The sequence below is a fragment of the Methylomonas rosea genome, from assembly GCF_024505055.1.
GTDB lineage: Bacteria > Pseudomonadota > Gammaproteobacteria > Methylococcales > Methylomonadaceae > Methylomonas > Methylomonas rosea.
This window is the reverse complement of the sequence record NZ_JANIBL010000004.1, coordinates 57672-111489: the sequence shown is the minus strand read 5'-3', so window position 1 is coordinate 111489 and position 53818 is coordinate 57672. Positions and strand designations below refer to the sequence as shown.

Genomic DNA, 53818 nt, shown 5'->3' with positions numbered 1-53818 from the left:
GGTCAAGAAGACGTTTATATCCTAATTTCGATTTACGCCTCAGTGCGTTCCTCGTCGATTTCCTGCATCGCTTTATTGATCCATGCTTCGGCTTCTGCATTAATATCCTTCGATTTTTTATCGACACTGCTAATAGCCGGCCCAATCTTTACCTTAATGACGCCCGGATATTTCAAAAAGCTGTTACGTGGCCAATATTCGCCGGCATTGTGCGCTAAGGGGATCACCGGAAAACCCGATTTTTGCGCCAGCATAGAGCCACCGGCATTAAATTTTTTATGCGCTCCCGGCGCCACTCTGGTTCCTTCAGGAAACACCACTACAAACAAGCCTTCCTGCAAACGCTCGATACCCTGATCGATCAGCATTTTTAACGCTTCTTTTTGATTCTGCCGATCAATCGCAATCGGCTTTAACGTCGCCAAGGCCCAGCCGCCGAATGGAATTTGCAGTAACGATTTTTTCAGAACCGCGGTTTGCGGGGAAATAAATTGCCGCAAGGCCACCGTTTCCCAGGCCGACTGATGTTTGCTGAGGATAATCGCCGCGCTATCGCGCGGAATGTTTTCCAGGCCTTCCACTTCATAACTTAAGCCGCAACACAACTTCAGCATATACAGCAGGCAGTTGATCCAAATATCGGCGATTTTATAGCGCATCGGAAACGGCAGAAAAAACCCGCCCAAGATGGCTACCCCGACAATCAGCGTCGAGAATACTATGTAAATGAACAACAATGTCGAGCCTAAATAGACTCTGAAATCAGCTTGTCGAGACGATGTGCGTGGCTGCGTCATAAAGATTATCGAAAATAGGAACGTTGAGTTGAGGATTACCAATAGCGGTTTTTTCGCCTTTCCCGGTTCTGACCAAAATCGGTTTGGCACCGGCTGACTCGGCGGCCTGAATATCGCGCAAGGAGTCGCCAATTGCATAAGTCCGGCTCAAATCGGCGTTTGTGGCGCCAGCAAAGCGCCGAAATAGTCCATCTTTGGGCTTGCGGCAGTCGCAGGAGTCGTTTGGGCCGTGTGGGCAAAAGTAAATCGCCTCAATACTTCCACCCGCCAGATCGACCAATTCATGCATTTTGGCGTGTATCGCCTCCAACGCTGCCAAATCGAATAAGCCTCTGGCAACCCCCGACTGATTGCTGATCACCACCACTTTGTAATCGTGCCGATTTAACAGCGCTATGGCTTCCAGACTGCCGGCCAGCGGCAGCCATTCTTCGGGAGATTTGATGAATGCGTCGGAATCGACATTGATAGTGCCGTCCCGATCCAGAATGACGTAACGCTCGGTCACGATTGCAATTTGGATATATCGGCGATTTTCAAGAATTGATTGGACAATTTCGCCAGCAATGCCAAACGGCTGTTGCGCAAGGCTTCGTCGTCGGTATTGACCATCACATTATCGAAAAACGCATCGACGCTATCGCGCAATTGCGCCAGTCGGCTCAATGCCTGCGGATAAGCCTGTTCGGCTAATAGCGGCAGAATGTCGGTTTCCGATTGCTCGGCAGCGGCCAGCAAGTTTTTCTCGGCCGCCTCGATCAGGGTGCCAATGTCCTCGGTAGGTGCGTGATCCGATTTTTTCAAAATATTGATGATGCGCTTGTTAGCGGCCGCCAGACTTTCCGCTTCCGGCAAGGCCCTAAAGCTTTGCACGGCGCGAATACGCAACATAAAATCCAAGGGGCTGGTCGGATTGACCGCCAATACCGCTTCGAATTCGTGGCTGGTGTAGCCTTGATCCAGGCAATAGCCTTTTAAGCGGTCGAATAGAAAACCGATCACTTTCTGTCGGGTTTCGGCCTTATTAAAGTCATGGCTGAATTGATCCAGTGCCGCGTCCAGTAGTTCCACTACATCCAAAGCAATACCGTTTTCGATCAGTACCCGCAAGATGCCCAGCGTGGCTCGGCGCAACGCATAAGGGTCTTTATCGCCGGTTGGGATCAAGCCGGCGCTGAAAATGCCGGCCAGGGTGTCTATTTTTTCCGCCAGCGCCAACACCTGGCCGATTGCGCCGCTCGGTGTCGCGCCGCCGGATTGTTTGGGATAATAATGCTCTTCCAAAGCCAATGCTACGTCGGCATGTTCGCCATCGGCCACAGCGTAATAACGACCCATCGTGCCTTGCAGATTGGCGAATTCGCCGACCATATTGGTCATCAAATCGGTTTTAGCCAACAGTGCGGAGCGCTTGGCTAATTCGACATTGGCGCCAAGTTTTTCGGCGATCAAAGCCGCCAGATTAGCGACGCGTTCGGTTTTGTCGAACAAAGTGCCCAGATCTTTTTGAAAGACGATGCTTTTCAGGCTCTCGACCCGCTCGGCCAACGATTGCTTTCTGTCCTGTTTCCAGAAAAACTCGGCGTCGACCAGACGCGGCAACACCACGCGTTCATTGCCTTGACGGATGGACTCCGGGTTGGAACTTTCAATATTGGCGAAGGTAATGAAATGCGGTAACAAACGGCCAGCAGCATTTTTAACCGGAAAATATTTCTGGTTGGCCTGCATCGTGGTGATCAATACCTCCTGCGGCAACTCCAGAAAACGCGCGTCGAAATTACCCACGACCGGTACCGGCCATTCGTTTAATGCCGCCACTTCTTCCAGCAAGTCGTCTTCGATATGGGCGATACCGCCAACGTTGCTGGCAGCTTGATTCGCGGCGTCGCGGATGATGGTCATGCGTTCGTCGAAGTCGGCCAGCACCTTGCCATACTGTTTCAGAATATCCAGATATTCGTGCGGACTGCCGATGCTCAAATCCAGTGGCGAATGGAAACGATGGCCACGGGTGACGCGGCCGGTGGTGCGGCCGAGAATGTCGGTGATCAGAATTTCGGAGCCAAACAGCAATACTGCCCAATGTACCGGCCGAGCAAATTCGGCATCGAAACTGCCCCAACGCATACGTTTGGCAATCGGCAAATTGTTCAGGCTTTTGCGGATAATGTCCGGAATTAACTCGGCAGTGGCCTGGCCTTTAACCGCCTGTTTGAAGATCAGCCAAGAACCCTTGTCGGTTTCTAGTTTCTCCAATTCCTCAAAGCTGGCACCGCAACTGGCGGCAAAACCCAGCGCCGCCTTGCTCGGCGAACCATCGGGGGCGTAAGCAGCCTGAATTGCCGGACCGCGTTTTTCCACGACCTTGTCGGTCTGGAAGGTTTGTAAATCGTCGATCAACACTGCCAAGCGGCGCGGCGTGGCGTAGGCGCGGCCTTGGTTGTAGCTCAAACCGGCTTCTTGTAAGCCGGCCAGAATGTTGTCCAGCAAGGCCTGGCTGAGTTTTTTCAAGGACTTCGGTGGTAACTCCTCGCAGCCCAGTTCGAACAATAAATGATTGGTCTCGGTCATGTTACGCTCCCTGTCTGGCGAGGATCGGAAAGCCCAGCGCTTCCCGGCGGTTGTAATAAGCTTCGGCGACCGATTTGGCCATGTTGCGTACCCGTAAGATGTAACGTTGCCGCTCGGTGACCGAAATGGCGTGGCGGGCGTCGAGCAAGTTAAAGGAATGCGAAGCTTTCAATACCATTTCATAAGCCGGCAACGGCAGGTTTTTCTCCAGCAACATCAGGCATTCGCGTTCGTAGGTATCAAAGCATTGGAACAGGAAATCGACATTGGCGTGATCGAAGTTGAATTCGGACATCTCGACTTCGTTTTGATGGAATACGTCACCGTAAGTGACCACGCCTTGCGGGCCGCGCGTCCAGACCAAGTCGTACACAGACTCCACGCCTTGCAGATACATGGCGATTCGCTCCAGGCCGTAGGTAATCTCACCGCTCACCGGCCGGCATTCCAGGCCGCCGACTTGTTGGAAATAAGTAAACTGCGTGACTTCCATGCCGTTCAGCCAGACTTCCCAGCCTAGGCCCCAAGCGCCTAAGGTTGGTGATTCCCAGTTGTCTTCCACAAAACGAATGTCGTGCTCCAACAAATCCAGGCCTAAATGGCGTAAAGAGCCCAAGTACAATTCCTGAATATTGTCCGGCGAGGGCTTCATAATCACCTGAAATTGGTAATAATGCTGCAGGCGGTTGGGGTTTTCGCCGTAACGGCCGTCGGTCGGGCGGCGCGAAGGTTGCACATAAGCGCTGTTCCAAGGCTCGGGTCCGATGGCGCGCAAGAACGTGGCGGGGTGGAAAGTACCGGCGCCGACTTCCTGATCCAAAGGCTGCAATAACACACAACCCTGATTCGACCAGTATTCCTGCAAGGTCAGAATCAGGCCCTGAAAAGTAGAGACATCGTTTTTGCTAATCGACACGTCGGGAGCCACTTGATAGATAAAAAATATACTTATTGTACCTGAAAAGCGGTCGCCAGACAGGCGTCAAGGGGCTTTATAGAATCCTGCCCATGCCTGCTAACATTGCTCCACGCAGGCGAAATCCGAGAATGAAACCCCTCTGGCCTCGTCATAAGACGGAGCACCATATCGCAATGCAGCAGACTTACTCGGCCGCCAACAATAGCGCTTTCCCGGTCAATGACATTCAGCCAATATTCCTTCTCCTCCAATAACCAGTTAAGATCACCGCCTATAAAATAATAACTATAAAAATAAGAGGGTCGATTATGCAAAACCCCAGCCGGAATATTCCGGGTTACCGACCGCTAAAACGCCTGCGTACCGCACTGGCCATCGCCCAAGGCGCGGGACTGTTATCGACCTTGCTGCAAGAGCTGGAAATCACCGTCTCGCACGATCAGACCAAGCGCGTCACTTATATGACCGGCTTGTACTCGCGTATTCACCGAGAGATGTTTAGCGATTGGAAGGAACAGCCCACCGTCACTCATCGGCCCGGCACGATGCCGGATGCCGGCAAACGCAAACAGTTTCGCGAGGCGATTGAAAGGCTGGTGCTGGACGGCGACAGCAATGCCGACACGGCGATTTTCGATAATAACGGCTTTGTGATTCATAGCGACGACATCGCCGAGCGGTTGGCCAGCTTCTATCATTCCTTGAGGGTGATTCGGCCGTATGGCTACGGCAACCGAATGACGCTGGATTTTTTCATAACCGCGTTGGGCAATCTGCCGGCCTTTAAAGCGGTTTACGAACAAGGTGTCGACTTTCGCCGCCTAACTGCCGATGACGCTTTAGTCCTGCACGATCACGGCAGCCAACACCGGGCGCTGAGCCGCGCCTTTGCCCATGCGCTCGATCCTAAACGGATTAAAAGCCTGCATAACCATGCCAACCGCTACGGCAAATGGCCGGAGAACAAACGCTTTTTACTAGGCATTCCGTTTCTGTCGCATATCACCGGCGATGGCGTGGAATGTCTGATCACCGTGACTGGCGGTCTGGTGCCATTGAGCAGCATCACCGCCGAGCAACTTATTGCTGGCCAACATTTTGCCGACAATCCCTTAAGCGTATCCGAACACATCATCGGCTATCTGCCGGGCACCGAAGATTTGCGCGCCCCCGGCAAATTCGAGATTGATGCCATCCCCATTCGCGAAGACGGTGTCGCCCCTTTGTTTTGCTTGGACGTGAACATGCTCACCGGCTTGCGCTCCCCCAGCCAGGCCGAGTTGATCGATTTATTGAAGCAATGCGCCGGCGAGCAAGCCAATTTATTTTTATTGGCGGACAACGAAACCTTAAAACAAAGAATGCTGGTCGCGGCCCGCAACGAAACCCGCCTGCGCCGCACCGTGGAAATTGCCTACGAACGTTTGGCTAAGATTACTCGGATTTTATTGGCGGCCAGGGATGCGATTTTTGCCGGCAAAACCCCAGCGGACCAACCGCACTTTTTGATGAGCATGGGCGGTGCCGGCGCCGGTAAAACCGCAGTCGAGGAAATCGCGACGGCACTGTGCGGCGACAATTTTGTCATCGCGTCCCTGGACGAATTCAGAAAGCTCAGCGATTTGTACCGCTTGTTGACTGCTGCCAACCACCACAGCGACGACTACGTTTACGTCGAACCCTTCGCCAATCGGCTGCGTGACTTGGTGGCGCAACAGGCCCGTGAGTTGCGGATCAATATTCTCTACGACGGCACCGGCATTCCCTATTATCCGCGCTATTCGACTGCGATCAAACATTTCCAGGCCGCCGGCTTTCGCACCCAGATCGCCGCCGTCGATGCGTTTTTGGTGAAGCCGGTCGGCCGGGAACTGGAGCTGTCGCGTTCCGGCGTCATCGGCAGCGTCAAATCGCGCTTTGAAGCGACGGGTCGCGCCTTGCCCTGGGTGGTCACTATCGACAAACACATCCGTTCGCCGCAAGAATTCCTGAATGCCTTGGAGGACACTGCGGTGGCAAAAATTTCGCTGTTTGCCAACGACGGCGAGCGTGACCGGCATTATCTGGTCGCGGAAAGTTTCTTGCTTAGCGATGCCGAACTGGAGCAATTGCAACAGCAGCAACTGGCCGGCAACTTGGTCGAGCATTCCCTGGGATTGATCCGCCGGCATCCGGATTCAGTATTGAAAAGTCTGGCGGGCATTTGCGACACCAAATTGGCGGCGCTGATCGCCCGCAACCCGGACTTGAGCGAAGATAATGTGGGCTATTTAATCTACAAAGGCAGCGAGGGCAATCGCGTGTTGCTGGTTTACCACCTGCGGCGCATGATCGACTTTGTGGAAAAACGCCAACTCAATCCCAATGCATCCGGCGAAGAAGGCTTGTTGCACAAGCCGGTGGCGCTGGCGTTCCATGTCGATCCGAATGCGAAAGACGCTTGGGTTACCCGTTTGCAAGGGACTCTCGAATAACTTTATCCTTCCTTACTGCCCTTTTGGGAGGGTTGTGAGTGAATTGCTAAGACTATAGAATCAAGCATCGCTTTTAAAATCATGAGAGACCTTGTAATGAAATCGTTCGTCTTAACCAAATCGTTAGTAGCTGCTGGGGTATTGCTTTTATCCAGCACCCAGGCCTTTGCGTCGCCCATAAGCTTGGGTTTTACGCGTGTTACCAGTAATAGCAGTCAAGACGTGGCTAGTCAGTTGCATGTCGAGGTATTTAATCAGGCCGATGCTCTTTCGTTATTGAGCGAAAGTATCGGCGTAAATGATGTGTTATTCACGTTTAAAAACACAGTTGGCATTGCTTCCAATATCGCCGAAATCTATTTTGACGACGCTAATTTTCTGCTTTCTCAATACGCTCCTTTTCTGCAGTTAGGTGGGACGACTGATTTCGGCACCACCCTGAACCCAAGCAATTTGCCTGGCGGCAACTCAATGGCTATTCCTTTTGTTGCAAGCTCTGGTTTTGGTGCGGATGTTAATCCGGGCAATCCTAGCAAAGGGATCAACGCCAGTAACGATTTGCTGGGTATTCGTATAGCCTTGCAAAACGGCGTTAGCTTTTTGGACCTTGGTCATGGCCTGCAAGACAACGCTTTACGTATCGGCTTACATGTCAGATCAATTGGTGCGCAAGACGCAAGCGATTCATTTGTTAGCAACGGTGATACAGCCGGCGGTGGCGGTTTAGGTTCTCCGGTACCGCTGCCAGCGGCGGCCTGGATGTTCTTGACTGGTGTGGTTGGCTTTTTGGGTGTGCAACGCCGCCGGACTGCGGTTTAATCCCGACCATCGGATAATCAGCTCAGCTATTAAAGTCGCCTGCCTTTTGCCGTTTACCTCTTGATGATGAAAATCCCCCGCTCCAGCCGGAACGGGGGATTTTTTTTGCGCCAAAATAGGGTCTGTCCAAGTTATGCAGAACAACCGGCAGTTAGATTTGCCGTTAGCCGATTTGCTTGCTACATTTCCAACACTTACTAAATCCGGTAGCCCGAGGAGGCCTTGATGCGGATACCCCTCTTGTTCGATATCCGCTGGTTGGGCGGTATTGCCGCCGTGCTGTTGGCTTTATCGGCTCAAAGCCGCGCTGCGCCTAGCGACGACCCGGACATTCTGGCCCGGCGCGGTCAACAACATCCTTTGTCAACCGCACCCACCACAGCACCCACCCTGACACTTAGCAAGCCGGCCGGCGGCTGGACCAGCGGCTTGCAGATTACCGTGGCCGGCACTTGTTCCGACGCAAGCGCCGATCCCATCGTCGTCAATATCAACGGTGTGCGTTACTACGTGCGCAATGCCAACGGCAGCTTTTCCCGTGCATTTCCGGCCGCGAAGGGCAAAAACACCGTGATTGCCGAATGCGCCAACAGCGCCGGTATTGCCAAGGCTTCCACCACAGTCGATGCGGTGATTGCTTCGATTGGTTTAAAAGTGGTCCTCACCAGCGATAGCGATGGCGTGTATACCGATTTGCATATCTACGAACCGGACAACAGTCACGTCTATTGGGCCGATACCAATTCCAACAGCGGCGGCATCTTCTTTTTAAATCAAAACGGCGACAATTTCGACCAAGCCGGCTATGGGCCGTATCTTTACGTGCACCCGGCCCCGCCGCTCGGCGTGTTCCGCATCGACACCAATTACTGGCCGGGTGGCGCGGTGCAGCATACCCTGGCGAATTTGGATATTATTCTCGACGAAGGCTTACCCACGGAAAGCCGACGCCGGGTGCAAAAGCCGCTGGCTCGGCCCGGCGAAACCAAAACCCTGGCTTATGTGGTGATCCAAGGCAACCGCCAGCCGGCAAAAATTTACGTACCCGGCCAGGACGCCGAGCGGGACATGCCAATAGAAGTAAAGGAATACATCAAACACGAACCCAAGCGGGAAGGTGAAGCCGAGGACAGTACGGAGGAGTTGGGCTATCTGGAGCCGTCTGCATCGGGAAATAACGCAACTCCCTCTGCTGTAGAAGAACTTGCCGCACAAACTAAAATAGAACCCTCTCCCTCCGGGAGAGGGCAGGGTGAGGGTTTGCAAATAAATGCTTTACCTTATTTGACCCCCCTCACCCCAACCCTCTCCCGCGGAGAGAGGGAGCTGTCACAACAGCCCGAAGAGGGCGGTGGTGTGGAGCATGTAAACAGGCAAGCCTACTTGCTACCGCAAGACGCCGATGCGTTGCGCCAAGTCGTCACCGACGTAGCCTTACTGCAAGCCCGCAAACTTAGTCCGCTCTGGGAGCCTAAACAACGCGATTGCGCCGGCCTGGTACGTTTTGCTTACCGCACCGCTTTAGAGCCACGCGACGCCGCGCGCACCGCCAAGCTTGGTGTGCCGGCCAAACTGTTGCTGCCGCCCCTATCCGAGCAGGCCCGCAAAGCCATACCCGACTACCCGCAAATCTGGCAAACCGGCTTGAATAACGGTCAACCGCGCTACGGTCATTTTGCCGATGCCGAAACCCTGATCGGCTACAACTTCCGCTTGAAATCCCGCAATTTGGCGGCGGCGCAAAGCGGCGACTTGTTGGTTTATCAAAAACCCTTGATCAACGACGAGCCCTACCATTTGATGCTGTTCGCCGCCGGCCATCCGGAAAATCTGGCCGTGTATCACAATGGCGCGCAGGGCGAAGAGGCTCAAGTGCGGGTGGTCAGCGTCGCCGAATTATTGCAATCGCCCGATCCGGTGTGGATCCCCCGCCCGGAAAATCCCTATTTCCTTGGAGTGTACGAATGGAACCGCTTAGCCCCGCAAAACGCCTGACCGTGATTGCCTCGGCGGCGGTGCTGGCCGTCACCGCTGGCGTGGTCGCCTATCAGGATTATTCCCGGCAACCCTTAAGCCGTTTGATGCGCACCGGTCTGCCCTTGCTGGACTTGACCGTGAAATTGCGCGATTCCGCCGATAACGACCTGGACGCCAGCACTTCGCTGGTAGGCAGCAACGACGAAGTTTCTTCTGGCGACGAGCATTGCCCGGCCTTGACCGGCGGCGATGTTGGCTCGGCGACCGCCGTGGATGTGACCGTGCAGCGGCCCGCGGATTGTCCTAAGCAGGCGACCTGGTACGTGAAGAAACATCCGGTGGCCTTTACCCTGAACTTCAATCAAGGTGTAGCGTTTTTAAACTGGTGGGATACCCAGCCGCAAGTGCACAGTTTGGTCGGCAATCGTTTCGTGCAGGGCCTGTTTTTCGGCGTGTTGCAAAGCCTGAAAGTCAAAGCCGAGCAACTCAATCTCGATGGCCTGCAGGGCGAATTTCTGGCGCAATTACTGCGCGATGCGGTCGCTGCCAATGCCGAACTGCATTACGACATGGCCCATGCCAACCAAGGCTGGGTGATCAGTTATTCGCGTACCGACAGCCAGTTTGCCGATCAAGCCATGCCCGCCTTGGCCGGCGTGTTGGCTAGCAGCGGTTACCGACTCAACAAACTGCCGGAACCGATTCTGGAAACCCGCATCGGCTTGCAAAAACTGTTTTTTACCCAATTCCGCGAGCGGATTTATCTGGCGCAAAGCCTGGAAGCGTTATTGAATGTGATCGACAGCATCGCCCCGCAAAGCCGCCGCAGCGATGCGCCGCTGAGTTTGACGCTACGCAGCGAAGCCTTTATCGATAATTTATTACCGGTGCTGACCGGCGCGCCCACCTATCCGTTGCAATGGGATTTTGCCTTAAAAGACGGCCAACTGGGGACGCTGAATCTGCCGGCGGCGGCTTGGCAAAGCCAATTACACGGACAATTGTTTGAAGGCGTTTTAGCCAGCATCCCGCATGATGCCTTTGCCGGCGTCGCTGCCAGCCTGGCCTTATCGCCTGATTTAACGACAGAAAACTGGCAAACACTGGCAGCAAACGGCCCGTCTACCCAGTCTCCCGGTGCGGAACCGGCCGGCGTGGGTTTGGTTTGGGATTTCACCGCCGACAGCCCAACCGGCGCGGTCGGCATCATCGTCGCCAATCCCCAGCAGCCGCAAGCCAGCGCCGCGTACGCGCAATATTTAAAAGACCCGGACTTGGGTGCGGAATGCGCCGGCGGCAGTTTGTTCCTAGCCGCCAGCTCGGAAAGCCTGCTGACCCGGATGAAAGACGCCTGCAACAAACAGTCCTTAAGCCCCTTGGATTGGCAACGCGGCATCGAAAAACCACGCTGGCAATCCGCGCAACTAACCGCTTTCGTCAACCCCGGCGCGGCGGTGCGCGAACTATTCTTGGCCGGTGGTGCGGGTAACGCGCAGGAAGCCAATGAGTTTGCCCCGCGCTGGCAGCAAGACTATGAAGCCGCCAAGGCCGCGATGCGGCAGGAGGGGGATAAATTGTTTTATGGCTTGCCGATTTTGAGTTATGCGGGAAGGGTTGAGGGGGATTCTGGGGCTGTTTTGGCAGGTAAGTTGGTAGCTCAGGAAGGTGGGAAATGAGTGGGTTTTTGATCTTGCTTTGTAGTTGGGTTTGGCGTGTTTTTGAGTTGTTTGGGAGAGGTGTCGCTAACGCGACGGGTGTTTTAATGTCGGTTCGCGGACCGACAGCCGCGATACTTTTCTTTGCTTGGCCAAAGAAAAGTATCCAAAAGAAAAGCCACCCGGATGCCGCTTTGATCCTGCGCGCCAAAGCTTTTGCCGAGGGTTTTCGGAAGGGGCTTCCTAGCCCCTCCGAAAACGAGCGGCATCCCTGCCGCTCCCCTATCGGGCTAATCTCGGCAAAAGCTTCGGTGCTCGGCGCGGCATACGGGACAAATACATCACCCTTTTCAGAGCCCTGGATTTAAAAACCGGACAATAATAAAAAATTTACTAATTGCATATTTTGATTTTCATGCTATTCCGAATTCATATTTTAGCTTTCATTATTTGTACATGTACACTGAGCTATGCGGCTTTATTTTGGTCAGATTTATTCCTTTTTTCGAAAACATTTCGTCCTCCCGAATGGACTAATTTTTTTTCTTTCCCTATTGACGTTCCAAAATATGCTGCATTTTTATGCCTAATACCTTTGGTATTGACATCTACTACTCTAAAGTCGGCTTGTATATCCACTGGCATTTCCCTCGTTATTGTTCCGATAGCGGCACTAATAAAATATGCTCTTGACCCAAAACATCAAGATGAGTCGTTAATACCAAATCTAATTTTTCATTACTTTTGGGTTATTGGTTATGACTGTCTCATTCCTGTTATTTTGTTGCTCGCTATTCGAGCTTTATTATTTAAAGAAAAGTAGGCTCTAGATGAGAAATGCTTTCATCAAAACAAATCCAGTTTTGGCAAAAAACTTAATTCCCAAAACAGGCACTTTAAAAAGAATTTGCCAAATATCGGCAGGGTTACCCCCGTATGCCGCGCCGAGCACCGGAGCTTTTGTCGAGAATAGCCCGTTAGGGGAGCGGCAGGGATGCCGCTCGTTTTCGGAGGGGCTGGGAAGCCCCTTCCGAAAACCCTCGGCAAAAGCTTCGGCGCGCAGGAAACAAGCGGCATCCGGGGCGCCTTTTCTTTGGATACTTTCTTTTGGCGATGCAAAAGAAAGTATCTCGGCTGTCGGGCCGAGACCCGACACCAAAACATCCGTCGCGACAGCGACACCAATTCCAAACAGCCTGATAGCAATCTTCAGTCACCTAATTCTGCTAACGGCATTACTAATACCAATAAGCGCCACCGCTGGCAGCCCATTCTACCTAACCGCCGAACGCAGCTTCACCAACACCGAAGCTCCCAACATCCGCCTGGATTACACCCTCACCGACCAGCCGATGCTGATCCGGGTGTTGAAAGCCAATAACTTGGAAAGCTTCCTGGACGGCCAGTTCAACGTCAGCCGCAGTTACGAGCAGCCGGTCAGCGAACTGAATCCCGGCCATTATTTCGCCAAGGGTCTGAACAACGCGCAATCGCCGTTAAAGCTATTGCGCGGCATGCTGGATGTCGAGTTTCGCAAATCCTTGAAAGAAACCAACTTCAGCGGTTCGGTACTGACCGTGACCGAAAAGCCACTGGTGGCGGTGCCGCAGCAGGTTTTGGTCGCAGCACCTAAGGGTTTTACCGTGGTGAGAGAGAGCTATCTGGATTTGCTGCGCAACGGCCAGCAAACCCACGACTTGGGCTGGTGGTTTAACGAAGATAACTGGAGCGAGCATCGCTACAAAGTCCGCCAAGTGGCGCTCGATCCGCTGCCGGATGGCATTTATTTGCTGCAAGCGGTGCAAGGCAAGAATGAAGCGCAGTGTTTGATTCAGGTCAGCAGCTTGGCGGTACAGGTCAAGCAATCCAGCGAGCAGTTGTTGGTGCGGGCGATGAACCGCGATTTACAGCCCTTGGCCGGCGCCAAAGTCAGTTACCGCGATGGCCGTGGCCATTGGCAAACCTTGCCTGCCAGCACCAACGCCGCCGGAGAACTGAGCTTTAACAATCCGGATGGGGTGCTGGACGGCAAATTACTGGTGCGGGTGGATGCGCCGGCGGCCAAACCGGGTGAAGCGGCGCGCACCGCGCTGACCGCCACCGACTTCCTGCCGACGCAGGCCAAGGACGACGCGGTATTTGTGATGACCGACCGGCCGATCTTCAAGCCCGGCGAGACTTTTTTCTACAAAGGCATCGTGCGCAATTTGCAGGACGGCCAGTTGCGGATTCCAGATTTTCAATCCAAACAAACCGATGTCTCACTGATTCGCGCCGACGGCAACGCCACCGGTTTGCAAGGTCAAACCCAGCTCAGCGATTTTGGCTCGTTTTCAGGCAGTTTCGATCTCGATCCCAGCCAGACGCCGGGTTTGTATCGCTTGCTGGCAGAGATCGACCACAAAGCCTACGGCGGCGAGTTCCGGGTACGCGATTACATCAAACCGACGTTTTACCTGGAATGGCTGGATCGCAGTCCGGTGGTGCAAGCAGGTCAACCGTTTAAACTAAAATTCCGCGCCAAACGCTACAGCGGCGGCGTGCCGCAGAACGTCAAATTCGAAGTATTTTTGTACCGGAAAAAGTTCGAAGCGCCGCAATTTGTCACCGAAGCTGGCGCCGGTTTGTCTGCCGGCAACGATTATTTCGGTCAGGTCAAATCCGCCGCGCCGTTGACGCAACCGCAGCGGCTATATAGCTCTATCGAAGAACGCCAGGCTGTTGATGCCAGCAACCCCTGGGAAACCGCCGCTAAGCTGGATGAAAGCGGCGACGGCAGTTTCGAGTTTACCGTGCCGGCCGCCGACCAGGAAAAGCCTGATCAGGAATGGATTTATTCTTTAATGGTACGGGCCCAGGATGTGGCGGGCGGCAATGCGATTTTGACCGACAGCATCTACGCCACCTTGTCCGAAGCGCAACCGGCAGTGCGTTTTAACAAAACCGTGGCGGCGGTCGGTGATCAGGATTTGCAACTGCTGCTGCAATCCAGTTACGCCGACGGCAAACCAGCAGCCAAGGCCGGCGGCGTGGTCGATGTAATGCTGGAACAACCCGGCAGCGGCAAGCGCAGTTTGGTGAAGCTGGATTTTGTCACCGACGAGCGCGGTCAGCAAAAGCTGACCATTCCGGCCTTGAAAGAATTTGGCCGGCTGACTGCCGTGGCGCGTTTGGAAAATCTGGATGGCCGTAACTTAAACCATCCGGCCAACTCCCAACCCAGTACCTTAATCGTGGCCGGCAACGGCGGCGAAGCGGTAGCGGATAATCCGGAATTGGAACTGTACACGCCCACCACCATCCTTAGCCCCGGCGAACAAGCCAAGGTGTTTGCCTTATTACCCAAGGCCTGGGGCAATAATGAGAGCGGCGCGATTTGGGAGACCGTGGCTGGCGCGCGTTTGTTTGACAGCCGCAGCGCGCAAGCTCAAGGCCGAAGCCGCTGGTTTGAAGTGACCGCCAAACCCGAATATGGCACTGGCTTTTACCACACCGTGACCGTGCCGGTGGCCGGCGGCAAGTACAAGGAGCAGACGCTGGGTTTTAGAATCGTGCCTTGGGAGAAGCGTTTGCAGATTGCCATCGAGCCGGAAAAAGCCGAAACCGAGCCGCTGAAACCGACCAAAATCAAGCTGCAAGTCAAGCGCGCGGACGGCAGCCCGGCAGCGAATACCGAAATCGCGGTGTCCATCGTCGACCGCGCCGTGTATGCGGTGCAGGCCGAATTCCGTCCCGGCATTTTCGACTTTTTCTATCCGCTGCAACGCAGCAATTTAGCGACCTTCTATTCCGACGATCTGCAAGGCTACGGTTACGCCGATTTGCTGCGTAAACCCAATTTCTCGCTCAGCGCTTTGAAAAGCCAAAGCAAATTGGCGAAAAAAGCCATGCGCGATACCGCCGGTTGGTTTCCGCACGTGATTACCGATGCCAAAGGCAATGCCACTATCGACGTAGACATGCCGGCCAACGTGACTGAATGGCTGGTCACAGCGGTCGCCAGCGACAAGGACGGCCGTATCGGCGAAACCACCGGCCAATTCCGTAGCGTCACCGACGTGGCGGTGGACATGGTCGGGCCGCAGTTTTTGCGGCAGGGCGACGAAGTGGACGTGGCAGTGAAACTGACCAATCACTTGGCCCAGCCGGTGAAACTGACCGGCAACATCAGTTTGCCGGACGTTTTGCCTTTGCAAAGCGGCGAAACAGAACCGCAAGCTGAACTGGCGGCTAAAGCCGAGCAATTGTGGCCGTTACGCTTGAGTGCCAACGACCGGCAAGGTGCGCCAGGGCTGAAAGTGGCTTTGACCGCGCCGGCTGGGGTACGGGTCGGCGGCGCCGAGGAATTCGAAATTCCGTTAAAAGCCGCCGCGCTGCCACAGGTTTATAGCAGCAGCCAGCAGGACAATCTGCTACGTCTTGATTTGCCCGCGCAATCTCAGCCTCGGCAAGTAACAGTGCGGGTCAATTCCGGTCTGCTGGGAGCTGCGCTGCAAGCGGCGTCTATGCTGGTGCAATATCCTTATGGTTGCACCGAGCAACTGGCGCATAGCACCGTGCCGAATCTGGTGTTACTGGATTTGATCGAGCGCGCCGGTCTGAAACCCGAGCAATTAGGGCCGTTGGAAAAGACTCTGCAACGCGCCAAGCAAAACGCGGCATTGGGTGTGCGTAAACTGATTCAAAACCAGAAAGCCGATGGCGGTTTTGTCTTGTGGTCCAGCGACAGCCAAGCCACCGTGCCGGTGACTTTGATTGCGCTGCAGGCCTTGAAATACGCCAACGATTTGCAACTAGAAGGCTTGAATAACGCCTATTTCAAAGGCATGGATTGGCTGAACAATCACGCCGAAGGCGGTGCCGTTGTGGATGGGTTTGTGTTGAGCGGCTTTGCGACGGTCGGTTATGCCTATAACGCGCCGTGGCAGCAGCAGGCCGATTTTGTCGAAAAAGTGCTTGCTGACGCTAAGGCTGGCGCGGGTGATTTGATCGCCGCAGTGCGTATCGTCAAGGCTTACGAAAATCAAAACTGGCATAGCTTTAATCAACAGTTTAAAGATCGGCCGCAGTTGAAAAACGATTTGGTCAAACGCTTGCAACTGGCGCTGGATGCTTTGGATCCGGCCGCATATCAGCAACAGCTCAGCGAGTTGTATAACAGCTTGGGCTTTGGTTTTGGAGTGCCGAGTTTGATTTCGGCTGGCCTGGGTACCTTAAACGATGCCCAAGCCTTACCGCCAGCCTTGGAAGCCAAGCTGAAACGCGGGTTATTGCAAGCCCAGCAAAACGGCTACTGGCAATCGACTTACGATACCGCGCTGGTGATTTTCAACAGCCGGGAATTGCTCAGCAAGGAAGCGGCGGCAGCGGCCAAGCAGAACGCCCGCAGCATTTCGGTTAGCAGCAAGGACGGCTTCACGATGGGTGCGTTGCAACGCATCCCCGGCGGTTATCTAGGCAACTTCAACCGGTTTGGCGATAGCCCGGACCTCAGCGAAATTCATCTCGTCGAGTTGAATGCCGACGAAATCGCCAGCGCCACAGTCGCTGTCGACGTGCCCTATTCAGCCGTCGCCGCCCGCGCCGCCGGTTTGGAGGTGCAACGCAGCTTCCGCCGCATCACCGCCAAGGGCAGCGAGTTGATCGATATGAGCGAGGCCTTGAAACCCGGTGATGTGGTGGTCAGCGAAGTGCGCGTCAAACGCAGCGCCGACGCTGGCAGGCCGACACCCGGCAGCGAGTTTGTGGTCATCGAAGACGGCATCCCCAGCTTGGCGGAAGGTCAGGAAAACGACGAAACCTACCTGGCCGACGCCAAAATCCAGCCCAAGGACGACAGTTACTGGGCCAACATCAAGGAAACCCAACGCTACCCGGACCGGATCATCCGCGTCGCCAAGTTACAAGCTGGCGGCGAACTGACCTTGTATCAGGTTTGGCGCGTCGCTAGAGTCGGTAGCGCGTCGATTCCGCCAGCTAGCGGGTTTGATATGTATAACGAGGCGGTGCAGGGGAATAGTTTGGCGGGGCGGGTGAGTGTTAAGTAGGGCGGATACCGTTACGCGAGCCGCAGGTCTCATTCTGCGGACCCGCTAGCGGGTTTCGTTTTAAAAGTTGTACTGAGTTCATAGCGATGTAACCCTTTGGCTTGGGATTGACATAACCGAGATTAACATGAATTTGAATACAACATTACGGACAGTAATAAGATGCGATGCCTGCTGGTTATTGCGCCTTACGGTTATTTGGATGTTGTCGATTGGAAGTTGCCCCGCAAAATCTCCCCCTAGATTGATTTTTGACAAGCACGGCGTCCAAAGTGCTGCGTGGCTTAATTATCAAATCGAGCTCTATGCGGATGGAACATTGCATTATCACGGCATTGACGATGTCAATGTTATCGGTGACCGCTATGGCAAGATAAAACCTAAAAAGGTGCAATATCTGGTCGATCTCTATCAAAAACTATATCAAAAACGCCAGCAAGCACTTTCCGAGTTTATGGCGCGCTACGACAACCGGCATAATTTAAGCCAAGATGAACAATATCATCTGGAACGGTATAAAAGAGACTATATCGACGATAGGGATTGGGCTACCTCCATAATCTATAATAATGGCAATGAAACTAGCAAAATCGCACCTGTAGCGGTTCATCTTGATGAGTTTCTAGGCATTCTCAACGACATGATTAATCTGGAGCGCTGGATATGTTTTCCAAAATCCCATCCTAGGCGTAAATACTGCCCAGTTTTAAACCACTCCTCCAATTATCAATTACTAATGGATTATATTAAATGACTACGAATTATCAACGTGATAAGCCGCACTCATAGGGTGCAATAGGCGTTAGCCGTATTGCACCGAGTGTTGGCCTTCGAATTGGTGCAATACGCTAACGCTATTGCACCCTATACTATCCGACCGGGTAATATAAAAGCGTAATATTCTGTAACCCTATATCTTTTACATCTTGCGTCGGATATGGATCGCTTATGTCCAACTATCGCCGTTACCGTATTCCTGGCGGGACTTATTTTTTTACCGTCAATCTGCTGGAACGTCATTCCAACGACCTGCTGGTTCGGCATATCGATACGCTTCGAGAGGTTGTTAAGCATACCCGTAAACGTTGGCCGTTTCACATCGATGCCTGGGTGGTTTTGCCGGATCATTTGCATTGCGTTTGGACACTACCTGAAGGCGACGAGGATAACGCTAACCGTTGGCGAGTCATCAAACAAGCATTTTCCAAAGCTTTGCCCGCCACGGAAAAGCGGTCCGCCTCTCGAATTACCCGAGGCGAACGAGGCATTTGGCAACGTCGATTTTGGGAGCATATGATCACCAATGAAGCCGATTATGCGGCCCATATCGATTATTGCCACATCAATCCGCTAAAACATGGTTTGGTTAAACATGTTAACGATTGGCCGTATTCGACATTTCATCATTACGTGGCGCTTGGGCTATATCCAAGCGATTGGTCGAGTGACTCGGGTTTCCTGGGCGTCGATGAAGAATGGCATTAAGCCCTTAATTAAATAGGGTGCAATAGCGATAGCGTATTGCACCGATTCGAAGGCTAACGCTTGGTACAATACGGCTATCGCCTATTGCACCGTATGCATTATCAAACGATGAATAAGGCCCGACCGCGATAAATCAAGCAAAATCCCCGTAAAACCCCTAAGATCGAACCATTCCGGTTAACCACTTCCCAACCCCCATGAAAAACCACCACCGATTGCTACTTAGCTTGGTACTAGGCGCTTGCGCCGGGTTGATATGCCATGGTTTTGCCGACAACGATGCGTTGCAAATTTTTAACCAATACTTGATGGGGCCCATCGGCCAGATCTTTCTGCGGCTGATTTTCATGATCGTGGTGCCGATGGTGATGAGCGGTTTGATGCTGGGGGTGTATCAACTCAGCAATCATCACGGTTTGGCGCGGGTCGCCCAGCGTACTTTGTTTTTTACCCTATTGGCCAGTTCGGCGTCGGTAGCGGTGGGGATTTCGCTGGTCAACTTGGCGCAGCCGGGCGTGGGGCTGGATATTTCGCAGATGTTGGGTGATAACGGTGGTGTGAATAAAATTCAGCAAAACGTCGCTCAAGCCAAGCCGGTGGTGCAATCCTTGTTGGAGATCATTCCCAAGAACCCCTTCGCCAGCGCCACCCAGGCGTTGGAAGGCGAGATGCTGTCATTGATGTTTTTTTCGTTGGCCTTCGGCGCGGCGTTGGCGGCGACTATTGGCGACAAGCCGTCGCGCTGGGTGGAATTATTGGAAGAAACCTATGCCGCTTGCCTATTGGTAGTTGATACTGCAATGAAGCTGGCGCCGATTGCGGTGTTTGCGCTGGTGTTTCAATCGACTTTCAAGTTTGGGCATCACATTTTGTTTTCCTTGGGTTTTTACGTGCTGGTGGTGGTGACAGGTCTCCTGCTACAACAAGTCGTGGTGTACAGCATGCTGCTACGCTTCTTTACCCGCATCAAACCGCTGAGTTTTTTTCGGCAATGCCGGGATGTTTATCTCTACGCCTTCGCCACCGCGTCGTCGAATGCCACCTTGCCGCGCTCGCTGGAACTGGCGGAGCAGGAGTTGAAACTCAGGCCTGAGGTAGCGCGCTTCGTGTTGACGATAGGCTCCACCGCGAATCAGAACGGCACCGCATTGTTCGAAGGCATTACCGTGCTGTTTCTGGCCCAGGTCTATGGCGTGGATTTGTCTTTGGCGCAGCAAGTGCAAATAGTGTTGATGTCTATCCTGGCCGGTATCGGCACCGCCGGCGTACCAGGCGGCTCGCTGCCGTTGATCATGATTTTGACCCAACAGGTCGGGATTCCGCCCGAAGGCATGGGCTTGATTTTGGGTGTGGACCGCTTTCTGGATATGTGCCGCACCACTTTAAATGTTAGCGGCGATTTGGTTATCGCGGCTTTGGTCGATGAGCCGGAACCGGAACGCGCGTAGACAGGATTATTACCCGGCCTTTAGATATCCTCGCTCCCGCGAAGGCAGGGCTCAGCGGCTGCACTGGATTCGCTGCGCGGTCTAACGAATCCCCCCTTAGCGGGAATGACGAATCCAGGAAATTTAAGAGCCGGGTTAATAAGTAATCTTAGAAGCTCCTTTTGCAATTTACGGTGGGGTTTTTGCTTGCTTCATACGTCTTACATCATGACGGCAACGATTGCCGCATGATATTGGATATCCTGGAGCCGCTATGAAAATTCGACCCTTTTGGGTAGTTGTGCATCGTTACGCCGGGCTGGCGATGACGGTGTTTTTGATCATCGTCGGTTTGACCGGCAGCCTGTTGGCGTTTTACAGCGAATTGGAAAAGTTAGTCAGCCCGCAGTTATTCGCGCCTGTATCCGCTTCGGCGCGCTTGAGTCCGCCTTTGCTAAAAGCCAAGGCCGAATTGTTGGTGCCGCAGGGTAATGTTGTTTCAATATGGCTGGAACACGATGCCGCGCATCTCGATGTGGTGCCTCTTACCAATGCGGCCAACGGTAAGCCTTACGAACTCGGCTTCACCCAGCTGATTCTTAATCCCTACACCGGCGAAGAACTGGGTCGCCGCACTTGGGGCGCGATTTCCGAAGGCTGGATCAACCTGATGCCCTTTGTCTACAAGTTGCATTATGCCCTGGCGCTGGATGAAATCGGCGGCTGGATTTTAGGCATTACCGCGCTGGTGTGGACGTTGGATTGTTTTGTGGGTTTTTATCTGACGCTGCCGGCAGCGAAAAAAACCAAAACTGTCGCGGTTGCCGGCGAAACGCGTTCGTATTGGCAACGCTGGGCGCCGGCCTGGCGAATTAAATGGCAGGGTTCGAGCTATCGAATCAACTTCGATCTGCATCGGGCCGGCGGCTTGTGGCTGTGGGCCATGTTGTTGGTGTTTGCCTGGTCCAGTGTGTATATGAATCTATCCGATACGGTTTATGCGCCGGTCACACGGGCGGTATTCACCGATTATCACGAACCCTGGATCGACTTTCCCGATCTGGATAAACCGCTTGAGCAACCGCCTGTCGCTTGGGCAGATGCTTACCGCATCGCCGTCAATCTGATGGACCAAGCGGCCAAGCGACAGGGCTTCGCCATCGAAGCGCAACTGGGGTTTCGTTACAATCCGGCTAAGGGCTTTTACGTGTATACCGTGCGCAGTAGTGCGGACGTCGAGGAAAAGCACGGCAGCACCCGAATGGTCATCGATGCCAATTCCGGCACTCAGAAATTGCTGATACTGCCCACCGGCCAATATGCCGGCAATACCGTCACCAGCTGGCTGGCGGCCTTGCACATGGCCGATGTGTTCGGCATGCCGTATCGAATTTTCGTCTGCGTACTGGGTTTGGCGATCGTGATGCTATCGGTGACCGGTGTCGTGATCTGGCTGAAAAAACGCCGGGCCAGACTGCACAGCGCGGCTTTGCGGGAAGGAGGTTAAGAGGCCGTTTGCAAGGCTTCTTGCTGTTTTTGCTGTAAGAAACTCAGGACGTCTTCGTTGTCGACGCGCTCGTAAATGTCTTCAACGGCGATACTGATACCTAAAGACTCAAAGTTAATCCGGTCACCCAGATAATAGTAAAACGATTGCCAGTTGTGCGCACGGCTAAACAGTTGAATCTCGCCTTTGTCCTGTTCTATCAGTACATATTCTTGCAAGCTTGGGATGTTCTGGCAGCGCAGGCGCTTGGCCGATTGATCGAATTTGCGGGTGGTTTTGGACAGTACCTCGATAACGATAGTAGGTGCGGTTTTATAGTACGAATCCAGGTTATCCTCGTTGCAAACCACCATCACATCGGGATAGAAAAAATCGTCGGCCACGCGAAGCTTCATATCGGACATAAAGGTGCGGCAAGGCGAGCCTTTCAGGTTTATTTTAAGCTCACTGAAAATATTGCCCGAGAGCAAATTGTGGTTTTCGCTGGCGCCAGCCATTGCATAAGCCTCTCCATCGATTAACTGATGCTTAATGTCGGACTCTAGTTCTCCCTGAAGATATTCTTCCGGACTAATGTGGCGGTGGGTTTGCGGTAATACCATGACTGAACTCACGAGGAAATCGGGTTGAAAGCAGTGGAGTTCCAACATAGTCGATTGCCGGCATGCCAGTCAAGCGTCCGCGCCGCCGACTGGTAATATCGCACTTGCAGCCATTAGCTTGGCCCTGTATCGTTGCGACAACCCTACTGTTGCTTGTTGACTCTACATGTCCGATTCCGCCCCAAACAAATTGATCCTGGTCGACGGCTCGTCGTTTCTGTTTCGCGCCTTCCACGCGGTACCACCGCTGACCAATGCCCAGGGCGAGCCGACCAATGCGGTCTATGGCGTGTCGAACATGCTGCGCAAACTAATCAACGACTACAACACGCCCTATATCACCGTGGTGTTCGATGCGCCGGGCAAGACCTTCCGTCACGATTTATACGATCAATATAAAGCCCATCGACCGCCGATGCCGGACGATTTGCGGGTGCAGATTGCGCCCTTGCACGACTTGATCCGCTCCTTGGGTTTGCCGCTGATTATCGAACACGGCGTGGAAGCGGACGACGTGCTGGGCAGCCTAGCGCAAAATGCGGCTCGGCAAGGTTTTGAGGTGATTATCTCCACCGGCGACAAGGATATGGCGCAGTTGGTGAACGAGCAAATTACGCTGGAAAACACTATGACCAACACCCGTATGGATATTCAGGGTGTGCAGGACAAGTTCGGCGTGATGCCGGAGCAAATCATCGATTATCTGGCGCTGATGGGCGATGCGGTGGACAACATCCCCGGCGTGCCGAAAGTCGGCCCGAAAACTGCCGCCAAGTGGTTGCAGGAATACGGCACCCTGGACAATCTGATCGCCCGCGCCGACGAGATTAAAGGCAAGATCGGCGATAACTTGCGCGAGGCCTTAGACCAGTTACCGCTGTCGCGCGAGCTGACCACCATCAAATGCGACGTGGCTTTGCATTACAGTCTGGAGGACTTGAAACGCAGGGAGCCGGACATGGCTGCGTTGAAAAATCAATTGGGCCATTTGGGTTTTAGCAGCTGGCTAAAAACCTTGAATGGCGATGGCTCAACCCCCTCTCCAGCGGGAGAGGGGGCGGGGAGGGGGAATCAAAGTAGCCCACCCTCATTTCAGCCTTTACCCGCGAAGGAGGACGGGCCGGAGGTTGCGCTGGCTAGGGATTACCAAACCATCCTCACCCAAACCGATTTCGCTGCCTGGCTGAAAAAACTCCGGCAAGCCGAATTGTTTGCCTTCGACACCGAAACTACCAGCCTGAATTACAGCGACGCACAAATCGTCGGTGTGTCGTTTGCGGTCGATGCCGGCCAGGCCGCTTACTTGCCGGTGGCGCACGACTATCCGGATGCGCCAGCTCAGTTGGATAGGCAAACTGTGTTGGATGCTTTGAAACCCTTATTGGAAGACCCGAATAAGCCCAAGCTGGGCCAAAACCTGAAATACGATGCCCACGTACTGGTCAATCACGGCATCGCCTTACGCGGTATCCAACACGACACCATGCTGGAATCCTATGTGTTGAACAGCACCGCTACCAAACACAATATGGACGATCTGGCCAAGCATTACTTGGGCGTGGACACCATTCATTTTGAAGACGTGGCCGGCAAAGGCGTCAAACAGATCGGCTTTGCCGAAGTGGCTATCGAACAAGCCAGCGAATACGCCGCCGAGGATGCCGACATCACCCTGCGTCTGCATCAAACGCTGTCCGCGCAATTGCAACAGCACCCCAGCTTGTGGGCCTTGTATAACGAGATCGAAGTGCCGCTGATTAGCGTATTGGCGCGCATCGAGGAAAACGGCGTGCTGATCGACAGCGCGATGCTGGCCCAACAAAGCCTGGAGTTGGCGAACCGGATGATAGGCATAGAGCAGCAAGCGCACGATCTGGCCGGCTCGGCGTTCAATCTCGGTTCACCCAAGCAGATTCAGGAAATCTTGTACGACCGTTTGAACCTGCCTGTATTGAAAAAAACCCCAAAAGGCCAGCCCTCCACCGACGAATCGGTGTTGCAGGAACTGGCTGTGGATTACGCCTTGCCCAAGCTGATTCTGGATTTTCGCAGCATGAGCAAACTCAAATCCACGTATACCGACAAACTGCCGCAACAGGTCAACGACCGCACCGGTCGGGTACACACCTCTTATCATCAGGCCGTGGCCGCGACCGGACGCTTGTCGTCGTCTGATCCCAACCTGCAAAACATCCCGATTCGTAGCGAAGAGGGCCGCAAGATCCGCCAGGCCTTCATCGCACCGCCCGGCTATAAAATCGTCGCCGCCGACTATTCGCAGATCGAACTGCGAATCATGGCTCACCTATCCGGCGATGCCGGTTTGCTGGCGGCGTTTTCGCAAGGCGTGGATGTACACAGCGCCACCGCGGCGGAAGTGTTTGAAGTGGAACTGGACCAAGTCACCCACGATTTGCGCCGCTCGGCCAAGGCCATCAATTTTGGTCTGATCTACGGCATGTCGGCGTTTGGCCTAGCGCAGCAGTTGGGCTTGCCGCGTAACCAGGCTCAGGCTTATATCGATCTGTACTTCAGCCGTTACCCCGGCGTAAAACAATATATGGATAACACCCGGGAACTGGCTAAGCAGCAAGGCTATGTGGAAACCATCTTCGGTCGCCGTCTTTATCTGCCGGAAATCAATTCTCGCAACGCGGCCATGCGCCAATACGCCGAGCGTACCGCCATCAACGCGCCGATGCAAGGCACCGCCGCCGACATCATCAAGCGGGCGATGCTGGCTTGCGATGCCTGGATAGGCGCGGACAACCCGGATGTGAAAATGATCATGCAAGTGCACGACGAATTGGTGTTCGAAGTCGCCGAAACGCGCTTGGCGGAACATATGGAAACCATCCGCGGCATTATGTCCGGCGCCGCTGAACTGCACGTGCCTTTACTGGTAGAAGTCGGCAGCGGCGAGAATTGGGACGAAGCACATTGAGCGTAGCCGAGGCTGTTAGCGTATGAAGTTCAAGTTCTGGGGCGTGCGCGGCTCGATCGCCACGCCGGGGCCAAGCACTGTTAAATATGGCGGCAACACTACCTGCATCGAAGTGACCAGCAGTGCCGGCGATTTAATCATTCTGGATGCCGGCACCGGTATCCACGCGCTGGCTCAGAGCTTGCAAAAACACCCGCTGACCGCGCACATCCTGATTACCCATACCCATTGGGACCATATCCAAGGCTTGCCGTTTTTCCTGCCGATGTTCAAGGCCGGCAATATCATCAATATCTACGGCGGCCTGGAGCCTTTGACTCATCAAGGCATAGAGCGGGCCATGCATGTGCAGCTGCAACACAGCTATTTTCCGATCAGCGAAGCACAGCTAAAAGCCGAGGTGCGCTACTTCACGCTGAAAGCCGGAGCATCTATTACCGTAGGCAGCGTGCGGGTGACACCGACGGTGCTGAATCACCCGGTATATAACTTTGGCTATCGCCTCGACGACGTCGACGGCAGTTCCCTGTTTTTTACCGGCGATTACGAACCGCAACTCAACCCTTATCAGCCGGACCATCCGGGCTACCCGGCCATGCAGGAACTGATCGAGCAAAAACACGAGGAAGTGATTGCGGCGATGGCCGGTGTCGATGCCTTGATCATGGACAGCTCCTATACCGACGCCGAATACGCCAACCGGCATGGTTGGGGGCATGGCACGTATCGTTCGGCGATGAATTTCGCGGCACAGGCCGGGGCTAAAAGATTGTTTTTGACGCATCATGAGCCGACGCGGAGTGATGCTGATTTGGAGGCGGTTTTTGAATCGCTGTTGCAGGCTGGTGAGAGTGATGTTTGGGTTGGTTTGGCTCGGGAGGGGGAGGAGTTTGAGTTGTTGGACTTTGGGGCTTCTGACTAAGTTAGTTCTGACTTTGTTTTTGTGTCGCTGGCGCGACGGTTGGTTTTAATGTCGGTTCGCGGACCGACAACCGCGATACTTTCGTTACGAAAACCATCCCTGGTTTTCGCCTTTCGGGCCAGCCTATCGGCTGTTCAAATTCGCTCCAGGCGAATTTGTGCTCCGCCAAAAGAAAGTATCCAAAGAAAAGGCGGCCCGAATGCCGCTTATTCCCTGCGCTCCTCGCTTTTGAACGGGGTAGCCGAAAGGGGCTTCCTGCCCCTTCGGCAACGCGCCGCATCCCTGCATCGCCCCTAACGGGCTAATCCGTTCAAAAGCTCCGGTGCTCGGCGCGGCATACGGGAGAAAGCCGTCCCCTGGTTTGAAGGTCGTTTAGCCTTTTCCTCATTCCCACGCGCCGCGTGGGAATGCAGACTTGCCGCGCCAGCGGTAACATACGACCAAGCTATCAAACGAGGTCAAGCCCATGGGTCGTAGCCGTTACCGCATTCTCCAATCCCAACATCCGCATTTCATAACCTGCACCGTACTGAACTGGATACCGTTATTCACCCGTCCGGCTACCGTGCAAATCGTGCTGGATGCCTTGCTATACCGCCAACAACAGCACAATTGGCGAATCTACGGCTATGTCATTCTGGAAAACCATTTGCACTTGCTGGTACAAGCTGATGATTTACCCAATCAATTGGCTCACTTCAAGTCTTACACCGCACGCCAGTTGATCGACTATCTGCAAGCCATTAATGCCGAGCGCTTGTTAAAGCAATTGAACTGGTTCCGCAAAGCGCATAAAACTGATCGGGATTACCAGTTGTGGGAAGAAGGTAGTCACCCGCAGGTGATCGATAACCCCGAGGTCTTGCGGCAGAAACTGGATTATATCCACCTGAATCCGGTCAAACGTGGTTATGTCGATTTACCGGAGCATTGGCGCTATTCGAGTGCCCGGAATTACGCGGAGCAAGAAGGATTGTTGCCGGTTTATCGGGATTGGTTTTAGCTGACCGCGGCGCGGCTGGTTTGCATTCCCACGCGGCGCGTGGGAACGAGATGAAATTTAGCTGGAAGAGGACTATATTTAGTGGGAATACAAACTTTGTAATGCTAAATAAAGGTTTCATTCGCTTCGAAAATGAGCTTTTCGCCAAGCTGCTAAAGTCTTCGCTCCCTATCAATTGGGAATTATTGGATTGAAGAATTAAAATAAAATCATTAAAAATGAGGGGAGTTATGAAAAATGAAAAAGGTGGAAGAATAAGAGTTTTCGAGGATAATTTAATTATCCAGGTTTTGAGGAGATTGTACGGAGAAATACCACCTGAGAAATATAATAAAATTTTAGGAACTATATCTAGGCGTGCACGAAACAAACTTATTGGAAAATATTTCGAACATAAGAAGAATTGTACTAATATAAACGAAGTTGAGGACTTAAATAAATTGAGAGGTAAAAATGCCAGAATGGGTTTTCATGAATCTGCGAAAGTACCTGGTTCAAATATTAGAAAAATTGACAAATAAGCCAAACTGAAAAACTAGGGTTAGCTTTTTTAGAGTGTAATATCTAACGGGCTTTTTATCATTCCCTCTCGTTGTGTGGTAATGATAAAAATGCGTTTGAGGTGTGGCTACGACTAAGTCAACTTAGCCAACAAACTGATTTGCTTGCCAATTAAACAGAAACCAGATGAGTATATGCAGCAGGTGTGGAAAGCCAATTGATTTCCGTTACAAAGATGGGAAATGCATACCCATTCATTCGGATGGTAGTTGTGTTGATTCTACTAACTCTAAAGTCAATGACTACTCAGGATCTAACATTGATCATGAAAATACATGCTTTTCCACAAATTGCCCAGAATGCGGAGACGAAGTCTTTTTTATTCGGCACAATGGTGGCAGTGTTTGGCTCGAGCCTCCGTTATGCCCACCTTGGTACAAACATGGGTGCTTTGATAATTCCAGCAAACTATACTCTAAGCATAACTTATTTGTTGATTACAATATCTCAGAAAAAACCCTTCACAATTCGAAAAGCACGGAAATAATACTAGGCATTATCAAGGCTACTTATGTTGATAATTTGAAAAAATATACAGACCTAGTGCTTGAAACTGGCAAAGCAGGAACCAAAGGATTTAGAGTTAAAAATAACGCTGGTTTTCTATTCGGAAAGTTGTGCATTTACGATAGAAAATACGGTGAGATATGGCCAATTGATGAGCCAGCATACCTCTTCAAAATTTACGATCATGAGAAAAAACAAGGTGCAGAATTACAAAAATGTCCTCAATGCAATGCTAGTTTGAATCCTAAGAATCTGAGTAAACATTTAAGGGTTCAACATGGTGTTATCAAATAGCAAGTAGGCTGGATGAAGCTTGGCGGAATCAGATATGACAGATGATGCATTACTAGTGGACCCACGTATTCCAATTATGGGAAGGGTTTCCTCCCGTATGCCGCGCCGAGCACCGGAGCTTTTGAACGGATTAGCCCGTTAGGGGCGATGCATGGATGCATCGCGTTGCCGAAGGGGCAGGAAGCCCCTTTTGGCAACCCCGTTCAAAAGCGAGGAGCGCAGGGAATAAGCGGCATCCGGGCCGCCTTTTCTTTGGATACTTTCTTTTGGCGGAGCAAAAGAAAGTATCTCGGCTGTCGGGCCGAGACCCGACTTACAAATAACCCGTCGCGTCAGCGACACAACATTACCCAGCAATATCACGCGACCCCGCTACCCTCTGATACCCCCTCTTAATCGCCAACGCCAACTCATGCACCGCCATCGCATAATGCGTGCTCTGGTTGTAGCGCGTAATCGCGTAAAAATTGGGGTGCCCCAATAAATACTCGTCTTTACTTTGATGCCTGAGCAGCAACAGCCGCAACGGATAATCGCAAGCACAGGAGTCAGCCGGTTCTACACCCGCTTTAACTAAGGTATCCAAAGGATAAGCATGGTCCGCGCCGGGCTCCAAACTGTCGATGCCGCTGAAACTGCCGCGCGTGGCCGAAACGATGGGTTTGCCGGCTTGCCAGCCGTGTTGTGCGAAATAATTGGCCACGCTGCCGATCACATCTTCCGGGTTCCACAGGTCGCGGCGGCCGTCGCCGTTAAAGTCCACCGCCCACTGCAGAAAGCTGCTGGGCATGAATTGGCCCAGGCCCATCGCGCCGGCGAACGAGCCGACCGGTTTGCCGGGGTCCAGGCCCTCGCTGCGGCTCATCACCAGAAAGTTTTCCAGTTCGCTACGGAAGTATTCGCCGCGCCGCTGATAGTCAAAACCCAAGGTAGTTAACGCGTCGATGATTCTATGGTTGCCGACGAAGCTGCCGAAGGTGGTTTCCACCGCCATGATGCCGAGGATGTATTCGGCCGGCACGCCGTATTGCTGGTGAGCGCGTTGCAGGGTGGCGTGATGTTGTTGCCAGAAGCTGATGCCGGCGTTGATATGTCTGTCGTCCAGAAATTGCGCGCGGTACCGGGTCCAGCCGCCTTTGCTGGGCTTGCCTTTCATGCCCTGGTCGGATTTGGCCAGATAATCCAGCGTCCATTGTTTGCGTTTGGCTTGCGAGAATAGGCCTTGCAGATACTCGCGGTTGAAACCGTGTTTCTGCACCATCTGTTCGATGAATTGGTTTAAAGCGGGGTAACCGGCGTAATCGCCGCTGACTGCCGTGGCGTGGTAGCTGCCGACGCTGGCGAACGGCCGCAAGTCCGGCGTAGCGTGGCGCGACTGGTTGGGCGCGGTTTGTTGAGTGGGAGTGCGGACGCGATTATTTGCCTTATCGCCGGCCGGCGGCTGCGAGGCGCAGCCCGCCAGCAATGCAATTAACAGTGCCGAACCGGCGTTTTGTGGCGAAACTTTACGGGTGTTAAAAGTATACAAGCGAGCTTTATCCAGGTTTATTTAAAAAGACTGCCTCCCTCGTCGTCGTTTTCGGCCAGGGTCATGCCGGCGGTTTCGAAATTGACGTTTTCGGCGCCCAGTTTAATCATCAGGCGTACCTCGTTACGGGAGTCGGCAGCATGCAACGCGTCATCGTAACCAATTTTACCTGCGGTATACAGATCGTAAAGCGCTTGGTCGAAAGTCTGCATGCCATGCTCGCGCGAGCTTTTCATCAGTTCTTTTAATTTATGCACTTCACCCTTGCGGACCATATCCGACACCAAGGGCGTGTTCAGCAGAATCTCGATAGCCGGGTAGCGGCCCTTGCCGTCGGCGCGTTGAATCAATTGCTGAGCGACAATGCCGCGCAGGTTCAACGATAAATCCATGAATAACTGCCCATGCATTTCTTCCGGGAAAAAATGCAGTATGCGGTCTATCGCCTGGTTGGCGTTGTTCGCGTGCAAGGTGCAGACGCACAAATGGCCGGTTTCGGCGAAGGTGATGGCGTGTTGCATGGTGTCCCGGCTTCTGACCTCGCCGATCAGAATCACATCCGGCGCTTGCCGCAGCGTGTTTTTTAGCGCCACTTCAAACGACTCGGTATCCAGGCCCACTTCGCGCTGTGTGATGATGCAGCCCTTGTGAGGATGGATAAACTCGATTGGGTCTTCGATGGAAATGATATGGCCGCTGCTGTTCTCGTTGCGATGCCGAATCAACGCCGCCAGCGAGGTGGATTTACCGGTACCGGTGGCGCCGACGAACATCACCAAACCGCGTTTGTACATGATCAGTTCTTTCAACACTGGCGGCAGGTGCAAGTCCTCAGCACTGGGGATGGTGGTTTCGATGCGGCGTAACACCATGCCGGCCGAGTCGCGCTGGGTAAAGGCGCTGACCCGGAACCGGCCCAAATCGTGGACGCTCAAGGCAAACTGGCATTCGTGGGTGTTTTCAAATTCGTCGCGTTGGCGTTGCGACATGACGCTGAGGACCAGCATCATGGTCTGTTCGCTGGTCAAAATGGTTTTGGACACTTCGACGACTTTGCCGTTGACCTTCATCGACGGCGGCCGGCCAGCGGTGATGAATAAGTCCGACGCTTTTTTTTCAACCATCAGGGCCAATAGAGCTTTAAAGTCCATGACGCCTCCTTAAAATTAACGGAACATGTCTTTGTTGACGGCCTTGACCATAGCGCCTTTGGCGGTAATCAGGCCTTTATCGACCAATTCCTTCAGGTTCTGATCCAGTGTTTGCATACCGTCTTTGCGGCCGGTTTGGATCGCGGAATACATTTGCGCCACCTTGGCTTCGCGGATCAGGTTGCGGATGGCCGGGGTGCCGACCATGATTTCGTGCGCGGCAATCCGGCCGCCGCCGACTTTTTTTAATAGGGTTTGCGAAATAACCGCCTGCAAGGATTCGGAAAGCATGGCCCGTATCATGTCTTTTTCGGCGGCGGGGAACACGTCGATAATCCGGTCTATGGTTTTTGCGGCCGAGGTGGTATGCAGCGTGCCGAACACCAAGTGCCCGGTTTCCGCGGCGGTCAAGGCCAGACGGATGGTTTCCAAGTCCCGCATCTCCCCCACCAGGATAATGTCCGGATCTTCCCGCAAGGCCGAGCGCAAGGCTTCGTTAAAACCCAGCGTATCGCGATGTACTTCGCGCTGGTTGATCAAGCATTTTTGGCTTTCGTGCACGAACTCGATAGGATCTTCGACCGTCAGGATGTGCGCGTAGTCGTTGGAGTTAATATGATTCACCATCGCCGCCAGCGTCGTGGATTTTCCGGAACCGGTCGGCCCGGTCACTAGAATCAGGCCGCGCGGTTTGGTACACAGTTCCGCGAAAAACTTCGGGGCGTCCAGGTCTTCCAGGGTTAATACTTTAGAGGGGATGGTCCGGAATACCGCGCCGGCGCCTCTATCCTGATTGAAGGCATTCACCCGGAAACGGGCTACGCCGGGCAGCGCGAACGAAAAGTCGGTTTCCAGAAACTCTTCGTAATCGCGGCGCTGTTTGTCGTTCATGATGTCGTAAATCAGCGCATGAACTTCCTTGTGGTTTAAGGAGGGGATATTGATGCGGCGGATGTCGCCGTCCACCCTGATCATCGGCGGCAGGCCGGCGGAAAGATGCAAGTCGGAGGCTTTGTTTTTGACGGAAAAGGTCAAGAGTTCGGCGATATCCATGATTTATGTCCCAGCAATAAAAGGAATGATCGTCGGCAAGGATAGTACACAATTCAAAACCGGCCGGCTTATTCGTCCATGGCAGCAACCCTTATGCTGGTGAGAGGTAAATCGGCCTAGCGGTGCTGGCTTTTTTCGGCGCAGCGAATGCATTGATTGGCATAGGGCACCGCTGCCAAGCGTTCTTTTTTAATGGGTTCGCCGCAGCTCAGGCAAATGCCGTAGGTGCCGGCATCGATACGGGAAATGGCTTGTTTAATTTTTTCGACTTCATCGCGCGTGGCGTTGCCCAGTGCGTCCAATACCTCGTCGTTTTCGGTTTCGACCGCCTGTTCGGAAAAATCTTGGGCCAGCGGTTTATCGGTGTGTCTGACGTCTTCGGTGATTTTCCCCAGTCTGTCGTCCAGGTCTTCCAACATGTTCAACAATTGGTCGCGTACATCTGCATAGTCTTTCATGGCACTCTCCGCAGCAGGGCTGCATGGTTTAGTAACCGGCTTCTGCCGGCCGGATAGTCAATCCTTGGTTTATACAATGAAGCCGATAGCAGGTGCAACCAAGCTGATCTATACTCGAGTCATCGACATTTCTTGCCTTTTGCACAATGGACCTTGCTCTTGATCGTTTACTCGCCGCTGCCAATCAAGTCATTCTCGGTAAACAACAACAAATTCGCCTGGCGGTTTGCTGTCTGTTAGCCAGGGGACATTTGCTGATCGAGGACATTCCCGGCGTCGGCAAAACCACCCTCTCACACACTCTGGCGCGCTTGTTTGGCCTGGAATATCAGCGGATTCAATTCACCAGCGATATTTTGCCGGCCGACATCGTCGGTTCCTCGGTATTCGACGCCCATCAGCAGTTATTTAGCTTCCATCCCGGGCCAATTTTCAAACAGATGATCCTGGCCGACGAAATCAACCGCGCCACGCCCAAGGCGCAAAGTGCCTTATTGGAAGCGATGGAAGAGCGGCAAGTCACAGTCGAGGGTCGCACCTATCCGTTGCCGCAGCCTTTTTTCGTCATCGCTACGCAAAATCCGGCGCATCAAATCGGCACTTTCCCGTTGCCGGAATCGCAAGTAGACCGGTTTTTGATGCGTATCGAGTTAGGCTACCCCAGCCGCCAGGCCGAACGGGAGTTGCTAAGCGGTCAACCTCGGCATGTATTGATTGACGAATTGCCGGTGGCGTTACTGCCCGAGCAATTGGCGGACTTGCAACAGGCTGCGGATCAGGTGTATGTGTCGCCGGCCTTGCTGGATTATCTGCAAGCCATTCTGGCTTTTAGTCGCCAATCCACCGACTTTGCCAGCGGCCTGTCGCCGCGCGCGGGCTTGGGTTTGCTGGCCGCAGCCAAGGCTTGGGCACTAATCGATAAGCGCCAGGCCGTTCTGCCGGAAGACTTGCAAGCGGTATTGCCGGCGGTGGCCGGGCATCGTTTGAACGTGGGTGCCAACGATTCGGCGGCCATCGTCGCACCGATTCTCAAGCATGTGCCGGTACTTTGAGCGAAGCGGCCTTACCCTTAAAACAGCGCCTTAAACTGTCGCGTTTTTTTAGCGGTGAGGCGCCGACCGCCGGGCCGATTGTGCTGACGCAGCGGCGGGTGTTTATTTTGCCGACGCAACGCGGGCTGGCTTTTGTGTTGTTGATTTTGTTGCTGGTGCTGATCGGCTTTGTCTACAACAACAATCTGGCTTATTTGCTGGGATTTTTACTGGCCAGCATTTTTTTTGTGACCATCCTGCACAGCTTCAAAGCCTTGGCTGGATTAACCATTCAACCCGCCCGCCCACAAGCCGTGTTTGCCGGCCAAGCCGGGCCGTTTAGTTTCCAAATTAGCAATCCGGGTTCGCAGTCACGTTTTGCTGTCGATCTGGCTTTGCAGTCCGAGTTGTCTATCAGCTTAGCCGCCGAGCAAACCCAAATCGTCACACTGTATCAACCCACCCGGCAGCGCGGTTGGCAGTTGCCGGGCACGCTGACCCTTTCCAGCACCTACCCCTTGGGTTTATTTCGGGCCTGGGCGCCCTTACGTTTCGATAGTCCTTTGCTGGTATATCCCCAGCCGGCCAGCCAGCAACTGCCGTTTCCGGAAAGCGGTGGCGCTCAGGATAAGCCTGGCCAAAACCGCCGCAGCGGCGATGAGTTTGATGGGGTAAGAGTCTATCAGCGCGGCGACGCGATACGGCAAATCCATTGGAAAGCCTTCGCCAAAGGCCAGGGTGTGCACAGTAAATACTACAGCGGCGCCAGTTCCAGCGAATTGTGGCTGGATTATCAACAGGCACCGGGGCATCACACCGAGGAACGCCTCAGTCAGTTGTGCCGCTGGTTGGTGGATGCCGAGCAGGCCGGTTTGCGTTACGGCTTGGTGCTGCCTGGCTTGCGTCTGCCGCCGGACAATGGCGCCGCGCATTACCGTAACTGTCTGCAAGCCCTGGCGCTATTTTGAGCATGCCGTTTTTACCGTCCAGGCGACTGATGTTGTTTATGCTGGGTTCGATCGGGCTGATCACGCTGCCGCACGCCTGGCATATCCCGCCGCTATTGTTCGGTTTTTTTATGCTGCTGTTGCTCTGGCGCTTGCTGAGCGTTTGGCAGCCCCGCTATTTACCAAACCGGTTTGGCGTATTTTTATTGATGCTGTTGGGAATAGGCTTGTTATACAGTCAGCAGCACTCCGTATTCGGCCGCGATGCCGGTACCAGTCTGTTCGTCGTGGCGCTGGGTTTGAAGTTGCTGGAAATTCACGGCAGGCGCGATGTGTATGTGATCGTTTATCTGGCGTTCATCGTGGCGGTCACGCAGTTTTTGTACGAAGAAAGTATCTTGATGGCGCTGTATATCCTGCTGGTGTGCGGGGTGTTGCTGGCTACCTTGATTACGCAAAACAGCCAGGCGCCGCGAACCCTGGCGGCCTTAAAAACGTCGGCGGCGATTATTCTGCAAAGCCTGCCGTTGGCCTTGGTGTTGTTTGTATTGTTTCCGCGCCTGGAGGCGCCGCACTGGAGTTGGCTGGACGATGATACTCACGCCAAGAGTGGCCTGAGCAATACCTTGGAGCCCGGTTCGATTGCCGAATTAAGTCTGTCGCCGGAACTGGTATTTCGGGTCAAATTCGCCGGCGACCTGCCGCCGCCGGCCCAGCGTTATTGGCGCGGACCTGTTTATGCCACTACCGATGGCGTAAGTTGGCGAGCACCGCCGGTGTTGGGCCGGGAGAATAATCCGGATCAACTGGTTTTTACTGGCGCGACTTACGATTACACGCTAATGATGGAGCCGCAAAAACAGAATTGGGTGTTTGCGCTGGAGATGCCCACGCAGTTTGGCGCGGGCTTACGGCGCAACGGTTTATATCAGCTAATCACGAACAAAAATCCCGGTGACCGGGCCGAGTATCAGCTTAGCTCCTCGCCTGTCTATAACACAGGCGGCATCAGCAAAACCGAGCGCAGGGAAAATCTGCAACTACCCGGCAAACCGTCGGACAGAGTCGTCGAGCTGGTTAAGCAGTTACAAGGCCAGCCAGCCCGGCCGGAGATGTTTATCGGCAATTTGTTGCAACATTTTCGCCAGGAAAATTTTCATTACACCTTGAGCCCTGATCCCATGCCGGATCAGCCTATCGAGACCTTTTTGTTCGAGCGTCGCGCCGGGTTTTGCAGCCATTACGCCACGGCCTTCGTGTATTTGCTGCGCGTGGCGGAGATTCCGGCCCGGGTGGTGGGCGGTTATCAAGGCGGACAGATTAACGACGTCGGCGGCTTTTTGGAGGTAAGACAAGCCGACGCACATGCTTGGGCGGAAGCCTGGTTGGAAGGGCGCGGCTGGGTACGATTCGATCCGACCGCTGCCATCGCCCCGGAACGCATCGAGCGCGGTGTGAATGTGGATCTACAGATTGCCAGCGGCGCGGTTAATTTCAGCGCGATCCAACTCGACGCAAAAACCTTATCCTGGCTGCAACGCGGCCGGCAACTCTGGCAAAGCGTCGATTACAACTGGCAGCGCTGGATCATCAATTACGACACGGTTAATCAGAGAGCGTTTTTACAAAGCCTGGGGATAGATAATTTCGTCAAGCTCGGTTATTGGCTGTTGATTAGCGTTGCCGGTGTCGGCGGGGTATTGGCTTGGCGCTTGTTGCGGCCCAACCTGCGCCGCCAAGACCCGGCGCTGATGTCGTACCGGCAGTTTTGTGCCAAGCTGAGTAAAGCTGGTATTAAAGTTGATGTCGGCGATGGCCCCCAAACCGTCGCCGAGCGCGCCAAAGGGCTACGCCCGGATTTGGCCGAAGCAATTGAGCGGATTACCGCGATTTATATTCGCTTACGCTACCAATCAGATACCGAAGCCAGCGATTTGCAGGTTCTAAAAAAGTTGGTCGCGAGCTTTCGAGTTTAACTATAACTTTCTCGCTTCAAATTTCGGCACATGTTCTCCCTCTCCCTCCGGGAGAGGGTTGAGGTGAGGGAAGTAAAAAAGCGAAATTTGACGTGCGAATTCATTTGATCCAACGGATTAATGTAAATCCGGCACTTCTTCACCCGCCTTTTGCGCGGGTTGTTTGGCTGCGGCGGCGGCTTGTTCCTGTTGTTTTTGTTTATTGCCTTCGCCAAACATCACCGCGCCAGCCATAAATATCGCACCGGCAATGGCCATGATGGGCAGGCGACCGGGTTTATCCATCCACAGCAGTATCCACTTGGGTTTGATCAGGCCGACGATCAAGATAATCACCGCCAAAATCATTACGTTAAAACTGTAGTAGATCAAAGTATTCATGAATCGGAACCCTGTTTCCAGCAAGTTAAAGAGACATACATTATTATTAGCCGCGTGACCGTTGGCAATACACAATTCATTTTCACAATTTAGGAGGCGCTATGGGCGGCTTTGGTTTATTCGCAATAATGTTGTTGGTATTTGCGGTTTTGATGGTGTTCATGAGCGTCAAGTCCGTGCCGCAGGGCATGGAGTACACCGTCGAACGCTTCGGTAAATATACCGCGACTTTGACGCCCGGCTTGAATATCATCATGCCGATCATTGACCGCATCGGTCGCAAGCTTAACATGATGGAACAAGTGCTGGACGTACCGTCTCAGGAAGTGATCACCAAAGACAATGCCATGGTGCGGGTCGATGGCGTGGTGTTTTACCAGATCATGGATGCCGCCAAAGCGGCTTACGAGATTACTTATCTGGACATGGCCATTATCAACCTGGTGATGACCAATATCCGTACCGTCATGGGCTCCATGGACCTGGACGAACTGCTATCGCGGCGCGACGAAATCAACGCCCGCCTGTTGACCGTCGTCGATGAAGCCACCTCACCGTGGGGGCTTAAAGTCACTCGTATCGAAATCAAAGACATCGCCCCACCCAAGGACCTGGTCGATTCCATGGCCAGACAAATGAAAGCCGAGCGGGAAAAACGCGCGCAGATCCTGGAAGCGGAAGGCTTGCGGCAAGCGGAAATCCTGAAGGCCGAAGGTCTGAAACAAGGCGCGATTCTGGACGCGGAAGGCCGTAAGGAAGCCGCGTTTCGCGACGCCGAAGCCCGCGAACGTTTGGCAGAAGCGGAAGCCCGCGCCACGATGATGGTGTCCGAAGCCATCTCCAAAGGCGACGTACAGGCCATCAATTACTTCGTCGCGCAAAAATACATCGAATCCTTGAAAGAAGTCGCTTCGGCCAACAACAGCAAGCTGATCTTCATGCCGCTGGAAGCCTCCAGTGTGATCGGCGCCTTGGGCGGCATCGGCGAGTTGGCTAAAGAAGCGTTAAACAAAAAGGCCTGATTATGTGGGAACAAGACATCGTGTTTTGGTACTGGTGGGTGTTGGCGGTCGGCTTTTTAGCCTTGGAAATCGTTGTCACCGGCTTCTTTTTCCTGTGGCTGGCGGTGTCGGCGTTTATTGTCGGCGCTGTGGTGTTGTTAGTGCCTGCTACACCGTTCAACGTGCAATTGCTGTTGTTTTCCTTGCTGGCGGTGTTGTCCGTGTTGGCCTGGCGTAAATACGCCCGGAATCGGGCAGCGACTGTTACCGATCATCCTTTATTGAATCAACGTGGCGCCCAGTACATAGGCCGCACTTTTTTTCTAATTGCACCTATCGAGAATGGTCAGGGCAAGATTAAGGTTGATGATACCTTTTGGAAGGTGCATGGGGAGGATAGTCCGCTGGGGGCTAAGGTGAAGGTTGTGGCGGTTAAGGGGACGGTGTTTGAGGTGGAGGTTTGTGGGTGAATTGTAATATTTATGCAGCACAAGTCATATGTGCTTGATAATAAATATTTATAAGGCGACTCCTTAATAGACGCATATAAAATATGAATAAATCAGATTTAGAAAAACTAGTCGAAATCAGGCTGACAGAAGCTGAAATATTGCTAAAATCTAGGAGTTTTCAAGGAGCCTATTATTTAACAGGTTATTCACTTGAATGTGCTCTCAAAGCCTGCATTGCGAAGCAGGTAAGCCAATATGATTTTCCAAATAAGCAATTGGCCAATCAAAGCCATACCCATAACCTAACTGAGTTACTTGGAGTTGCCGGACTTAAGCAGAAATTATCCGAGCAGAGAGAAAGGAATAACGATTTCAATCTGAATTGGGCGGTCGCGAAAGATTGGTCGGAATCATCTCGGTACGAGTGCAATATCGAAGAAACTAAAGCAAACGATCTTTTTAAAGCAGTAACAGAAGAAACCTCGGGAATATTGGCATGGCTAAAGAAGTATTGGTAACTGAAACGCTTTCTCAGCAGATGATCGATGCTGGCTCTATATTGCTTAAAAAACTCGACGAGGCTAATGCAGATGTAAAAAGTGCATTCTGGCTATTTTTTTCTGAAGAAAAAACTTGGAAATTAATTCTTGCATCGCCTCTTGTTGGTTCTTATGGCCCCAGAGAATTTTACAAGAAAATAGTTATTTCGAACCAGCAGGCTACAGACTTAGATAATATTGTCTCTCTTAATGATATTGGGGTTACTAATACTGATAATCAAGTTGTTCAATTATTGAGTTTTGCTGTTGGAACGGGGGACGTTATTGCGGGAATCAGATTTTCAAGAAACACAATAAATGGAGTTTTTATTGAGGATTCGTATATTTATCGTTCGAACGCATTGCTAGTTTCGTAGAGTGGGCACGGCTTTTGTGCCCAGGCGGATTTGAAGTCTTACAAATTATTTTGTCGCTGGCACGACGGCTGGATTTAATGTCGGTTCTCGGACCGACAACCGAGTGACTTTTCTTTGCTTGGCCAAAGAAAAGTCACCAAAAGAAAGGCCTCCAGGATGCCGCTTCGATCCTGCGTTCCTCGCTTTTGCCGGGGGTTGACGAAAGGGGCTTCCTGCCCCTTCGTCAACGCGCCGCATCCATGCGTCGCCCCTGCGGGCTGTTCCCGCCGAAAGCTTCGGTACTCGGCGCGGCATACGGGAGAAAACTCCTCCCACCAGCAAGTTTTTCGAATTGTTGTTAATGCTGTATATCTTACAAGGCTCCTGGTGCTGCGTTGACGCCGTCATTCCGGCATGGATTGCCGGAACCCAGGCTCCAGGGATGATTCGAAGCAAATATCTATGTTAGTCATTTACACCGGAATAAGCGACAGCGCTTTCGCCAGATACTCATATTGGCTACGCAATTATTCTGCCCCGTAATCCGCTGAACGCTTGGCAATCTAAGGCTGTCGATGTAGGCTACCGACCATGCCTCTTATTCGCACACTCGCTCCATGAAAAGCAAAACTCTGATTGTTGCCGCCTTGCTGATAGCCATCGCCGCACTATTTTTCTACAGCCGCCGCCCGCAGCCGGTCGAGGTGGAGGCTTATACTTTGGCGGAAGGCGAGGTGCGGGCGACGGTCGCGAATACGCGGGTGGGGACGGTGAAAGCCTGTCGGCGGGCGTATTTGGCGCCGGCGACGGGCGGACAGGTGGCTGAGTTGCGTGTTAAGGAAGGCGATAAGGTCAAGCAAGGGCAGGTGTTGCTGGAAGTGTGGAATCAGGATTTGAAAGCCCAGGTGGCTTTGCAGAAAGCCCAGATCAATGCCAGCCGGGCCAGTGCCGAACAGGCTTGCCAATTGGCTGGCGGCGCGGAGAGGGAAGCGGCGCGGATGACGGAATTACAAAAACACAAGAATTTAGTGTCCGTCGAGCAGGTGGATAAATCGGTGACCGGCAGCAGGTCGCAGCGCGCCGCTTGCAAAGCCGCGCTGCAAGCCATTGAGGTGGCTGAGGCGCAGTTGGGCGTCGCCGAGGCGGCTGTGCAGCGCACTTTGGTGAAAGCGCCGTTCGACGGTACGGTCGCTGAGGTGAACGCCGAGTTGGGCGAGTTCGTTACGCCATCGCCGCCGGGGATTCCGACCTTGCCGCCTATCGATTTGCTGGACGTCAGCTGCTTGACGGTCTCCGCGCCTATCGACGAAGTGGACGCGGCCAGCATCAAGATCGGCATGAGTGCATGCGTGTCGCTGGATGCGTTTCCGGATAAGCGGTGTTCCGGCATCGTGACCCGGGTCGCGCCTTATGTGTTGGAAAAAGAAAAGCAGGCGCGCACCGTGGAAGTGGAAGTGACTTTGCGCGATGCCAAAGATCTTGCGGAACTGTTACCCGGCTATAGCGCCGACATCGAAGTGTTACTTAGTCAAAAAGACCGCACGTTGCGTTTGCCGGCCGAGGCGATTTTGGACAATCAGCGGGTATTGTTGATAGACAAAGATAATGTTCTGCATGAACAAAGCTTCCAGCCCGGCCTGTCCAATTGGAGTTTCACCGAGGTGTTGTCGGGATTGAAGGCGGGCGATCAAGTGGTGACGTCGGTTGGCAAGGACGGCGTGGCGGCCGGCGTGACGGTGCGCGTTAAGCCATGATTCAACTCAGCGGTATCCGCCGGGAGTTTCAGGTGGGCGAGCAAATTGTGCAGGCCTTGAACGGCATCGACCTGACTATAGGCCGTGGCGAATATGTATCGGTGATGGGGCCATCGGGATCCGGCAAATCCACGCTGTTAAACATAGTCGCGCTACTCGATCAGCCCACTTCGGGCCAATATCTGTTGAACGGCACCGATGTCACCCGGCAAAGCGATGACGAATTGGCGCGGGTTCGCCGGGACAATATCGGCTTTGTGTTTCAGTTTTTTCATTTGATCCCGCGGCTTACCGCTGCAGAAAATATCGAGATGCCGATGATCCTGGCCGGGATCGGCAGCAAGCAACGCCAGCAACGGGTGTTACAGGCGCTGGCCTCGGTGAATTTACTTGATAGGGCTGAGCATAAGCCTAATCAGTTGTCCGGCGGCCAGTTGCAGCGCATAGCCATTGCCAGGGCGATGATCATGCAGCCCGGTATCCTGTTGGCAGACGAGCCGACCGGCAATCTGGACAGCAAGTCCGGTCAGGACATCATCGAGTTATTGGAAAATCTGAACCGGCAAGGCGTGACCTTGATCATCATCACCCACGACCAAAACATCGGCGGCAGAGCCAAGCGGCAATTGCGCATTGTCGATGGTCGTTTGGCGGTCGGCTCGGTCTAGTTTTTTCAGTTAAGGTGGCGCTAAAAAGCTTGGCGGCGATAACTTTGTCGTTAGACTTTTTCCTGGTTGTGCGATACTGTCCACAGAGTTGACGCGCCAGTGGGCCGGGGAGGGACGATGGAGCGATTTAGATTAAGTTTTTGTAATGCCATCAAGCTGGATGAGGACTTGGCGGAGTTTGTTGTCGATGAGGGTGTGGAATTTAACTTGGCTTGTGTCGACGAATATCATGCTTGGATCGTTGCGCATTTACAGAGGCCCTATCTGCTGCTGGTGCACAAAGTAAACGCCTACCACTATGATTTTGCCTCGCAAACCGCACTTGGGACCTTGCCCGGTATTAAAGCGGCCGCATTTGTGGTCTATAGCCACATCAGCCAACTGACCACCCAAGTTATGTTGTCAATGCCCAGGGATGCCGATTGGGTTTACCGGATTTTCAATAATCGCGACGATGCGTTGAATTGGTTGGGAATGCAGCGGGAGTCGGACGATCAAACGATTTCCTCGACGGAAAAATTTTAAAATCCACCCTTAAGTCATTAATTCGTTAGAATCTGCGTCTTTATCCGCAGATTGGGAAATATTTTGTGACTCAGGCCAAATATCGTTCTATTTTTACGCCCGCCAGCGACGCGCAACGGCAGGAAAATTTTGCCGATTATTGGCTGTTTACCCAACAACATGGTGGTGAGTTGCTGGAAGCAGACCGGGATTTGGCTAAAAAACGCGAACGATTGGCGTATTTTCAAAATAATCCGGTGCGCTTGCACAAGCCCTTGGCGGACCCGGAAGCGTTTTATCGCAATTATGTGAAGATGGTGGACGATCCAAAATCCCTGGACAAGCTGACCTTGTTACTCTGCGGTATTTATAAATTTGCGCGCCATGAGTGGGTGGGTATTAAAGGTGCCTGGGATGTGGTGCCGGATATGGCTAATTCGCATAGCGTGGAAGACAAAATTTCCCGAGTGCATCTGGCCGAAGAATTTTGCCATTGGCGTTTGTTCGATGAAATGCTGAAGACCTGCGGATTAGAGCGGGTGGTATGGGAACCGTTGACCCCGTTTAAGGAAATGATCTACGAACAATTTCCCAAGTTGCCGGGGGTATTGATGGATACGCCGGCCTTCGTCACGGAGTTAATGGGTGTCAGCTTCTATTGCCATCTGTATCAGTTATTCGACGAGTTATTGGCCGACGAGCCGGAAGTTCGGGATCGTCTGAAAGCCTTGCTGGACGAAATCACCATCGACGAAGTCGCCCATGTCGGCCAGAGGCGTAATTTCATCGGGCCATTGGGTATTAAGATTGCCCGCTATCTGGTTAAGCCGTTTTACACCCTGTTTTATCAAGATATCCCGGAAGTGGGCGAGCTGTTCGATGTCAAACAAATGATCGCCCATGGCGAGGCCTTTGATTTTAACGAATTGCCGGACTACATGATCGCTCGCAGTTGGATTCCGTCTTATTGCAAGCTTGCGGTTTAAAATCTGGTCTCGAAAGCGCCGGCCAATTCAGCAGCAACTGCATCATGCCTATGGTCAGGCGTTGCAAGCAGCCGGTTCGGCTTAACGTAGAAACGGCAACATCACGCCAAACACTAAAATCAGCGCGGTGCCGAGCAGAGCGGTTTGGCCGGGAATTTGTTCGAACAGCAAGACGCTCCAGGCCAGGCTTAATACCGGGGCCAAATAACCGATGGAACTGACCAAGGCCGCAGGCGCCGCTTGATAAGCCCTGGTCATGTAATGTTGCGCGCCGCTGCCCGACAGGCCCACCAAGAGCAATAAGCCCCAGCTTTCCGGCGAGCCCGGCAGGCGATAGCCAAAGCGCGCAAAATAAAAACCGTGTAACACCAGACCGACCAGACAAAAATAGAAGATCACCGTTTGCGGCGTATTGCTGCGCCCGGCGCGCGCCACCATCAAATAGGCCAAGGCCGACAGCAGGCCGGCCAGCAAGGCCATGGCTTGGCCGAACAGGTTGTGGCTATTTTCCAGGTCGAATAATAAGGACACCCCACTGAATGAGCCAATAATCGCCAGCCAAACCAGCAGCGAGTTTTTTTGGCCCAGCACCAGTGGCCCTAACAGCATCACGAACACGCCGCTGCTGGCGGTAAGAAACGCGCTCTCGCCCGGACCAATACGGGCGATGGCGGCGAATGACAGCATCAAGGCGGTACTACCGAACAAGCCGCGCAACCACAACGACGGGCGGGCATCGCCGAACAGACCGCGCAGTCGGCCGCCGATCAACGCCGGGACTGTCAGGATCAATAAATTGGCCAGAATGCGGATAAAGCTGATCATACTGGGCGGCAAGCCGGTGTCGAATAGGCCGATAGCGTATGCGCCGGCGTTCATAACCGAAAACAACACGCAAGCGACCAGCATATAGATTAGACCGAGGCGGCTGTTAGACGGCGGCAAGATAGGGTTGGGAGTCTGAATGGATTTCGGCTGATTAGTGTCGGCTGGCACTGGTGCTTGGCTGGGGAGGTAAGAGCGAATGGGTTGAAAATCGGGCTGTATCAGCTCGGTCTAATGGTCTGCGAATCCAAAATACGCATAGTCCTGCCGGCTTTACCGACACACGAATTTTGTCGGCGCCGCGCCTATAGTAAACCCTTAAGGTTTGGATGTGTGGTTTTTGGCAATATTGCCGGGGGATATTCCGAAGTATTTACTAAAAGCGGTGCTGAAATTGCTGGCGTGATTGTATCCGACGTGGGCGGCGGCAACGTCTATATGACAACGGCTGGATTCCAATAATTGATATGCGGTTTTCATTCGAATCTCTAATAATAAGCCATACGGCGTAGTATTAAAAAAGTGATGAAACAATTGCTTTAATTTAAATTGATTAGTGCCGACGCGTTTTGATAATTCCGCAACCGACGGCGGGTTTTTATATTCATTTAACAGAATACTGCGCGCGGTTTGGGCTATGGCCTGGTCTTTTTGTGAAAATACCGGCGAGATATTCTGAACGTCTTGCCATAAATGCCCCATTTCGGCGGCTAATATCGACATGGCTTGGCCGTGCATAAATACATGTTTTACCGGGTTATCCGGGTCGCAATTTAATAGCTGTCGCGTGGCAATTAATGCCGTGTTCGAAATGGGTTTATAGCTTATTAAATTAATGCCGTTCTTATTAAAAAATCGCGTTGCGGTATTTTCGCCGAAATATCTACTTAACCAAGATTTGCTCATCGAAAAGCGCACTTGAGCCATCGGATTATTGGCTTGATATTGGCGCTCGCCAATACTGGAGCTAAAGGCGCTTATCGACGTATAGCCTTCATTAAAAGTAATTTCGCGGCCTTGCGCATCGACGAATCGCGATTGCCCTTGGATGCCCAAAGTCACAACCAGACGGGGGTTCTGTTGATCAATCCGGGTCAGGATGGCTAAATCCTGACTGGGCTGATAATGGGTTTCGATATAGTTCAGATCCTGATCGAGCGGAAACAGAGTTGAGTGGCCCTTGCCCATATCACTCGGTAGATATTCAGTCAGGCAGTTACCTTGCTGTTGGGAATGCAATTCTTCGTTTTTTATGCGCCAGCGTCCCGCCGTTTTTTTCGTCATGGCAATCTCTGTGTGGTTAGCAACGGGTAAATTTTATTTAAACTGTGTTATTTGGCTTAATTAATAGTTATTAAATAGGCTGCTGAGTTTTTTGGATGAAATAATCGAAACGCCAGACATTACCGGCTGCTACTTATAGCATAAAAAATATTACTTTTAGCATATGAAAGGAGTTTAGGCGGCTACGAGTGATTCGTTAAAATCAGCATTGTAATAAACGCTTTCCATAGTTGAACATTAATCGATAAATGTTCGGTGGATCGGGTTTTATATTTGCCGAATGTTGACTGGAATTATCATGAAATACGCCTTGCCGCCCCTACTGAATTTACCCAAGCCCTTGCTGGTTTCCTTGGTGCTACTACAAACCAGTGCTGCCGTGATTGCAGAGGAAAAGACTGACGAACTCGATTCCACCGAGGTAGTCGCCAGCCCCATTATCGAAGAAAACCATGTGGACGAGTTCTCCGGCGTGTCCGCAGTTGTCACAGAAGAGCAAATCCGCGATCAGAATGCGCTGGATCTGGCGTCCGTGCTGAAAAGAACGCCCGGCGTGCAAATCTCGCGCTATAACCCGGTCGGCGCGTTCGGCGGTGACCAGGGTGGTGCGGTTTCGATTCGCGGTCAAGGCACGGGCCGGCCGGGAAGCGAGATTAAAACCTATATCGACGACATACCTATGTATATGGCCACCTGGAACCATCCCTTACTGGATTTGTTGCCCGTCAACGGCATGCAATCGATTACGGTGTACAAGGGTCCGCAACCACATATCAACGGCAATAACTTCGGCTCGATCAACCTGCAAACCAAAACTGTGATCGAGGACGGTCTACACGGTAGCGGCCGTTTGTCCGGCGGCTTTTTCGGGACGATTACCGAACAAGCCGATGTGCAGGGCAAGTACGGCGATTTCGATTTCTCGCTGGCGCAAGGCTATGCCAAATCGGATGGCCATCGCCAAAATGGCTATGGCGAGTTGCGCAACGTAATGGGTAAAGCCGGTTATCAGCTCAATGGGCAATGGCGTTCGGATGTGACTTTTCTGTACGCGGATAACAAAGCCGGCGATCCCGGACAATACGGTGTCACGCCGCCTATCGGCGAGTACGATACGGTTGCCGGTATGGTTGCCGCCAGCGTTAGCCACGAACACGGCGATTGGCAAGGTAAATTTACTCTGTACCACAACGGCGGCGACGGTAACTGGTTGAGCCAGAATACTTATTTCACCGGCTTTGCCGATAACCGTTCGAACCTGCTCAGCCAATACAGCATGGACGGTTTTCGCTGGAAGGAACAGTTTTCGCCGTGGCAGGGCGGCACCTTACTGGCCGGTATCGATAACGAATGGCTGAACGGTAAAGTGACCAATCTGGGTGCGCAAACCGGCAACCCAGTGTATCAATTCGCCACACCCACTTTCAGGCTCACCAGTCCTTATCTAGCTTTGAATCACGACGTGGTGTTGAGCAAAAACTGGGTAATGGTGCCGTCTGTCGGCGTCCGTTTTTATGATCATAGCCACTACCAGTCCAAAGCCTCGCCGCATGCCGGCTTGTCATTTGTCTCGGAAGATTTAACCGTGTTCGGCAACGTCTCCAACGGCGTCAACTATCCCGGCATTGACGTGGCGGCTAACGCCGGTGCCTTGTCGAATGTGCCGTTAAATATGTTTTCCGGCGGCTTTTTACCGAATTTTTCAGCCAACGGCTGGCAAAATTTGTCGCCTGAGAATGTCGATCATGCCGAAGTGGGGTTAAAAGCCTCGCCGTTCAAAACTACAAAAATCGATTTGAGTTTTTTCATCGATAATGTCAAAAACCGCTACGTGTTCGACTTAACCCAGGGTGCTTATCTCAATTACGGCTCGTACTGGATGCGCGGTTTAGAAGCCTCCGTCAAGCAGGAGTTATTCGCCGATTGGAGTCTGTTTGCGGGATTGACCTTATTAAACCCCAGCATCCCGAATTTGCCCTACACCCCGGAGCAAGCGGTGACCGCCGGCATCAACGGCCCAATCGGCCCGCTGCGTTTTTCCTTCGATCTGCAATATCAATCAAGAACCTGGGCGTTGAACAGAGCCCGGAATGTCGGCGAAGTGAATAACCAGCGTGTCGAAGCCTTTACCGTGGCTAATACCCGGCTGGCCTATCCGGTCGCCGGGTTGGGCAAAAAAGGCGAAGTCTTTGTTAGCGTGGAAAACTTGTTCGACAAGCGCTATGTCTATCGCCCCGGTTATCAAATGCCTGGCATTTGGGGGCAAATTGGTATTGCTGCCAGCTTCTAGGCGATTTAATCCACTTCAACTCGGCAGTGCCGGTTTTCGCCGGCGCTGTTTTTTGCGAAATAGCTATGAAATCTCAATCTCGTATCAACCGCTGCCTCCAATTGCTATCGGTGCTGGCGCTGACTTTGCCGGGCAGCGCCGCCTTCGCCCAAGATGAACCGCTGCTAATCTCGGCGGCGCGGGTTTTCGATGGCTATGCGCTCAGAAATGATGCAGCGGTGCTGATCAGTGACGGCAAGGTCACCCGGATAGACAGTCGGGAAGCCTTTAAAGATAGCGATGCGCCCCGACTCGATCTCGGTGATGCAACCTTATTGCCCGGTTTTATCGAGTTACACGCGCATTTAAGCTATCAACACGTACCGGCCGATTCCGTGTTGCGCCATGGCATCACTACGGTGCGCGATGTCGGCGGGCCGCTGCATCAGCCTGTCGGCGGTGACGGCAGTTTAAGGCTGATGACGTCGGGACCGATTATTACCGCGCCGGCAGGCTATCCGATCCCTAATCTGGGCGAAACCGACATTGCCATGCCGGTAGCCGACGCGCAACAAGCGCGGCAAGCGGTGCGGAAACTGGTGGCGGGCGGCGCGGTGCTGATCAAAGTGGCGCTGGAGCCGGGTGGCGAAGCAGGCGCGCCTTGGTCTGGCGGGCACACACACGCTCACTCCGAACACCCGCATGCCAAAACGCATGATAAGCCTCATAGCTGGCCGACGTTATCTCCGGTTGTGTTGGCGGCCATCGTCGACGAAGCCCATCAACTGGGCCGACGGGTGGCGGCGCATCTTGCCGAATCCAAAGGCGCACAATTAGCCTTGGATGCCGGTGTCGATGAATGGGCGCATGCGCCCTGCGACAAATTGCCGGATGCGCAATTACAGCGGGCCGTGGCACAGCAGGTCAGAATCGTCAGCACCATCGACACCTTGTCCAAATGTCCGGGCGTGAGCAGCAATGTCAGACGCTTAGCCGAGCTGGGTGCGGAGTTTTTGTACGGCGCGGAAATCGCTCATCCTGACATTCCCTGGGGCATAGATGCTCAGGAATTACTGTACTTACAACATCTGGCGGGCATGACGCCATTAGATGTGATACGGACCGCAACCTCCAAAGCCGGCCAGTATCTGAACATTCCTCTACTGGGCACTCTGCTGTCCGGTGCACCTGCCGACCTGATCGCGGTAAAAGGCGATCCGATTCAAAAGCTTAAATTGTTGGAGTATCCTGATTTGGTGATGTCCGGCGGCAAACTGATAATAAATTACTTTGGCAACTGATTGGTCGCGGTTCTGTAGGGGCTGTGCGCCGAGCTGCACCGACGCGCACTGGCTGGCCCCGCTTAGCCGCCGGAAAACCTAAGCTCAAGGTTTTACTTTTGTAACCTATTGATCGCTAGCGTTTTCGCTGGGTATTGTTGGCGGTTCCGGCTAAACTGCCGGATAAGCTTGCTACCCAATCGCCATGCTCAGTAAAGACTTACTCCTTCAGGCCGGCAAAGCCATCCGGACCCAGCCCCTTCGCGCCGCGCTGATTATTTTGGCGATGAGCATAGGCGTGGCTGCCGTAAATGTGTTGACCGCATTGGGCGACAGCGCCCGCAATTATGTAGTCCACGAATTCGAATCGCTGGGCACCCATCTGGTCATCGTGCTGCCCGGTCGCACCGAAACCACCGGCGGCCATCCGCCTCTGTTCGGCGAAACCCCGCGCGATCTAACGTTGGACGATGCCGCCGCCTTGTTTCGCAGCCGGCAGGTGGCGGCGATTGCCCCGGTCAGCATCGGCTCGGCGCCGGTGTCGGTCGGCGGTCTGGAGCGGGAAACCAATGTGATGGGCTCCACGCACGCTTTGCTGCGGGTGCGGCATTTAACGATGGCCCAAGGCCAATTTCTGCCGGAGGCCGATGCCGATAAGGAAATCTCGGTGTGCGTGATCGGCAAAACCATCAGTGACGAATTGTTCGCGCACCAGCAAGCGGTCGGCCAATGGCTGCGCATCAACGACCGGCGGTTTCGAGTGATTGGCGTGTTGGCCAAGGAAGGTCAATCAATAGGCACCGGTTTCGACGAACTCATCATTGTGCCAGTTGCGTCCGCGCAAGCCTTGTTCGACAGCCATTCCTTGTTTCGGATTTTAATTGAGGCGCATTCGGAAGCCGCTATGTATAAAGCCGTTGACGAAGTCCGCAATATCATCAAGCTACGTCATGAAGGCGAGGACGATGTGACGGTGATTACCCAGGACAGCGTGGTGAATACCTTCGACAAAATCCTTACCGCATTGACCTTTACCGTAGCCGGTATTGCGGCGGTCAGTCTGGCGGTGGCCGGCGTGTTGGTGATGAATGTGATGCTGGTCAGCGTCAGCCAACGCACGGCGGAGATTGGCTTGTTGAAAGCCTTGGGCGCTACGCAAAGCCAGTTGCAACGCTGGTTTTTATGCGAAGCGGCCTTGCTGTCTTTGGCTGGCGCGCTGGTCGGCAGCGTGATAGGGCAGTTCGGAATCTTGGTATTGCAGTGGCTGTATCCGAATTTTCCGCTGGCTTTGCCGCTTTGGGCCCGATTGTCGGCCTTGGCGGTGGCGCTGGCCACCGGCTTGATTTTCGGGGTAATGCCGGCCCGCAAGGCGGCGCGGCTGGATCCGGTCGCGGCTTTGGCGAGGCGCTAAGATGAATTGGCTGGATTTAGCCAAACTGGCGCTACGCAGCATTAGTAGTCATAAACAACGTTCCCTGCTGACGGCGTTGGGTTTGATTATCGGCATTGCCGCCGTGGTGATTTTGACCTCCATCGGCCGTGGTATTCATAGTTTCGTGCTAGCGGAATTTACCCAGTTCGGCACGCATTTGATCGCGGTTTATCCCGGTAAAACAACTACCTTTGGCTTATCCGGTGCTACCATCAGCACGGTGCGGCCATTATCGACAGCCGATGCCGCCAGTCTGGAAAATCTGGACCATGTGCTGGCGGCGATGCCACTGGTACAAGGCAATGCGCGGATCGAGGCCGGCACTAAACAGCGCCGCGCCAATGTATTTGGGGTGGGGGCCGCGTTGCCGCAAGTATGGCAGCTGAAAGTCGATAGCGGCCGCTTTTTGCCTAACGATGGTCTCGATAACCCGCGCGCTTTCGCGGTATTGGGCAGTAAGATGCGCGCCGAATTATTCGGCAATGCCAATCCGCTGGGACAACGGATTCGCATCGGCAGCGACCGGTTTCGGGTCATCGGCGTGATGCAGGCCAAAGGCCAGATGTTGGGTTTTGACCTGGATGACACTGTATTCATCGCCAGCGGCAAGGCCATGGAAATGTTTGATCGGCAGAGTTTGATGGAAATCGATTTGCTGTACAGCAGCGAAACCAGCGCGGAAACAGTCGAAAAAGCTATCAAGCGCCGTTTGATAGCGCGGCACGGAGCCGAGGATTTTACGATAGTCACTCAGAACCAGATGCTGGAAAAAATGGATTCGGTATTGAGCGTATTGACCTTGGCGGTGGCGGCGCTGGGTAGTATCTCGTTGCTGGTGGGCTCGGTCGGTATTCTCACCATCATGACCATCGCCGTTTCGGAACGGGTGTCTGAGATTGGTTTGTTGCGCGCCATCGGTGCCGAGCGTGGCATGGTGTTTAACCTGTTTCTCGGCGAAGCGATGTTGCTGAGCTTGGTCGGCGGGGCTGGAGGCGTTTTGTTGGGCGTGGCACTGGTGAAGCTCGCTGCCGCTTTCGTTCCGGCGCTACCGGTGCAATTGGCCTGGAACTACATCGTTACCGCCTTTGCAATTTCCTTAGGTATAGGCATAGCGGCCGGCGTGGTGCCGGCCATCAAAGCCGCTAGATTGAATCCGTTGGAAGCTTTACGGGCGGAGTGATCCAAAGCTCTATTGCGTCTACTAAAACGAAAGAATGGACTAGGCCCGAAAGGATTCTCGGCTATGCTTAGCTAGCAATTTTAGCCAATGTCATGCCAAGAGGTCTTTATGCTGAATATTAGTAATTATTACGAGCGATTGGTGATAGACCGGCTGTGGAAGCTTGCCGAGCAGGCCGACGAGCCGTTCAGTCAAGCATTTCAGGAAGACGTCGCCTGTTTGGCGCTGAATAAATTACCGCCGTGTTATGTGCGTAATACCATCGACAAGGGCATTAACGTCAGCGAGCAGCAATATCAGGAGATGGCCAGTGCTGTCGATATGGCGGTGGAGCAGGCGATACAGCAGGTTTTGCGTAGGCCCCGCGAGCACCGGAATGATTGAATATTGGGCATCGCCGGCCGCTGAGTCCGAAGTGTAATGTCCAATAGCCCCCGAATAGGTTTTATAAATCCATGAAAAACACTTTGATTTTTTTACTAGTGGCTTGCGGTTTGCCGGCTTGCGACTCGGCGCCGACCGATAAGGCTAATCCGCCGGCAGCAGTGCAGCCGCCGCTTGCGGATGCAATCAAGCAACCCATGGATCAGGCCAGAGATGCGGAAAAGCAGATTTTTGAAAGTGCGGACCGGCGGAAACAGCAGGCAGACCAGATGTGATGTGGGGCAGAGATTCGATAATCGATGTTATTGAATCTCTGCCGCCAAGCACCCTGCCGCTAGCAGGGCGGGTTGGACTTACTTCAGTTTAGGGCAGTCGAGATAGTCGGGATGCGCGGAAATAACCACGGCAACGCGGTGATTCTGATCCGCCGTGTTATCTGGGCCGCCGGCTTCGCCGATAGCTTTGGAGACCAGTTGCGAGGCTCTGGCGCCATTTTTAATCAGCAGTTCGCTAACGGATTTAGCTCTTCTTTCCGACAGCGCCTGGTTAGCGGCTGGTTTGCCGACTGTGTCGGTAGAAGCCGTTACAGTAGCTGTTGAGTCGGGGTGGTCGTGTAAAAAGTGACCGATATGACTGATGGTATCTTCCTTGGTTTTAAACGGCACGTGGCTACCGGTTTTGAAGTAGGCTACGGTTTCATGAATCGTTTCCACGTGATGATGGTTTTGTGAATGCGCCTCGGTCAGCCACTGGCAATACTCTTTTTCCGAGGCCAAAATGTGTGCCGCGGCTGATTTTGCAGCCTCCTGCGCTTTTAGGCTCTCGTCTATGTTCCAGTAGTAATCGTTTTGCCAATGCTTCAGTACATGGTTAGCCGACTTTAAATCTTGTTCAGCCTTTGAGGCGTGGAGCAAGGCTTGACCGTAATGGCCTTTGGATGCGGCATCAATTTCAGCGCTGAGTCCAGCCACATCTTTTTTGGGCGTGGAACAGGCGGTCAGCGATAGAGCCAGAACGGCAAGCGGGATGTATACGTATTTTTTTTTCATGATCTTATCCTCTAAATCGAGCGGTATCGTCCGCGTTACTTGCCATGGTCCAGCGTGTCGGAATAACCGTGATCCAGCGGGCCGTAATGAGTCCAGTAACCGGGGAAATGCAGGCCGAAGTAACGGGTATCTTCGCTAAAACGGTCCCAGACGTATGGCGGAGAGATAAATTCATCGGTGGGTATCGGCGAGGCAATCAGCTCCGCCACGCCTATCAGGGTGCGGCTGACCGTGTGAGCCACGCCACGTAACACGCCCCAACTCGAACCAAGCAGGATGTTTTGGTCGTGAGTGATGTTGACCACGTTTTTAGGGATTTCGATAAAACTGAAAGTGGTGTTAGCGAAGCCTTGGCTGACTCTGGAAGTAAACCCCGCCAGATAACCCGGATGGTTTTCGTCCGCATGTGCCGTTTGGCTTGCCAGTAATGCACCTGACAGTAAGCAGGTGGTGAGGAATTTATTTTTATTCATGTTAGGTACTCCCGTGGTGTTACAAATTTAATTCTACTGACGTGCTAAGCATAGCAGCAGAATGCCGAAAACACTGGAAGTCCGACAGTAACGCACGGCGCAGAGAAATGCAAATACCTTATGCGACCAGATGTTTGTTTTGCCTGGTTTGCAAATCAAAGTTATTGGGTGTTGATTTCTACGCGATTTCGGCCGTTTTTCTTGGCGCGGTAAAGGGCGTCGTCGGCCGCTTGAATGATAGCTTCCAGGGATGTGTCGGTGACTACCCGGCACGAGCAGACGCCAATCGAAATGGTGGCAGGTATCTGCTGATTTTGGTATTGAAACGTATGCTGCATCACCG

The 53818-nt window shown here is 53.2% G+C and carries 48 protein-coding genes (1 of these 48 running past the window's edge); 31 read left to right on the top strand and 17 right to left on the bottom strand.

Annotated elements, in window-relative coordinates; all coding sequences use genetic code 11:
• Positions 1-32: 32 nt before the first annotated feature.
• Genes NP589_RS02540 through glyQ form a run of 4 tightly spaced genes read right to left on the bottom strand, consistent with a single transcriptional unit; the run spans position 33 to position 4287 of the window.
• On the bottom strand, positions 33-797 hold the full coding sequence (locus NP589_RS02540) for a lysophospholipid acyltransferase family protein (RefSeq protein WP_256605540.1): 765 nt from the start codon (positions 795-797) through the stop codon (positions 33-35).
• Positions 763-1305, bottom strand: coding sequence for a D-glycero-beta-D-manno-heptose 1,7-bisphosphate 7-phosphatase (gene gmhB, locus NP589_RS02535; RefSeq protein WP_256605539.1), 543 nt, complete (start codon positions 1303-1305; stop codon positions 763-765). Before gmhB ends, NP589_RS02540 begins: the two co-directional genes overlap by 35 nt.
• On the bottom strand, positions 1302-3371 hold the full coding sequence (gene glyS, locus NP589_RS02530) for a glycine--tRNA ligase subunit beta (RefSeq protein ID WP_256605538.1): 2070 nt from the start codon (positions 3369-3371) through the stop codon (positions 1302-1304). Before glyS ends, gmhB begins: the two co-directional genes overlap by 4 nt.
• 1 nt (position 3372) lies before the next feature.
• Entirely contained in the window at positions 3373-4287 is a 915-nt protein-coding gene (gene glyQ, locus NP589_RS02525; protein ID WP_036272636.1) for a glycine--tRNA ligase subunit alpha, read from the bottom strand.
• A 311-nt stretch (positions 4288-4598) separates the two neighbouring features.
• Between glyQ and NP589_RS02520 the strand changes: the two genes are divergently transcribed.
• From NP589_RS02520 to NP589_RS02505, 4 genes are all read left to right on the top strand, one after another.
• The gene (locus tag NP589_RS02520; RefSeq protein WP_256605537.1) at positions 4599-6764 is read left to right on the top strand and encodes a zeta toxin family protein; all 2166 of its coding nucleotides are present in this window, start codon (positions 4599-4601) and stop codon (positions 6762-6764) included.
• Positions 6765-6986: 222 nt separating this feature from the next.
• Entirely contained in the window at positions 6987-7583 is a 597-nt protein-coding gene (locus NP589_RS02515) for a VPLPA-CTERM sorting domain-containing protein (RefSeq protein WP_256605536.1), read from the top strand.
• Between the two features lie 225 nt (positions 7584-7808).
• Positions 7809-9578, top strand: coding sequence for a DUF1175 family protein (locus tag NP589_RS02510; protein ID WP_256605535.1), 1770 nt, complete (start codon positions 7809-7811; stop codon positions 9576-9578).
• Complete coding sequence (locus NP589_RS02505; protein WP_256605534.1) at positions 9548-11236, top strand: hypothetical protein; 1689 nt, start codon at positions 9548-9550, stop codon at positions 11234-11236. The genes NP589_RS02510 and NP589_RS02505 overlap by 31 nt, the downstream gene beginning before the upstream one ends.
• 447 nt (positions 11237-11683) lie before the next feature.
• On the opposite strand, the gene NP589_RS02500 is transcribed toward NP589_RS02505, so the two are convergent.
• Both NP589_RS02500 and NP589_RS02495 read right to left on the bottom strand, forming a co-directional pair.
• Positions 11684-11854: a hypothetical protein gene (locus NP589_RS02500; RefSeq protein ID WP_256605533.1), complete on the bottom strand. Its 171-nt coding sequence runs from the start codon at positions 11852-11854 to the stop codon at positions 11684-11686.
• A 187-nt stretch (positions 11855-12041) separates the two neighbouring features.
• Positions 12042-12371, bottom strand: a complete 330-nt coding sequence (locus tag NP589_RS02495; protein WP_256605532.1) for a hypothetical protein — start codon at positions 12369-12371, stop codon at positions 12042-12044.
• A 196-nt stretch (positions 12372-12567) separates the two neighbouring features.
• On the opposite strand from NP589_RS02495, the gene NP589_RS02490 reads away from it, so the two are divergent.
• The 5 genes from NP589_RS02490 to NP589_RS02470 all read left to right on the top strand — a co-directional run bounded on the left by NP589_RS02490 (position 12568) and on the right by NP589_RS02470 (position 21681).
• On the top strand, positions 12568-17262 hold the full coding sequence (locus tag NP589_RS02490; RefSeq protein ID WP_256605531.1) for an MG2 domain-containing protein: 4695 nt from the start codon (positions 12568-12570) through the stop codon (positions 17260-17262).
• Between the two features lie 127 nt (positions 17263-17389).
• Positions 17390-18016, top strand: a complete 627-nt coding sequence (locus tag NP589_RS02485; RefSeq protein ID WP_256605530.1) for a DUF6438 domain-containing protein — start codon at positions 17390-17392, stop codon at positions 18014-18016.
• A 194-nt stretch (positions 18017-18210) separates the two neighbouring features.
• A complete protein-coding gene (locus NP589_RS02480) occupies positions 18211-18747 on the top strand; it encodes an REP-associated tyrosine transposase (protein ID WP_256605529.1) in 537 nt (178 codons plus the stop codon).
• Between the two features lie 197 nt (positions 18748-18944).
• Positions 18945-20195, top strand: coding sequence for a dicarboxylate/amino acid:cation symporter (locus tag NP589_RS02475; RefSeq protein ID WP_256605528.1), 1251 nt, complete (start codon positions 18945-18947; stop codon positions 20193-20195).
• Between the two features lie 253 nt (positions 20196-20448).
• Complete coding sequence (locus tag NP589_RS02470; protein ID WP_256605527.1) at positions 20449-21681, top strand: PepSY-associated TM helix domain-containing protein; 1233 nt, start codon at positions 20449-20451, stop codon at positions 21679-21681.
• Here the strand turns inward: NP589_RS02470 and NP589_RS02465 are convergent.
• Positions 21678-22283: a Uma2 family endonuclease gene (locus NP589_RS02465; RefSeq protein ID WP_256605526.1), complete on the bottom strand. Its 606-nt coding sequence runs from the start codon at positions 22281-22283 to the stop codon at positions 21678-21680. The two genes, NP589_RS02470 and NP589_RS02465, sit on opposite strands and share 4 nt — an antisense overlap.
• Positions 22284-22449: 166 nt before the next feature.
• Between NP589_RS02465 and polA the strand changes: the two genes are divergently transcribed.
• The 5 genes from polA to NP589_RS02440 all read left to right on the top strand — a co-directional run bounded on the left by polA (position 22450) and on the right by NP589_RS02440 (position 28514).
• Positions 22450-25227 carry a DNA polymerase I gene (gene polA, locus NP589_RS02460; RefSeq protein WP_256605525.1) on the top strand — a complete coding sequence of 926 codons (2778 nt, stop codon included), beginning with the start codon at positions 22450-22452 and terminating at the stop codon, positions 25225-25227.
• Positions 25228-25249: 22 nt separating this feature from the next.
• Positions 25250-26149 carry an MBL fold metallo-hydrolase gene (locus tag NP589_RS02455; protein WP_256605524.1) on the top strand — a complete coding sequence of 300 codons (900 nt, stop codon included), beginning with the start codon at positions 25250-25252 and terminating at the stop codon, positions 26147-26149.
• 466 nt (positions 26150-26615) lie between these two features.
• Positions 26616-27152 carry an REP-associated tyrosine transposase gene (locus NP589_RS02450; RefSeq protein ID WP_256605523.1) on the top strand — a complete coding sequence of 179 codons (537 nt, stop codon included), beginning with the start codon at positions 26616-26618 and terminating at the stop codon, positions 27150-27152.
• Between the two features lie 230 nt (positions 27153-27382).
• Entirely contained in the window at positions 27383-27673 is a 291-nt protein-coding gene (locus NP589_RS02445; protein ID WP_256605522.1) for a hypothetical protein, read from the top strand.
• Positions 27674-27839: 166 nt separating this feature from the next.
• The gene (locus NP589_RS02440) at positions 27840-28514 is read left to right on the top strand and encodes a hypothetical protein (RefSeq protein ID WP_256605521.1); all 675 of its coding nucleotides are present in this window, start codon (positions 27840-27842) and stop codon (positions 28512-28514) included.
• 346 nt (positions 28515-28860) lie between these two features.
• Here NP589_RS02440 and mltB read toward each other — a convergent pair whose 3' ends face one another.
• The 4 genes from mltB to NP589_RS02420 form a co-directional block, all read right to left on the bottom strand.
• A complete protein-coding gene (gene mltB / locus NP589_RS02435; protein WP_256605520.1) occupies positions 28861-30042 on the bottom strand; it encodes a lytic murein transglycosylase B in 1182 nt (393 codons plus the stop codon).
• 17 nt (positions 30043-30059) lie between these two features.
• Positions 30060-31193, bottom strand: coding sequence for a PilT/PilU family type 4a pilus ATPase (locus tag NP589_RS02430; RefSeq protein ID WP_256605519.1), 1134 nt, complete (start codon positions 31191-31193; stop codon positions 30060-30062).
• A 15-nt stretch (positions 31194-31208) separates the two neighbouring features.
• Positions 31209-32246: a type IV pilus twitching motility protein PilT gene (locus NP589_RS02425; RefSeq protein WP_020483881.1), complete on the bottom strand. Its 1038-nt coding sequence runs from the start codon at positions 32244-32246 to the stop codon at positions 31209-31211.
• Between the two features lie 116 nt (positions 32247-32362).
• On the bottom strand, positions 32363-32704 hold the full coding sequence (locus tag NP589_RS02420) for a TraR/DksA family transcriptional regulator (RefSeq protein WP_020483882.1): 342 nt from the start codon (positions 32702-32704) through the stop codon (positions 32363-32365).
• A gap of 146 nt (positions 32705-32850) precedes the next feature.
• Between NP589_RS02420 and NP589_RS02415 the strand changes: the two genes are divergently transcribed.
• Genes NP589_RS02415 through NP589_RS02405 form a run of 3 tightly spaced genes read left to right on the top strand, consistent with a single transcriptional unit; the run spans position 32851 to position 36658 of the window.
• The gene (locus tag NP589_RS02415; RefSeq protein WP_256605518.1) at positions 32851-33756 is read left to right on the top strand and encodes an AAA family ATPase; all 906 of its coding nucleotides are present in this window, start codon (positions 32851-32853) and stop codon (positions 33754-33756) included.
• Positions 33753-34703, top strand: coding sequence for a DUF58 domain-containing protein (locus NP589_RS02410; protein WP_256605517.1), 951 nt, complete (start codon positions 33753-33755; stop codon positions 34701-34703). The genes NP589_RS02415 and NP589_RS02410 overlap by 4 nt, the downstream gene beginning before the upstream one ends.
• Before the next feature lie 38 nt (positions 34704-34741).
• Positions 34742-36658, top strand: a complete 1917-nt coding sequence (locus tag NP589_RS02405) for a transglutaminase TgpA family protein (protein ID WP_256605516.1) — start codon at positions 34742-34744, stop codon at positions 36656-36658.
• Between the two features lie 117 nt (positions 36659-36775).
• On the opposite strand, the gene NP589_RS02400 is transcribed toward NP589_RS02405, so the two are convergent.
• Entirely contained in the window at positions 36776-37039 is a 264-nt protein-coding gene (locus NP589_RS02400; RefSeq protein WP_064008795.1) for a hypothetical protein, read from the bottom strand.
• A 101-nt stretch (positions 37040-37140) separates the two neighbouring features.
• Here NP589_RS02400 and NP589_RS02395 point away from each other — a divergent pair, with 101 nt between their 5' ends.
• The 8 genes from NP589_RS02395 (at position 37141) to NP589_RS02360 (ending at position 43299) form a co-directional block, all read left to right on the top strand.
• Positions 37141-38061 carry an SPFH domain-containing protein gene (locus tag NP589_RS02395; RefSeq protein ID WP_020483887.1) on the top strand — a complete coding sequence of 307 codons (921 nt, stop codon included), beginning with the start codon at positions 37141-37143 and terminating at the stop codon, positions 38059-38061.
• 2 nt (positions 38062-38063) lie between these two features.
• Positions 38064-38510, top strand: a complete 447-nt coding sequence (locus tag NP589_RS02390) for an NfeD family protein (RefSeq protein ID WP_256605515.1) — start codon at positions 38064-38066, stop codon at positions 38508-38510.
• Between the two features lie 83 nt (positions 38511-38593).
• The gene (locus NP589_RS02385; RefSeq protein WP_256605514.1) at positions 38594-39010 is read left to right on the top strand and encodes a DNA-binding protein; all 417 of its coding nucleotides are present in this window, start codon (positions 38594-38596) and stop codon (positions 39008-39010) included.
• Complete coding sequence (locus NP589_RS02380; RefSeq protein ID WP_256605513.1) at positions 38989-39408, top strand: hypothetical protein; 420 nt, start codon at positions 38989-38991, stop codon at positions 39406-39408. The genes NP589_RS02385 and NP589_RS02380 overlap by 22 nt, the downstream gene beginning before the upstream one ends.
• Before the next feature lie 596 nt (positions 39409-40004).
• Positions 40005-41141 (top strand): efflux RND transporter periplasmic adaptor subunit, encoded by a 1137-nt coding sequence (locus tag NP589_RS02375; RefSeq protein ID WP_256605512.1) that lies wholly within the window; start codon positions 40005-40007, stop codon positions 41139-41141.
• The gene (locus tag NP589_RS02370; protein WP_256605511.1) at positions 41138-41809 is read left to right on the top strand and encodes an ABC transporter ATP-binding protein; all 672 of its coding nucleotides are present in this window, start codon (positions 41138-41140) and stop codon (positions 41807-41809) included. The genes NP589_RS02375 and NP589_RS02370 overlap by 4 nt, the downstream gene beginning before the upstream one ends.
• A gap of 117 nt (positions 41810-41926) precedes the next feature.
• A complete protein-coding gene (locus tag NP589_RS02365; protein WP_256605510.1) occupies positions 41927-42334 on the top strand; it encodes a hypothetical protein in 408 nt (135 codons plus the stop codon).
• Between the two features lie 65 nt (positions 42335-42399).
• Complete coding sequence (locus NP589_RS02360) at positions 42400-43299, top strand: hypothetical protein (RefSeq protein ID WP_256605509.1); 900 nt, start codon at positions 42400-42402, stop codon at positions 43297-43299.
• Positions 43300-43380: 81 nt separating this feature from the next.
• Here the strand turns inward: NP589_RS02360 and NP589_RS02355 are convergent, their stop codons facing one another.
• Entirely contained in the window at positions 43381-44295 is a 915-nt protein-coding gene (locus tag NP589_RS02355; protein WP_256605508.1) for a DMT family transporter, read from the bottom strand.
• 147 nt (positions 44296-44442) lie between these two features.
• On the bottom strand, positions 44443-45408 hold the full coding sequence (locus tag NP589_RS02350; protein WP_256605507.1) for a helix-turn-helix domain-containing protein: 966 nt from the start codon (positions 45406-45408) through the stop codon (positions 44443-44445).
• Positions 45409-45706: 298 nt separating this feature from the next.
• Here NP589_RS02350 and NP589_RS02345 point away from each other — a divergent pair, with 298 nt between their 5' ends.
• From NP589_RS02345 to NP589_RS02320, 6 genes are all read left to right on the top strand, one after another.
• Positions 45707-47698, top strand: a complete 1992-nt coding sequence (locus tag NP589_RS02345; RefSeq protein ID WP_256605506.1) for a TonB-dependent receptor — start codon at positions 45707-45709, stop codon at positions 47696-47698.
• A 65-nt stretch (positions 47699-47763) separates the two neighbouring features.
• Positions 47764-48978 carry an amidohydrolase family protein gene (locus tag NP589_RS02340; RefSeq protein WP_256605505.1) on the top strand — a complete coding sequence of 405 codons (1215 nt, stop codon included), beginning with the start codon at positions 47764-47766 and terminating at the stop codon, positions 48976-48978.
• A gap of 184 nt (positions 48979-49162) precedes the next feature.
• On the top strand, positions 49163-50368 hold the full coding sequence (locus NP589_RS02335) for an ABC transporter permease (RefSeq protein WP_256605504.1): 1206 nt from the start codon (positions 49163-49165) through the stop codon (positions 50366-50368).
• A 1-nt stretch (position 50369) separates the two neighbouring features.
• Positions 50370-51569 (top strand): ABC transporter permease, encoded by a 1200-nt coding sequence (locus tag NP589_RS02330; protein WP_256605503.1) that lies wholly within the window; start codon positions 50370-50372, stop codon positions 51567-51569.
• A gap of 108 nt (positions 51570-51677) precedes the next feature.
• Positions 51678-51953: a late competence development ComFB family protein gene (locus tag NP589_RS02325; protein WP_256605502.1), complete on the top strand. Its 276-nt coding sequence runs from the start codon at positions 51678-51680 to the stop codon at positions 51951-51953.
• A 71-nt stretch (positions 51954-52024) separates the two neighbouring features.
• Entirely contained in the window at positions 52025-52228 is a 204-nt protein-coding gene (locus tag NP589_RS02320) for a hypothetical protein (RefSeq protein ID WP_256605501.1), read from the top strand.
• A 78-nt stretch (positions 52229-52306) separates the two neighbouring features.
• Here NP589_RS02320 and NP589_RS02315 read toward each other — a convergent pair whose 3' ends face one another.
• The 3 genes from NP589_RS02315 to NP589_RS02305 form a co-directional block, all read right to left on the bottom strand.
• The gene (locus NP589_RS02315) at positions 52307-53002 is read right to left on the bottom strand and encodes an OmpA family protein (RefSeq protein WP_256605500.1); all 696 of its coding nucleotides are present in this window, start codon (positions 53000-53002) and stop codon (positions 52307-52309) included.
• Positions 53003-53037: 35 nt separating this feature from the next.
• On the bottom strand, positions 53038-53475 hold the full coding sequence (locus NP589_RS02310) for an exosortase system-associated protein, TIGR04073 family (RefSeq protein WP_256605499.1): 438 nt from the start codon (positions 53473-53475) through the stop codon (positions 53038-53040).
• A 161-nt stretch (positions 53476-53636) separates the two neighbouring features.
• Positions 53637-53818: the final stretch of a GGDEF domain-containing protein gene (locus tag NP589_RS02305; RefSeq protein ID WP_256605498.1), read on the bottom strand. The gene runs 733 nt beyond the window's last position; 182 of the gene's 915 nt are visible here — the last part of the coding sequence; its start codon lies off the right edge, out of view; the stop codon is at positions 53637-53639.

Excerpts from the sequence above, each read along its gene's own strand:
- NP589_RS02540 (WP_256605540.1), bottom strand. The coding sequence starts at position 797 with ATGACGCAGCCACGCACATCGTCTCGACAAGCTGATTTCAGAGTCTAT.
- glyS (WP_256605538.1), bottom strand. The coding sequence starts at position 3,371 with ATGACCGAGACCAATCATTTATTGTTCGAACTGGGCTGCGAGGAGTTA.
- NP589_RS02520 (WP_256605537.1), top strand. The coding sequence starts at position 4,599 with ATGCAAAACCCCAGCCGGAATATTCCGGGTTACCGACCGCTAAAACGC.
- NP589_RS02510 (WP_256605535.1), top strand. The coding sequence starts at position 7,809 with ATGCGGATACCCCTCTTGTTCGATATCCGCTGGTTGGGCGGTATTGCC.
- NP589_RS02505 (WP_256605534.1), top strand. The coding sequence starts at position 9,548 with ATGGAACCGCTTAGCCCCGCAAAACGCCTGACCGTGATTGCCTCGGCG.
- NP589_RS02490 (WP_256605531.1), top strand. The coding sequence starts at position 12,568 with ATGCTGATCCGGGTGTTGAAAGCCAATAACTTGGAAAGCTTCCTGGAC.
- NP589_RS02485 (WP_256605530.1), top strand. The coding sequence starts at position 17,390 with ATGAATTTGAATACAACATTACGGACAGTAATAAGATGCGATGCCTGC.
- NP589_RS02480 (WP_256605529.1), top strand. The coding sequence starts at position 18,211 with ATGTCCAACTATCGCCGTTACCGTATTCCTGGCGGGACTTATTTTTTT.
- NP589_RS02475 (WP_256605528.1), top strand. The coding sequence starts at position 18,945 with ATGAAAAACCACCACCGATTGCTACTTAGCTTGGTACTAGGCGCTTGC.
- NP589_RS02470 (WP_256605527.1), top strand. The coding sequence starts at position 20,449 with ATGAAAATTCGACCCTTTTGGGTAGTTGTGCATCGTTACGCCGGGCTG.
- NP589_RS02465 (WP_256605526.1), bottom strand. The coding sequence starts at position 22,283 with ATGGTATTACCGCAAACCCACCGCCACATTAGTCCGGAAGAATATCTT.
- polA (WP_256605525.1), top strand. The coding sequence starts at position 22,450 with ATGTCCGATTCCGCCCCAAACAAATTGATCCTGGTCGACGGCTCGTCG.
- NP589_RS02455 (WP_256605524.1), top strand. The coding sequence starts at position 25,250 with ATGAAGTTCAAGTTCTGGGGCGTGCGCGGCTCGATCGCCACGCCGGGG.
- NP589_RS02450 (WP_256605523.1), top strand. The coding sequence starts at position 26,616 with ATGGGTCGTAGCCGTTACCGCATTCTCCAATCCCAACATCCGCATTTC.
- NP589_RS02445 (WP_256605522.1), top strand. The coding sequence starts at position 27,383 with ATGAAAAATGAAAAAGGTGGAAGAATAAGAGTTTTCGAGGATAATTTA.
- NP589_RS02440 (WP_256605521.1), top strand. The coding sequence starts at position 27,840 with ATGAGTATATGCAGCAGGTGTGGAAAGCCAATTGATTTCCGTTACAAA.
- NP589_RS02430 (WP_256605519.1), bottom strand. The coding sequence starts at position 31,193 with ATGGACTTTAAAGCTCTATTGGCCCTGATGGTTGAAAAAAAAGCGTCG.
- NP589_RS02425 (WP_020483881.1), bottom strand. The coding sequence starts at position 32,246 with ATGGATATCGCCGAACTCTTGACCTTTTCCGTCAAAAACAAAGCCTCC.
- NP589_RS02420 (WP_020483882.1), bottom strand. The coding sequence starts at position 32,704 with ATGAAAGACTATGCAGATGTACGCGACCAATTGTTGAACATGTTGGAA.
- NP589_RS02415 (WP_256605518.1), top strand. The coding sequence starts at position 32,851 with ATGGACCTTGCTCTTGATCGTTTACTCGCCGCTGCCAATCAAGTCATT.
- NP589_RS02405 (WP_256605516.1), top strand. The coding sequence starts at position 34,742 with ATGCTGGGTTCGATCGGGCTGATCACGCTGCCGCACGCCTGGCATATC.
- NP589_RS02400 (WP_064008795.1), bottom strand. The coding sequence starts at position 37,039 with ATGAATACTTTGATCTACTACAGTTTTAACGTAATGATTTTGGCGGTG.
- NP589_RS02395 (WP_020483887.1), top strand. The coding sequence starts at position 37,141 with ATGGGCGGCTTTGGTTTATTCGCAATAATGTTGTTGGTATTTGCGGTT.
- NP589_RS02390 (WP_256605515.1), top strand. The coding sequence starts at position 38,064 with ATGTGGGAACAAGACATCGTGTTTTGGTACTGGTGGGTGTTGGCGGTC.
- NP589_RS02385 (WP_256605514.1), top strand. The coding sequence starts at position 38,594 with ATGAATAAATCAGATTTAGAAAAACTAGTCGAAATCAGGCTGACAGAA.
- NP589_RS02380 (WP_256605513.1), top strand. The coding sequence starts at position 38,989 with ATGGCTAAAGAAGTATTGGTAACTGAAACGCTTTCTCAGCAGATGATC.
- NP589_RS02375 (WP_256605512.1), top strand. The coding sequence starts at position 40,005 with ATGAAAAGCAAAACTCTGATTGTTGCCGCCTTGCTGATAGCCATCGCC.
- NP589_RS02370 (WP_256605511.1), top strand. The coding sequence starts at position 41,138 with ATGATTCAACTCAGCGGTATCCGCCGGGAGTTTCAGGTGGGCGAGCAA.
- NP589_RS02365 (WP_256605510.1), top strand. The coding sequence starts at position 41,927 with ATGGAGCGATTTAGATTAAGTTTTTGTAATGCCATCAAGCTGGATGAG.
- NP589_RS02350 (WP_256605507.1), bottom strand. The coding sequence starts at position 45,408 with ATGACGAAAAAAACGGCGGGACGCTGGCGCATAAAAAACGAAGAATTG.
- NP589_RS02345 (WP_256605506.1), top strand. The coding sequence starts at position 45,707 with ATGAAATACGCCTTGCCGCCCCTACTGAATTTACCCAAGCCCTTGCTG.
- NP589_RS02340 (WP_256605505.1), top strand. The coding sequence starts at position 47,764 with ATGAAATCTCAATCTCGTATCAACCGCTGCCTCCAATTGCTATCGGTG.
- NP589_RS02335 (WP_256605504.1), top strand. The coding sequence starts at position 49,163 with ATGCTCAGTAAAGACTTACTCCTTCAGGCCGGCAAAGCCATCCGGACC.
- NP589_RS02330 (WP_256605503.1), top strand. The coding sequence starts at position 50,370 with ATGAATTGGCTGGATTTAGCCAAACTGGCGCTACGCAGCATTAGTAGT.
- NP589_RS02325 (WP_256605502.1), top strand. The coding sequence starts at position 51,678 with ATGCTGAATATTAGTAATTATTACGAGCGATTGGTGATAGACCGGCTG.
- NP589_RS02320 (WP_256605501.1), top strand. The coding sequence starts at position 52,025 with ATGAAAAACACTTTGATTTTTTTACTAGTGGCTTGCGGTTTGCCGGCT.
- NP589_RS02315 (WP_256605500.1), bottom strand. The coding sequence starts at position 53,002 with ATGAAAAAAAAATACGTATACATCCCGCTTGCCGTTCTGGCTCTATCG.
- NP589_RS02310 (WP_256605499.1), bottom strand. The coding sequence starts at position 53,475 with ATGAATAAAAATAAATTCCTCACCACCTGCTTACTGTCAGGTGCATTA.